Origin of the sequence: Actinospineispora acaciae DSM 45401 (genome assembly GCF_000620785.1) — a bacterium.
In the GTDB taxonomy this organism is placed as follows: Bacteria; Actinomycetota; Actinomycetes; order Mycobacteriales; family Pseudonocardiaceae; genus Pseudonocardia; species Pseudonocardia acaciae.
This window is the reverse complement of sequence record NZ_JIAI01000001.1, coordinates 1,808,520-1,862,085: the sequence shown is the minus strand read 5'-3', so window position 1 is coordinate 1,862,085 and position 53,566 is coordinate 1,808,520. Positions and strand designations below refer to the sequence as shown.

The 53,566-nt window shown below is 72.2% G+C and carries 61 protein-coding genes (2 of these 61 only partly in view); 29 read left to right on the top strand and 32 right to left on the bottom strand.

Going from position 1 to position 53,566, the window contains the following annotated elements; translation table 11 throughout:
* Positions 1 to 89 carry the 3' portion of a creatininase family protein gene (locus N912_RS60095; protein ID WP_051579866.1) on the top strand. The gene continues 805 nt to the left of window position 1, outside the view, so the window shows 89 of its 894 coding nt (coding positions 806–894); the start codon falls outside the window, past its left edge; the stop codon is at positions 87 to 89.
* On the opposite strand, the gene N912_RS0109020 is transcribed toward N912_RS60095, so the two are convergent.
* Both N912_RS0109020 and N912_RS50510 read right to left on the bottom strand, forming a co-directional pair.
* Complete coding sequence (locus N912_RS0109020; RefSeq protein WP_037063045.1) at positions 67 to 1,452, bottom strand: FAD-binding oxidoreductase; 1,386 nt, start codon at positions 1,450 to 1,452, stop codon at positions 67 to 69. The genes N912_RS60095 and N912_RS0109020 overlap by 23 nt on opposite strands.
* A gap of 27 nt (positions 1,453 to 1,479) precedes the next feature.
* The gene (locus tag N912_RS50510; protein ID WP_051579865.1) at positions 1,480 to 2,094 is read right to left on the bottom strand and encodes a TetR/AcrR family transcriptional regulator; all 615 of its coding nucleotides are present in this window, start codon (positions 2,092 to 2,094) and stop codon (positions 1,480 to 1,482) included.
* A 117-nt stretch (positions 2,095 to 2,211) separates the two neighbouring features.
* On the opposite strand from N912_RS50510, the gene N912_RS0109010 reads away from it, so the two are divergent.
* Complete coding sequence (locus N912_RS0109010; protein ID WP_028922182.1) at positions 2,212 to 3,312, top strand: NAD(P)/FAD-dependent oxidoreductase; 1,101 nt, start codon at positions 2,212 to 2,214, stop codon at positions 3,310 to 3,312.
* On the opposite strand, the gene N912_RS0109005 is transcribed toward N912_RS0109010, so the two are convergent.
* A complete protein-coding gene (locus tag N912_RS0109005) occupies positions 3,294 to 3,911 on the bottom strand; it encodes a class I SAM-dependent methyltransferase (protein WP_028922181.1) in 618 nt (205 codons plus the stop codon). The two genes, N912_RS0109010 and N912_RS0109005, sit on opposite strands and share 19 nt — an antisense overlap.
* A gap of 442 nt (positions 3,912 to 4,353) precedes the next feature.
* Here N912_RS0109005 and N912_RS50505 point away from each other — a divergent pair, with 442 nt between their 5' ends.
* Positions 4,354 to 6,261, top strand: coding sequence for an AfsR/SARP family transcriptional regulator (locus tag N912_RS50505; protein WP_156993293.1), 1,908 nt, complete (start codon positions 4,354 to 4,356; stop codon positions 6,259 to 6,261).
* 288 nt (positions 6,262 to 6,549) lie between these two features.
* On the opposite strand, the gene N912_RS50500 is transcribed toward N912_RS50505, so the two are convergent.
* Positions 6,550 to 6,780, bottom strand: a complete 231-nt coding sequence (locus N912_RS50500) for a S26 family signal peptidase (protein WP_156993291.1) — start codon at positions 6,778 to 6,780, stop codon at positions 6,550 to 6,552.
* A 142-nt stretch (positions 6,781 to 6,922) separates the two neighbouring features.
* Between N912_RS50500 and N912_RS65645 the strand changes: the two genes are divergently transcribed.
* The 4 genes from N912_RS65645 to N912_RS50490 are packed head-to-tail and all read left to right on the top strand — an operon-like array spanning position 6,923 to position 10,847.
* Positions 6,923 to 7,465, top strand: coding sequence for a MauE/DoxX family redox-associated membrane protein (locus N912_RS65645; protein ID WP_051579862.1), 543 nt, complete (start codon positions 6,923 to 6,925; stop codon positions 7,463 to 7,465).
* Positions 7,465 to 7,974, top strand: a complete 510-nt coding sequence (locus N912_RS65640) for a thioredoxin domain-containing protein (RefSeq protein ID WP_028922180.1) — start codon at positions 7,465 to 7,467, stop codon at positions 7,972 to 7,974. The genes N912_RS65645 and N912_RS65640 overlap by 1 nt, the downstream gene beginning before the upstream one ends.
* The gene (locus N912_RS0108980) at positions 7,971 to 9,794 is read left to right on the top strand and encodes an ABC transporter ATP-binding protein (protein WP_028922179.1); all 1,824 of its coding nucleotides are present in this window, start codon (positions 7,971 to 7,973) and stop codon (positions 9,792 to 9,794) included. Before N912_RS65640 ends, N912_RS0108980 begins: the two co-directional genes overlap by 4 nt.
* 15 nt (positions 9,795 to 9,809) lie before the next feature.
* On the top strand, positions 9,810 to 10,847 hold the full coding sequence (locus tag N912_RS50490) for a ParB/RepB/Spo0J family partition protein (RefSeq protein ID WP_245645208.1): 1,038 nt from the start codon (positions 9,810 to 9,812) through the stop codon (positions 10,845 to 10,847).
* On the opposite strand, the gene N912_RS0108970 is transcribed toward N912_RS50490, so the two are convergent.
* The gene (locus N912_RS0108970; protein WP_028922178.1) at positions 10,768 to 11,991 is read right to left on the bottom strand and encodes an ABC transporter permease; all 1,224 of its coding nucleotides are present in this window, start codon (positions 11,989 to 11,991) and stop codon (positions 10,768 to 10,770) included. The two genes, N912_RS50490 and N912_RS0108970, sit on opposite strands and share 80 nt — an antisense overlap.
* A gap of 164 nt (positions 11,992 to 12,155) precedes the next feature.
* Here N912_RS0108970 and N912_RS50485 point away from each other — a divergent pair, with 164 nt between their 5' ends.
* Positions 12,156 to 12,878 carry a M48 family metallopeptidase gene (locus N912_RS50485; RefSeq protein WP_051579861.1) on the top strand — a complete coding sequence of 241 codons (723 nt, stop codon included), beginning with the start codon at positions 12,156 to 12,158 and terminating at the stop codon, positions 12,876 to 12,878.
* Here N912_RS50485 and N912_RS63360 read toward each other — a convergent pair.
* Positions 12,839 to 13,726, bottom strand: coding sequence for a nuclear transport factor 2 family protein (locus N912_RS63360; RefSeq protein WP_064745176.1), 888 nt, complete (start codon positions 13,724 to 13,726; stop codon positions 12,839 to 12,841). The two genes, N912_RS50485 and N912_RS63360, sit on opposite strands and share 40 nt — an antisense overlap.
* A 62-nt stretch (positions 13,727 to 13,788) precedes the next feature.
* Complete coding sequence (locus tag N912_RS50475) at positions 13,789 to 15,345, bottom strand: MFS transporter (RefSeq protein ID WP_169747839.1); 1,557 nt, start codon at positions 15,343 to 15,345, stop codon at positions 13,789 to 13,791.
* Between the two features lie 42 nt (positions 15,346 to 15,387).
* Here N912_RS50475 and N912_RS0108950 point away from each other — a divergent pair, with 42 nt between their 5' ends.
* Entirely contained in the window at positions 15,388 to 15,930 is a 543-nt protein-coding gene (locus tag N912_RS0108950; protein ID WP_028922177.1) for a DUF3830 family protein, read from the top strand.
* On the opposite strand, the gene pdxR is transcribed toward N912_RS0108950, so the two are convergent.
* On the bottom strand, positions 15,927 to 17,423 hold the full coding sequence (gene pdxR, locus N912_RS0108945) for a MocR-like pyridoxine biosynthesis transcription factor PdxR (protein ID WP_051579859.1): 1,497 nt from the start codon (positions 17,421 to 17,423) through the stop codon (positions 15,927 to 15,929). The genes N912_RS0108950 and pdxR overlap by 4 nt on opposite strands.
* Positions 17,424 to 17,537: 114 nt before the next feature.
* Here pdxR and N912_RS0108940 point away from each other — a divergent pair, with 114 nt between their 5' ends.
* Genes N912_RS0108940 through N912_RS50470 form a run of 3 tightly spaced genes read left to right on the top strand, consistent with a single transcriptional unit; the run spans position 17,538 to position 20,415 of the window.
* Positions 17,538 to 18,365, top strand: coding sequence for an alpha/beta fold hydrolase (locus N912_RS0108940; protein WP_028922175.1), 828 nt, complete (start codon positions 17,538 to 17,540; stop codon positions 18,363 to 18,365).
* 5 nt (positions 18,366 to 18,370) lie between these two features.
* The gene (locus N912_RS0108935) at positions 18,371 to 19,522 is read left to right on the top strand and encodes a M20/M25/M40 family metallo-hydrolase (RefSeq protein WP_028922174.1); all 1,152 of its coding nucleotides are present in this window, start codon (positions 18,371 to 18,373) and stop codon (positions 19,520 to 19,522) included.
* Complete coding sequence (locus tag N912_RS50470) at positions 19,519 to 20,415, top strand: LysR family transcriptional regulator (RefSeq protein WP_051579858.1); 897 nt, start codon at positions 19,519 to 19,521, stop codon at positions 20,413 to 20,415. The genes N912_RS0108935 and N912_RS50470 overlap by 4 nt, the downstream gene beginning before the upstream one ends.
* On the opposite strand, the gene N912_RS0108925 is transcribed toward N912_RS50470, so the two are convergent.
* The 3 genes from N912_RS0108925 to N912_RS0108910 form a co-directional block, all read right to left on the bottom strand.
* Entirely contained in the window at positions 20,373 to 20,738 is a 366-nt protein-coding gene (locus N912_RS0108925) for an antibiotic biosynthesis monooxygenase family protein (RefSeq protein ID WP_028922173.1), read from the bottom strand. The genes N912_RS50470 and N912_RS0108925 overlap by 43 nt on opposite strands.
* Positions 20,739 to 20,914: 176 nt before the next feature.
* Complete coding sequence (locus N912_RS0108915; RefSeq protein ID WP_028922172.1) at positions 20,915 to 21,580, bottom strand: NAD(P)-dependent oxidoreductase; 666 nt, start codon at positions 21,578 to 21,580, stop codon at positions 20,915 to 20,917.
* The gene (locus N912_RS0108910) at positions 21,577 to 22,440 is read right to left on the bottom strand and encodes an NAD(P)H-binding protein (RefSeq protein ID WP_211261197.1); all 864 of its coding nucleotides are present in this window, start codon (positions 22,438 to 22,440) and stop codon (positions 21,577 to 21,579) included. Before N912_RS0108910 ends, N912_RS0108915 begins: the two co-directional genes overlap by 4 nt.
* A 130-nt stretch (positions 22,441 to 22,570) precedes the next feature.
* Here N912_RS0108910 and sigI point away from each other — a divergent pair, with 130 nt between their 5' ends.
* Positions 22,571 to 23,437: an RNA polymerase sigma factor SigI gene (sigI, locus tag N912_RS0108905; protein ID WP_028922170.1), complete on the top strand. Its 867-nt coding sequence runs from the start codon at positions 22,571 to 22,573 to the stop codon at positions 23,435 to 23,437.
* Here sigI and N912_RS64475 read toward each other — a convergent pair.
* From N912_RS64475 to N912_RS0108890, 3 genes are read right to left on the bottom strand one after another with little or no spacing between them, the layout of a single operon-like run.
* Complete coding sequence (locus tag N912_RS64475) at positions 23,429 to 24,043, bottom strand: 3,4-dihydroxy-2-butanone-4-phosphate synthase (protein ID WP_169747838.1); 615 nt, start codon at positions 24,041 to 24,043, stop codon at positions 23,429 to 23,431. The genes sigI and N912_RS64475 overlap by 9 nt on opposite strands.
* 2 nt (positions 24,044 to 24,045) lie before the next feature.
* Positions 24,046 to 25,365, bottom strand: a complete 1,320-nt coding sequence (locus tag N912_RS50460; RefSeq protein WP_051579855.1) for an LLM class flavin-dependent oxidoreductase — start codon at positions 25,363 to 25,365, stop codon at positions 24,046 to 24,048.
* A 29-nt stretch (positions 25,366 to 25,394) separates the two neighbouring features.
* Positions 25,395 to 26,843: an APC family permease gene (locus tag N912_RS0108890; protein WP_051579854.1), complete on the bottom strand. Its 1,449-nt coding sequence runs from the start codon at positions 26,841 to 26,843 to the stop codon at positions 25,395 to 25,397.
* 154 nt (positions 26,844 to 26,997) lie between these two features.
* On the opposite strand from N912_RS0108890, the gene N912_RS0108885 reads away from it, so the two are divergent.
* From N912_RS0108885 to N912_RS50450, 4 genes are all read left to right on the top strand, one after another.
* A complete protein-coding gene (locus tag N912_RS0108885) occupies positions 26,998 to 27,585 on the top strand; it encodes a TetR/AcrR family transcriptional regulator (protein WP_084210689.1) in 588 nt (195 codons plus the stop codon).
* A 112-nt stretch (positions 27,586 to 27,697) separates the two neighbouring features.
* Complete coding sequence (locus N912_RS50455; protein WP_037063042.1) at positions 27,698 to 28,537, top strand: alpha/beta fold hydrolase; 840 nt, start codon at positions 27,698 to 27,700, stop codon at positions 28,535 to 28,537.
* Positions 28,534 to 29,046, top strand: a complete 513-nt coding sequence (locus N912_RS0108875) for a flavin reductase family protein (RefSeq protein ID WP_028922167.1) — start codon at positions 28,534 to 28,536, stop codon at positions 29,044 to 29,046. Before N912_RS50455 ends, N912_RS0108875 begins: the two co-directional genes overlap by 4 nt.
* Positions 29,043 to 31,070: an oxidoreductase gene (locus N912_RS50450; protein ID WP_051579853.1), complete on the top strand. Its 2,028-nt coding sequence runs from the start codon at positions 29,043 to 29,045 to the stop codon at positions 31,068 to 31,070. Before N912_RS0108875 ends, N912_RS50450 begins: the two co-directional genes overlap by 4 nt.
* Here the strand turns inward: N912_RS50450 and N912_RS0108865 are convergent.
* The 4 genes from N912_RS0108865 to N912_RS0108850 form a co-directional block, all read right to left on the bottom strand.
* Positions 31,051 to 31,629 (bottom strand): helix-turn-helix domain-containing protein, encoded by a 579-nt coding sequence (locus N912_RS0108865; protein ID WP_028922166.1) that lies wholly within the window; start codon positions 31,627 to 31,629, stop codon positions 31,051 to 31,053. The genes N912_RS50450 and N912_RS0108865 overlap by 20 nt on opposite strands.
* 246 nt (positions 31,630 to 31,875) lie before the next feature.
* On the bottom strand, positions 31,876 to 32,646 hold the full coding sequence (locus N912_RS0108860; RefSeq protein ID WP_211261152.1) for an SDR family NAD(P)-dependent oxidoreductase: 771 nt from the start codon (positions 32,644 to 32,646) through the stop codon (positions 31,876 to 31,878).
* Between the two features lie 5 nt (positions 32,647 to 32,651).
* Positions 32,652 to 34,058, bottom strand: coding sequence for an NAD(P)/FAD-dependent oxidoreductase (locus tag N912_RS0108855; RefSeq protein ID WP_028922164.1), 1,407 nt, complete (start codon positions 34,056 to 34,058; stop codon positions 32,652 to 32,654).
* 15 nt (positions 34,059 to 34,073) lie between these two features.
* Positions 34,074 to 34,697, bottom strand: a complete 624-nt coding sequence (locus tag N912_RS0108850; protein WP_028922163.1) for an NAD(P)-dependent oxidoreductase — start codon at positions 34,695 to 34,697, stop codon at positions 34,074 to 34,076.
* A 74-nt stretch (positions 34,698 to 34,771) separates the two neighbouring features.
* On the opposite strand from N912_RS0108850, the gene N912_RS0108845 reads away from it, so the two are divergent.
* Positions 34,772 to 36,226 carry an aldehyde dehydrogenase family protein gene (locus tag N912_RS0108845; RefSeq protein ID WP_028922162.1) on the top strand — a complete coding sequence of 485 codons (1,455 nt, stop codon included), beginning with the start codon at positions 34,772 to 34,774 and terminating at the stop codon, positions 36,224 to 36,226.
* Between the two features lie 29 nt (positions 36,227 to 36,255).
* Here the strand turns inward: N912_RS0108845 and N912_RS0108840 are convergent, their stop codons facing one another.
* Together N912_RS0108840 and N912_RS60090 are read right to left on the bottom strand one after the other, a co-directional pair.
* Positions 36,256 to 36,699, bottom strand: a complete 444-nt coding sequence (locus N912_RS0108840; protein ID WP_028922161.1) for a DMT family transporter — start codon at positions 36,697 to 36,699, stop codon at positions 36,256 to 36,258.
* 55 nt (positions 36,700 to 36,754) lie between these two features.
* Positions 36,755 to 37,438, bottom strand: coding sequence for an AraC family transcriptional regulator (locus tag N912_RS60090; RefSeq protein ID WP_051579852.1), 684 nt, complete (start codon positions 37,436 to 37,438; stop codon positions 36,755 to 36,757).
* 108 nt (positions 37,439 to 37,546) lie between these two features.
* Between N912_RS60090 and N912_RS66445 the strand changes: the two genes are divergently transcribed.
* Entirely contained in the window at positions 37,547 to 37,669 is a 123-nt protein-coding gene (locus N912_RS66445) for a hypothetical protein (protein ID WP_281176246.1), read from the top strand.
* Here N912_RS66445 and N912_RS0108825 read toward each other — a convergent pair.
* A complete protein-coding gene (locus N912_RS0108825) occupies positions 37,666 to 38,214 on the bottom strand; it encodes an RNA polymerase sigma factor (protein WP_064745222.1) in 549 nt (182 codons plus the stop codon). The two genes, N912_RS66445 and N912_RS0108825, sit on opposite strands and share 4 nt — an antisense overlap.
* A 10-nt stretch (positions 38,215 to 38,224) precedes the next feature.
* Positions 38,225 to 38,698 carry a redoxin domain-containing protein gene (locus N912_RS0108820; protein WP_028922159.1) on the bottom strand — a complete coding sequence of 158 codons (474 nt, stop codon included), beginning with the start codon at positions 38,696 to 38,698 and terminating at the stop codon, positions 38,225 to 38,227.
* Between the two features lie 177 nt (positions 38,699 to 38,875).
* Here N912_RS0108820 and N912_RS0108815 point away from each other — a divergent pair, with 177 nt between their 5' ends.
* Complete coding sequence (locus N912_RS0108815) at positions 38,876 to 39,856, top strand: ferric reductase-like transmembrane domain-containing protein (RefSeq protein ID WP_028922158.1); 981 nt, start codon at positions 38,876 to 38,878, stop codon at positions 39,854 to 39,856.
* Positions 39,857 to 39,905: 49 nt separating this feature from the next.
* Here the strand turns inward: N912_RS0108815 and N912_RS0108810 are convergent, their stop codons facing one another.
* Positions 39,906 to 40,799: an NADP-dependent oxidoreductase gene (locus N912_RS0108810; RefSeq protein WP_028922157.1), complete on the bottom strand. Its 894-nt coding sequence runs from the start codon at positions 40,797 to 40,799 to the stop codon at positions 39,906 to 39,908.
* Positions 40,800 to 40,869: 70 nt separating this feature from the next.
* On the opposite strand from N912_RS0108810, the gene N912_RS50440 reads away from it, so the two are divergent.
* Entirely contained in the window at positions 40,870 to 41,487 is a 618-nt protein-coding gene (locus N912_RS50440) for a TetR/AcrR family transcriptional regulator (protein ID WP_051579851.1), read from the top strand.
* A gap of 73 nt (positions 41,488 to 41,560) precedes the next feature.
* On the opposite strand, the gene N912_RS0108800 is transcribed toward N912_RS50440, so the two are convergent.
* Together N912_RS0108800 and N912_RS0108795 are read right to left on the bottom strand one after the other, a co-directional pair.
* Entirely contained in the window at positions 41,561 to 42,130 is a 570-nt protein-coding gene (locus tag N912_RS0108800) for a thiamine pyrophosphate-dependent enzyme (RefSeq protein ID WP_037063037.1), read from the bottom strand.
* Positions 42,127 to 42,648 carry a phosphonopyruvate decarboxylase gene (locus N912_RS0108795; RefSeq protein WP_028922155.1) on the bottom strand — a complete coding sequence of 174 codons (522 nt, stop codon included), beginning with the start codon at positions 42,646 to 42,648 and terminating at the stop codon, positions 42,127 to 42,129. The genes N912_RS0108800 and N912_RS0108795 overlap by 4 nt, the downstream gene beginning before the upstream one ends.
* Positions 42,649 to 42,764: 116 nt before the next feature.
* Between N912_RS0108795 and N912_RS0108790 the strand changes: the two genes are divergently transcribed.
* Positions 42,765 to 43,724 carry a LysR family transcriptional regulator gene (locus tag N912_RS0108790; protein WP_028922154.1) on the top strand — a complete coding sequence of 320 codons (960 nt, stop codon included), beginning with the start codon at positions 42,765 to 42,767 and terminating at the stop codon, positions 43,722 to 43,724.
* Here N912_RS0108790 and N912_RS50435 read toward each other — a convergent pair.
* Entirely contained in the window at positions 43,650 to 45,053 is a 1,404-nt protein-coding gene (locus N912_RS50435) for an MFS transporter (protein WP_051579850.1), read from the bottom strand. The two genes, N912_RS0108790 and N912_RS50435, sit on opposite strands and share 75 nt — an antisense overlap.
* 172 nt (positions 45,054 to 45,225) lie before the next feature.
* Between N912_RS50435 and N912_RS0108780 the strand changes: the two genes are divergently transcribed.
* From N912_RS0108780 to N912_RS0108770, 3 genes are read left to right on the top strand one after another with little or no spacing between them, the layout of a single operon-like run.
* Entirely contained in the window at positions 45,226 to 45,870 is a 645-nt protein-coding gene (locus N912_RS0108780; protein WP_028922153.1) for an RraA family protein, read from the top strand.
* The gene (locus N912_RS0108775) at positions 45,867 to 47,024 is read left to right on the top strand and encodes a pyridoxal phosphate-dependent aminotransferase (protein ID WP_028922152.1); all 1,158 of its coding nucleotides are present in this window, start codon (positions 45,867 to 45,869) and stop codon (positions 47,022 to 47,024) included. The genes N912_RS0108780 and N912_RS0108775 overlap by 4 nt, the downstream gene beginning before the upstream one ends.
* 15 nt (positions 47,025 to 47,039) lie before the next feature.
* Complete coding sequence (locus N912_RS0108770; protein ID WP_028922151.1) at positions 47,040 to 47,621, top strand: TetR/AcrR family transcriptional regulator; 582 nt, start codon at positions 47,040 to 47,042, stop codon at positions 47,619 to 47,621.
* On the opposite strand, the gene N912_RS50430 is transcribed toward N912_RS0108770, so the two are convergent.
* The 3 genes from N912_RS50430 to N912_RS65090 are packed head-to-tail and all read right to left on the bottom strand — an operon-like array spanning position 47,618 to position 48,911.
* On the bottom strand, positions 47,618 to 47,875 hold the full coding sequence (locus N912_RS50430; protein WP_028922150.1) for a Rossmann-fold NAD(P)-binding domain-containing protein: 258 nt from the start codon (positions 47,873 to 47,875) through the stop codon (positions 47,618 to 47,620). The genes N912_RS0108770 and N912_RS50430 overlap by 4 nt on opposite strands.
* A gap of 56 nt (positions 47,876 to 47,931) precedes the next feature.
* Positions 47,932 to 48,711 (bottom strand): MFS transporter, encoded by a 780-nt coding sequence (locus N912_RS50425; protein WP_211261151.1) that lies wholly within the window; start codon positions 48,709 to 48,711, stop codon positions 47,932 to 47,934.
* Positions 48,712 to 48,755: 44 nt separating this feature from the next.
* Positions 48,756 to 48,911 carry a hypothetical protein gene (locus tag N912_RS65090; protein ID WP_211261150.1) on the bottom strand — a complete coding sequence of 52 codons (156 nt, stop codon included), beginning with the start codon at positions 48,909 to 48,911 and terminating at the stop codon, positions 48,756 to 48,758.
* 449 nt (positions 48,912 to 49,360) lie between these two features.
* Here N912_RS65090 and N912_RS50420 point away from each other — a divergent pair, with 449 nt between their 5' ends.
* Positions 49,361 to 50,332: a hypothetical protein gene (locus tag N912_RS50420; protein ID WP_051579849.1), complete on the top strand. Its 972-nt coding sequence runs from the start codon at positions 49,361 to 49,363 to the stop codon at positions 50,330 to 50,332.
* Between the two features lie 63 nt (positions 50,333 to 50,395).
* Here the strand turns inward: N912_RS50420 and N912_RS60085 are convergent, their stop codons facing one another.
* Together N912_RS60085 and N912_RS0108740 are read right to left on the bottom strand one after the other, a co-directional pair.
* Positions 50,396 to 51,040, bottom strand: coding sequence for a universal stress protein (locus N912_RS60085; RefSeq protein ID WP_028922149.1), 645 nt, complete (start codon positions 51,038 to 51,040; stop codon positions 50,396 to 50,398).
* A gap of 81 nt (positions 51,041 to 51,121) precedes the next feature.
* On the bottom strand, positions 51,122 to 51,748 hold the full coding sequence (locus N912_RS0108740) for a TetR/AcrR family transcriptional regulator (RefSeq protein ID WP_084210687.1): 627 nt from the start codon (positions 51,746 to 51,748) through the stop codon (positions 51,122 to 51,124).
* Positions 51,749 to 51,878: 130 nt separating this feature from the next.
* Between N912_RS0108740 and N912_RS50410 the strand changes: the two genes are divergently transcribed.
* Genes N912_RS50410 through N912_RS50400 form a run of 3 tightly spaced genes read left to right on the top strand, consistent with a single transcriptional unit; the run spans position 51,879 to position 53,565 of the window.
* On the top strand, positions 51,879 to 52,271 hold the full coding sequence (locus N912_RS50410; protein ID WP_156993285.1) for an STAS domain-containing protein: 393 nt from the start codon (positions 51,879 to 51,881) through the stop codon (positions 52,269 to 52,271).
* The gene (locus N912_RS50405; protein WP_051579847.1) at positions 52,268 to 52,708 is read left to right on the top strand and encodes an ATP-binding protein; all 441 of its coding nucleotides are present in this window, start codon (positions 52,268 to 52,270) and stop codon (positions 52,706 to 52,708) included. Before N912_RS50410 ends, N912_RS50405 begins: the two co-directional genes overlap by 4 nt.
* Positions 52,705 to 53,565: an RNA polymerase sigma factor SigF gene (locus tag N912_RS50400; protein WP_084210755.1), complete on the top strand. Its 861-nt coding sequence runs from the start codon at positions 52,705 to 52,707 to the stop codon at positions 53,563 to 53,565. Before N912_RS50405 ends, N912_RS50400 begins: the two co-directional genes overlap by 4 nt.
* Here the strand turns inward: N912_RS50400 and N912_RS61910 are convergent.
* Positions 53,495 to 53,566, bottom strand: the end of a protein-coding gene (locus N912_RS61910) for a helix-turn-helix domain-containing protein (RefSeq protein ID WP_245645227.1). 186 nt of this gene lie beyond the right edge of the window; only the last 72 of its 258 coding nucleotides appear in the window; the start codon falls outside the window, past its right edge; its stop codon occupies positions 53,495 to 53,497. The two genes, N912_RS50400 and N912_RS61910, sit on opposite strands and share 71 nt — an antisense overlap.

Below are 53,566 nucleotides of genomic sequence, written 5' to 3'. Positions count from 1 at the left end.
ACGAGGGCCGCGCGCTGATGGAGCGCGAGCTCGCGTGGCGCGCGCGGGGCTCGTCCACCGTCGGCCTCAGAACCCCCGGCCCGGGTTGAGGATCCCGCGCGGGTCGAGCGCGGACTTCAGCGCCTGGTGCACCGAGGCGATGGTGTCGTCGAACTGCTCGGCCAGCCAGGGCCGCTTGAGCGCGCCGACGCCGTGCTCGCCGGTGATCGTGCCGCCGAGCGCGAGCGCCGCCGAGCAGATCTGGTGCGCCGCGAGGTGCGCGCGTTCGAGGGTGGGCGCTTCGAGGTCGGGCAGGCGCAGGGTGGGATGCAGGTTGCCGTCGCCGGCGTGCGCCACGATCGCCACGTCGATGCCGGTGCGCGCGCTGATCTCGTCGATGTCGCGCAGCATGTCGGTCAGCCTGCCGCGCGGCACGGCCACGTCCTCGACGATGGTGGGCCCGGCCTCCATGGTGGCGGTTCCGGCGAGGCGGCGGGCGGCCATCAGCGCGTCGGCCTCGTACGGGTCGGTGGAGCAGAAGCTCGCGCTCGCCCCGGCCGCGTCGCAGCACGCGGCCATCCGGGCGACCTGGTCCTCGGCATCGGCCGTGTCGGACTGGCCGATCAGCATCGCCGCCGCGGTGCGGTCCAGGCCCTGCGGCTTGTAGTCCTCGATCGCGTTGATGGTGGCCCGGTCCATGAGCTCCAGGACGCTGGGCACGTACCCGGCGCGGGTGATCGCGGCGACCGCCTCGCCGGCGTCCAGTATGGACTCGAACACCGCGACGAAGGTCATCGTCTGGCCCGGCGGTTTCGGCTGCAGCCGCAGCGTCGCCGCGGTGATCACACCCAGGGTGCCCTCGGAACCGACGAACAGGCCGGTGAGGTCGTAGCCGGTCACCGACTTGACGGTGCGCCGGCCGGTTTCCAGCACCCGCCCGTCGGCGAGCACCACCTGCAGGCTGAGCACCGAGTTGCGGGTCACCCCGTACTTCACGCAGCGCATTCCGCCGGCGTTGGTGGCCAGGTTGCCGCCGATGGTGGAGATCTCGAAGCTGCCGGGGTCGGGCGGGTAGACCAGCCCGTGCGGCGCGGCGGCGCGGCCGACGTCGGCGTTGAGCACCCCGGGCTCGACCACTGCCAGCCGCTCGTCCGCGTCGATCTCGCGGATCCGGTCCATCCGCGTCAGCGAGACCACCAGGCAGCCGTCCAGGGCGGTCGACCCGCCGGACAGGCCGGTGCCCGCGCCGCGCGGGACGACGCTCACGCCGTGCTCGTTCGCCCAGCGCAGGCAGTGCGACACCTCGTCGACGGTGCGCGGCCGGGCGACCGCCGCCGGCTGGCCGGCCGGGACCAGGCTGGCCCAGTCGCGCCGGTAGCCGTCCATGGCGTCCGGGTCGGTGATCAGGTCCCCGCCGAGGCCGGCGGCCAGCGCCGCGAGGGTGGTGTGATCAACGGTGCTGCCGGCGGCCATGCTCGGTGTGCCCTCCTCGGTCGGGTGTCACCGCGATGCTGTCATGCGGTCGCGGGACGCGACACCTGGAAGACCCTGGGGAGACAGGTAGTGGTGGATCGCGGGCGCCGCGACATCGACGAGCGTGCTCGCGTCCATCTCGGCCATCGGGGCGAACGGGATCAGGTACCGCGACATCGCGATGCCCAGCAGCAGCGCGACCGCCATCTCGGCTCGCTGGGCGGCCTGGGCGTCGAGCGCGTCGCACGCGTCGTGCGGGAGGGCGCGCGCGATCTCGGCGTGGACGGCCTCGTGCAGGCGTTCGGCGGCGATGGCGTTCGTGCTGGCGCACCGGGTCAGGATCTGGAACGTCAGGTCCGAGGGCGGGTCCTCCCAGTGCGCCAGGAAGCGGCGGAGCAGTGACTCGGCGCGTTCGCCGTCGGGCGAGGCGGCGCCGGTGGGTGCCGGGGCCGGGCGCCGCAGGGCGGACCGGAACAACCCCTCCTTGCTGTGGAAGTAGCGCATGACCAGCGCCGGGTCGACCCCGGCGTCGGCCGCGACGCGCCGGATGGTCGTGCCCGCGTACCCGTTGCTGGCCAGCGACCGACGGGCGGCGGCGAGGATCGCCGAGCGGGCCGACCCCTGCCGGCGTCCACGAGTCATGCACACAACAGTAGGCCAACAAACGATGGCCAACAATTGTTGTGTGATGAGCCCGCCCGCGCGGGCGGCCGCGCGCACCCCGAAGATGAGGGAAGGCCGACGGAGGAGGAGCGGGAGATGCGGGTGGTTGTCGTCGGTAGCGGCATCGTCGGTGCGGCGGCCGGTTACGAGCTCGTCCGGGCGGGGGTGGACGTGGTCGTGGTGGACTCGGCGGTTGCGGGCCGCGCGACGTCGGCCGGCGCGGGCATCGTCTGCCCGTGGTCGTCGGGGGTGGAGGATCCGGACTGGTACCGGATCGCGGTCGCCGGCGCGGAGCATTACCGCGAGCTGCTGTCGGCGTTGGCCTCGGACGGCGAGACCGAGCTCGGGCACCGGCGGGTCGGCGCGTTGCGGCTGGTCACCGAGGCCGAGTCGGAGGAGGTTCTGCGCCGGGTGACCGAGCGCGCCGAGGCGTCCCCGATGGCCGGCGAGGTGGAGCTGATCGGTGCCCGCCGCGCGCGCGAGCTGTTCCCGCCCCTCGGCCACGACGGCGCGGCGGTCCACATCCCGGGTGCGGCGCGCCTGGACGGGCGGCTGGTCCGGGACGCGATGCTGCGCGCCTCGGTGCGGCGCGGCGCCCGGGTCGTCGAGGGCACGGCGTCGATCGTCGCCGATGGCGGGGTGCGCGGCGTGCGGGTCGGTGACGAGCTAGTGGGCGCCGACGCGGTGGTCGCGGCCGCCGGTGCGTGGTCCTCGGAGCTGCTCGAACCGCTCGGGGTGCGGGTGCGGGTCGTTCCGCAGCGCGGGCAGATCGTGCACCTGCGGCTGCCGGGGGTGGACACGGCGAGCTGGCCGGTGGTGTTGCCGGGCTCGTCGCGGCACTACCTGCTGGCGTTCGACGACTCCCGGGTGGTGGCCGGTGCGACCAGGGAGGACGGCGTCGGTTTCGATCATCGGGTGACCGCGGCCGGGATGGCGGAGGTGCTCGGTGAGGCGCTGTCGGTGGCACCGGGGCTGGCCGGTGCCACGTATGTGGAGACCCGTGTCGGGTTCCGGCCGATGGGGCCCGACGGCCGCCCGCTGCTCGGCGCGGTCCCGGGGGTCGATGGGCTAGTGGTGGTGAACGGGCTGGGGCCGTCCGGCCTGATGATCGGCCCTTACGCGGGTGCGGTCGCGGCCCGGCTGGCCCGCGGGGCCGACCCGGGGATCGACCTGGCGCCCTACGACCCGCTGCGGTGAGGGCGCAGCAGGGCGACCAGGAAGTCCGAGTCGTCGGCGAGCGGGCGCAGGTCCCAGGTGGACAGTCGCAGCTCGAACTCGAGCCCGGCGGCGGCCACGTCCTCGGCGAACTCGTCGAACTCGTAGTCGCGCCCGGCCCCGAAGCCGATCACGGCCCGCCCGTGCGGCGCGAGGTGGGCGCGCAGCCGCCCGAGCACCTCGCGGCGGGTGCTCGGCGCGAGGAAGGCCATCACGTTGCCGGCGCAGACCACGGCGTCGAACGGCGCGGTGATGCCGCGCGCGGGCAGGTCGAGCTCGGCGAGGTCGCCCACCAACCAGCGCGGCCCGGGATGGTCCTGGATGGCGGCCTCGATCAACATCGGGTCCACGTCGACGCCGACGACGTCGTGTCCGGCCCTGGCCAGCGCGCCGCCGACCCGGCCGGGGCCGCAGCCCGCGTCGAGGATGTGGGCGTGCCGGGGCGCCATCGCGTCGACCAGGCGCGCCTCCCCGCCGAGGTCGTCGCCCGCGCGAGCCATGGACCGGAACCGCTCGATGTACCACGCCGAGTGACCGGGGTTCTCGGCGACCTTGCGCATCCAGAGGCTCTGCTCAACCATGCCTACACGGTATGCCGGCGGCCCGGGTCCTCGGCGGTTGCGTGCCGGCGGGCCGTTCATCCCAGCGGTACGGATGTCGGCGTTGTTGTTCTTAAGAAATCGCTTCTGAGAGCGGGGAATAGGCGCCAATACGTCACGCCTGAGACCTATGTGAAGATCGCCCGTCCACCGCGCACTCGCTGAACGATTATATATCGCGCAACCGTCGGTGAAATCGTTTACCCGTTTCGTGCGAACGAGGGGTATTCTGCGGTCGTTCAGCGATCCGGTTGATCGCGAGGGGGACATCATGATCAGCGTGCCGTCGCCGTAACGGTTGATGAGGCAATTCCGCGGTTGAGCCGGGTTGCCGGCTCGTTTCGAGTTCATCTGCTCCTCGTGGTCGGCGTGGGCGTTCGCGTGCGTCGTTTCCTGAGCACCGCGACGGGGCCGAGGGGGTGCCGTGCCAGATTTCGCCGTGCCGAGCGGACCTCGATTCGAGTTCCGGTTGCTCGGTCCGATGGGGGTGTTTCGGGACGGTGTGTCGATACCGCTCGGGCCGGCGAAGCAGCGGGCGCTGCTGACCGGGCTGCTGCTGGACAGCGGCAAGCCGGTGTCCACGGATCGCCTGGTGGCGCTGTTGTGGGACGAGTACCCGCCGGCCTCGGCGATGGCGAACATCCGTACCTACACCACCAGGCTGCGCGCGGTCCTGGCCGACCCCGGCGGGGTGCGGGGGTCGCGGCTGGTGCGCCGCCCGCCCGGTTACCTGGTCGCGGCGCTGCCGACGGAGGTCGACCTGGTGGAGTTCGTCGCGCTGGCGAACCGGGGGCGGCGGGCGCTGGCGGCCGGTCGGTCGGCCACGGCGGTCGAGCACCTCGGCAGGGCCATGGCGTTGTGGCGGGGCACCGTCGCCGCCGAGGGCGTGGTGCGCGGGGAGTCGCTCGCCGCCCGGCTCATCGCGCTCGACGAGCTGCGAGTGGCCACGCTGGTCGACCTCGTCGCGGCTCGGCTGGGCGTGGGAGAACACGTGACGCTGGTGCCGGAGCTGCGCGCCGCGGTGTCCGAGCATCCGCTGCACGAGCGGCTGTGGGGGCAGCTGATGGTGGCGTTGTACCGCAGCGGCGATGCCCAGGGCGCGCTGGCCGCGTTCACCCAGGCCCGCCGGGTGATCACCGACCGGCTCGGCATCGAACCGGGCCAGGAGCTGGTCCGGCTCCAGCGGGCGGTGCTCGACCGCGACCCCACCCTGCACGGGCAGTGCCCGGAGCCGCCGGGCGCACGGATCCCCGAGCAGCGCGCGGCCCCGGTTCCGCACGAGCTGCCCGCGACCGTGGTCGGGTTTGTGGGCCGGGGGCACGAACTGGCCCGGATCGAACGCGCCGTGACCCGGGGGCGGGCCCCGGTCGTCGTGGTGATCCACGGGCCGGGCGGGGTCGGCAAGTCGGCGCTGGCCGTCCAGGCGGCCCACCGGATGGCCGAGCGGTTCCCCGGCGGCCAGCTCTATGTGAACCTCTCCGAGGGGGCGTTGCCGGCCGCCGAGGCGCTGGCCCGGTTCCTGCGCTCGCTGGGAGTGCCGAGCCGGGAGGTGCCGGTCGCCCTCGGCGAGGCCGCGGTGCGGTACCGGTCGCTGACGTCAGGGCGGCGGCTGCTGGTGGTGCTGGACAACGTGTCCGAGGGCTACCCGGTGGAGCCGCTGCTCCCTGCGTCGCCCACCTGCGCGGCGTTGCTGACCTCGCGGGGGCCGGTGCCGCTGCTGTCCGGCGCGACCAGGGTGCCGACGCCCGTGCTCACCCCCGCGGACGCGACTGCGCTGCTCGCCGGCGGCTGCGGCCCGGCCAGGCTGGCGGCGGAGCCGGGCGCGGTCGCCCGGTTGGCGGTGCTCTGCGGCCACCTCCCGCTGGCGTTGCGGATCGCGGGCGCCCGGCTCGCCGCGCGCCCGGACTGGACGGTGGGCGACCTGGTGGACGAGCTGGGCGACGACGCGCGGCGGCTGGACGGTCTCACGCTCGGGACGCTGTCGGTGCGGGAGAGCCTGCGGGTGGACTACGAGGCGCTGCTCGGTTCCCCGCACGGCCCGCTGGACGGGCGGCTGTTCCGGCTGGTCGCCCTGCTTCGGCTCCCGGCCGTCAGCCCGGAGCTCGCGGCGGTGCTGGTCGGGGTGAACCGGTCACAGGCGGCGGCGGGGCTCGAACGCCTGGTCGGCGCGCAGCTGCTGGTCCGGACCTCCCGGGACGGCTACCGGATGCCCGACCTGGTGCGGCTGTACGGGTTGGAGCGGGCCGAGGCGGAGGAGTCGAGGGCCACTCGAACCGTCGCGGTGCGCCGCGCGCTGTGGTACCTGGTCGGCAGCGCCGAGTACCTGATCTGAGCGCCGCGCGGGTCTCGGCTCCGGCTAGGCGAAGCACGCCCTGGTGCGGTAGGCCTGTCCGTTCGAGCAATGCTGAATGCCGCGGCCGAGACCGCCACAGCCACACAGCTGACTGGTGCACCAGCAGTACACAATGCCGCGTGCGTGGCGGTGGTCTTCGCCAGGAAAACACCGAGCAGCCGGTCGCTGATCTTTCCGAGTTTCTTAAATCTGGCCTCCCCGAGAAATGCCGCCGGCAGGAGACGACGGCCACCCGAGGCTAGCCGGAACCCGCACATTCGACGCATATCAGTCGAGATGCAGCCGGCGTAAGACAAAACCCACCACGTGGTCCTCGGGTAGATAGCCGAACTGGCGCGAGTCCGAGCTCACGTCGGCGTTGTCGCCGAGCACGAAGAGCTTTCCGGCGGGGACCACCGTGTGATCCGGCGGCAATGCCGCCGCGGCGACCCGCTTGACCAGTAGCGCGGACCCGCCCTTGGAGCCGGGTGGTGGGCGCGCGATCACCACGTCGGCCACCCTGATCCGATCGCATGGCACGTGGATAGCCGACGGTCGTACACGGCGCGCACATTGGTTCGCGGGTGGGCGGTGTGCGGTTGATGTGCGGACGGCCGGAAACATCCCGCCTCCACGACCACGTGGGGGAGGGGCTGGCGCGATGGGCTACGTCGTGATCGGGTGTCGGTGCCTGGTGGGGCTGGGTTTCGCGCTCGCGGCGGCGAGCAAGCTCCGCAACCGCGCGGCGTTCGACCAGTTCGTGGGGGCCGTGCGCGCGGTGTTCCCCCGCCTGTCCGGTAGGCACGGCGTCGTGGCCGCCGCCCTGGTCGCCGCGACCGAGGCCGCCGTCCCGGTCCTGCTGGTGGCGCCCGGCACGGCACCGGCCGGAGTGGCCCTGGCCTGCCTCGCGCTGCTCGGGTTCACCGCAGCGGTCGTCACGGCCCTGCGCCGGGGGTCGACCGTGCCCTGCCGATGTTTCGGCGGGTCGTCGGCGCCGCTCGGCCGGCACCACCTGGTCCGCAACGGAGTGCTGCTGGCCGCGGCGGCGCTCGCCGCGATCGCGCCGCGCGATGCGGGGGAGCTCGCCGGCATCGCGGTCGCGGTGGGGGCCGGGGCCAGCGCCGCGCTGCTCGTCGCCCGGTTCGACGAGCTGGTCGACCTGCTGCTCCCGCACCGCATCGAGATCGAGAAGGGATCGCTGTGATGGCCTACCTGGTTGCCGCCGTCGTGTTGGTGGGTGTGCTGTGCGTGCTGAACCTGCTGATCAGCTTCGGGGTGGTGCGGCGGCTGCGGGAGTACGCGGCCAGGTCGTCCGGCTCGGCGGACGTCGGCCTGCCGGAAGGGGCCACCGTCGGTCCCTTCAGCGCGCGCACGCTCGACGGCACCGCGTTCGCGCGCGACGACCTCACCGGCGCGACGGTGGTCGGGTTCTTCTCGACGCAGTGCCGGCCGTGCCACGACAGGCTGCCGGAGTTCGTCTCGTACGCGCGCGGCGCCGCCGCCCGCACCCGGGTGGTCGCCGTGGTGACCGGACCCGACGACGCGGCACCGACGATGGTGCCCTCCCTGGCCGAGGTGGCCGGCGTCGTCCGGGAGGAGTTCGACGGCGGGCTGTCCCGGGCCTTCGCCGTCCGGGGCTACCCGGCGGTCTTCGCGCTCAGCGGCACGACGGTGACCGCCCGCGACACGAACATGCTCCCGGCGCGGGCGTGACCGGGCGGCGGCCGACGGCGATCCGGGCGGCCGGGCTGGCCAGGTCCGCCGCGCCCGGCCTGGTGAGCCTGCTCGTCCTCGCCGTGGTCGCGGGCTCGGTGGTGCCGGTGGCGACGGTGTGGCTGACCAAGGTCGTGTTCGACGGCATCGGCGCGCGCGTCCCGGCCGACCGGCTGCTGTGGCCGGCCGCCGGGCTGCTGCTGGCCGGGGTGGCCGCCTCGGCGCTCCCGGCGGCCACCCGCTTCCTGCACGGCGAGCTGGACCGGGCGGTGCGCCTGGTCGCGAAGGACCGGCTCTACCGGGCGGTGAACCGGCTCACCGGGATCGCCCGGTTCGAGGAGCCGCCGTTCGTGGACCGGCTCAGGCTGGCCGACCGGGGCGCCACCACACCGGCGAGCCTGGTCGAGTCCGGGCTCGCGCTGGGCAAGGCCGCGGTCACGCTCGGCGGGCTGCTGATATCGCTGTTCGTGGTCAGCGCGGGCATGGCCGTCGTGCTGATGGCCTCGGCGGCCCCGGCGCTGGCCGCGGAGCTGGCGCTGGCCCGCGGGCGGGCGAGGTTGCACTGGAAGGTGGGCCCGGTCGAGCGCCGGGAGATCTTCTACACCGTGCTGTTGTCCACCGTCGAGGCGGCGAAGGAGATCCGGCTGTTCGACCTGGGCGGGTTCCTCCGCCGCCGCATGCTCACCGAGGCGCGCACCGCGAACCAGGCCCACCGGAAGATGGACCGCCGGGAGGCGCTGACCCACGGCGGCCTGGGGCTGCTCTCCGCGCTGGTCGCCGGCGGCGGTCTGGTCTGGGGGATCGTCGCGGCCACCCGGGGCGAGCTGAGCGTCGGCGACATCGCGATGTTCGTCGCGGCCGTCGCCGGCGTCCAGGGCGCGCTCGCCGAGCTGGTCGGTCGGATGGCGATGGCGCACCAGGAGCTGCTGCTGTTCGAGCACTACTTCGCCGTGGTCGACGCCCGCGCCGACCTGCCGTCGCCGCCGAGCCCGCGCGCGCTGCCGCCGCTGCGCCGAGGCATCGAGCTGCGCAACGTCTGGTTCCGCTACACCGACGAGCACGACTGGGTGCTGCGCGGGGTCGACCTGCGCATCCCGCACGGCCAGGCGGTCGGCCTGGTCGGCCACAACGGCGCGGGCAAGAGCACCATCGTGAAGCTGCTGTGCCGGTTCTACGACCCGAACCGGGGCGCGATCCTGTGGGACGGCGTCGACCTGCGCGACGTGCCCGTCGAGCAGCTGCGCCAGCGCGTCAGCGGCGTCTTCCAGGACTACATGCACTACGAGCTGACCGCCGCCGAGAACATCGCCGTCGGCGACCTCGCCGCGCTCGGCGACCGCGACCGCATCCGGTGGGCCGCCCGGCGCATCGGCATGCACGACGTCCTCACCGCGCTGCCCCACGGCTACGACACCCTGCTCTCGCGCATCTTCTTCGACGGCGACGAGGCCAACGGGACCAACCGGGGCGTGCAGCTCTCCGGCGGGCAGTGGCAACGACTCGCGCTGGCCAGGGCGCTGCTGCGCGACCGGCGCGACCTGATGATCCTCGACGAACCCAGCTCCGGCCTCGACGCCGAGGCCGAGCACGAGATCCACAGCCGGCTGCGCGAACACCGACGCGACCGCACCAGCCTGCTGATCTCCCACCGCCTCGCCGCGATCCGCGAGGCCGACCTGATCGCGGTGCTGGCCGACGGCGCCGTCACCGAGATCGGCGACCACTCCGGACTGATGGCCGCGAACGGCGTGTACGCCAACCTGTTCGCCATGCAGGCCGCCGGCTACCGGGAAGTCAACGTGACGAGACCCGTGTCGTGAATGAGAGGTGGCGGTGTGTTGGCTCCGGTGAACCGAAGTCGGCCGACCTCGGTGCGGGTGGCCTCGCTGCGCCCGGCCGACTCGCCCAGGCTGGACGGCGTCAGCATGGAACACGTCCACAGCCTCGCGGAGGCGGACGTCGCGCTTCCCCCGATCGTCGTCCATCGGCCGAGCATGCGGGTGGTGGACGGCATGCACCGCGTCTGCGCCGCGCGGCTGCGTGGCCAGCGAACGATCAGCGTCGAGTTCGTCGACGGCAGCGAGGAGACCGCGTTCGTGCTGGCCGTGCAGGCGAACGTCACGCACGGCCTGCCGCTGCCGATACGGGACCGGAAGATCGCGGCGCGGCGCATCGTGGTGTCGCACCCGCAGTGGTCGGACCGGGCGATCGCCGAGCGCGCCGGCCTGTCCGCGGACACCGTGGCGTCCGTGCGCGCCGAGGTGGCCGGCCAGCTCCCCCCGCTCACCGCCAGGATCGGCCGGGACGGGCGCGTCCGCCCGGTGAACATCGCCGAGGGCCGGCGGCGCGCCTACGAGATGATCAGGCACCGGCGGGACGCCTCGCTGCGTGAGATCGCGGCGGCCTCGGGCATCTCGGTCGGGACGGCGCGCGACGTGCGCTCCCGGTTCCTTCGCGGCGTCGACCCGGTGCCGGTGCGGGTGGCGCGGTCACCGCTGGCCGCGGCCGACCCGTCGACCGTCCTGAGCGGGCTGATGAACGATCCCGCGCTGCGGTACTCCGAGACCGGCAGGGCGCTGCTGCGCCGGCTGGGGCAGGTCATGGTGCGCCAGGAGGACATCGTGCCGCTCGCCCGCGAGGTGCCGCCGCACTGCGTCACGAACCTGGTGCGCCTGGCCAGGGGCTACGCGCAGGTGTGGCTGGAGCTCGCCACCCGGCTGGAGGCAGACCTGTCCGCTCGCGGTGAGCGCGGCCGTGCAACTGTCGCCGCGCCGCGGTTGCACGGTCCAGCGATCACTCGAAGCGCAGGGCCTCGATCGGACGCAGTAGGGCCGCCCGGTTCGCCGGGTAGAGCCCGGACATCAGGCCGATGACCAGGCTCACCCCGAACGCGGCCACCGCCGGCAGCACCGTCGGAATGGGCGCGGGGAACCCGGGGACGAGCATCGGCAGCACCAGCCGCCCGCCGTAGGCGAGGCCCAGCCCGAGGACCACTCCGGCCAGGCCGCCGAGCCCGGTCAACGTGACGGCCTCGATCAGGAACTGCCGCAGGATCGCCGGCCGAGGCGCCCCGACCGCCTTGCGGATGCCGATCTCGCGGGTCCGCTCGGTCACCGTCACCAGCATGATGTTGGCGACCCCGATGCCGCCCACGATCAGCGAGATCGCCGCCACCGCCGCCACGAAGGCGGTCAGCAAGCTCAGGAACTCGCCGCCCTGCTCGAGCATCGACCTCAGGTCCATGACGTCGAAGTCGCGCTTGGCCGGGTCCCTGGTGCGGTGCCTGTCGTCGAGCACGGCGGTCAGCTCGTCGATGGCGACAGGTACGGCGGCGACCTCGGTGGCCTGGACGATGATCTGCCCGATCGCGTCGTCGCCCTTCTTCAGGAACGTCCGCGCCGCGCCGATCGGCATCAGGACGGCGTTGTCGCGCTGACCGTCGCCGGCGGCCACGCCGATCACGGTGAACGGGACGCGGCCGACCCGGACGCTCGCCCCGAGCACCCGATCGAGGTCGGCGTCCGGCCCCCACAGCGCCGCGACCGTGCCCGGCCCGAGCACCACCACCTTGGCGTTGCCCCGCTCCTGGGCCGCGTCGAACCAGGCGCCCGCGACCACCGACCGGCCCACCGCGGCGGGGTAGTCGGCGGTGGTGCCGATCAGGCCGGCCGAGGCGTGCCGCTGGTTGGCGGTCAGCACGGCGCTGCCCGTGCTCATCGGCGTCACCGAGGCGATGTGCGGCACCCGCCGCCGGTCCCGCAGCGCCGCGACGTCGGCGTCGGTCAGCTCGCGCGCCTGCCCCGCGCCGGGAACCTCGCGGGCCACCTTGGTCACCGTGATCTGGTTGGCCAGCCGGCTGAACCGCTGGTCGAAGTCCGCCTTCACCCCGTTGCCCAACGCCACCAGGGTGATCACGGCGGCCACCCCGATGACGATGCCCACCGCCGTGAGCATCGACCGCAGCCGGTTGCCGCGCAGGCTGCGCAGCGCGGACACCACCGCTTCCCGGAGGCTCATTGCGAGACAGACCCCTCCCGCCAGCAAATGCCCGAAAAGAAATTCTGGCCGGTGCGGGTGGAGAAGCTCAACGCGCGGAATTGCGTGCGTCCGAGGGTGTGGTTACGAAGGCGACCTCATGGGACGATGACGCGGAATTGCGCGCGTGCGTGAATAATGCCCCGGTGGGCGAGCGGGAGCTGGAAGTCGACGGCCGGGTCGTGGTGGTGCGCGTGCGGGAGTCGCGCCGCGCGCGCCGGATGCGGCTCACCGTCGGGCCGGGGCGGGCGCCCGAGGTGGTGGTGCCGGCTCGTACCGGCCGTCGGGCGGTCGACGAGTTCCTTGGCGCGAACCGGCGATGGCTCGCGGACAAGCTCGCGGTCTCAGACCGTCCCCGGGTGCTCCCGGAGCGGTGTGGAGCGGTGTGGTTGGCCGGTCAGCCGGTGCCCGTCCGCCACGAACCGGCCGGCCGGGCGCGCGCCGCGCTGAGCGACGGGCACCTGGTGGTCGGCGGCGCGCATCCGGACGCGGGCGCGGCGGTCGAGCGCTGGTATCGGCGGGAGGCCCGCGAGAGGTTGGGGCGCACGGCGGAGCTCGAAGCGCCGCGCCTGGGGGTTCGTTTCACGGCGCTGAGCGTGCGTGACCAACGGACTCGGTGGGGCTCCTGCTCACGCAACGGCCGCCTGTCGTTCTCCTGGCGACTGGTACTGGCGCCGCGGTTCGTGCTGGACTACGTGGTGGTGCACGAACTGTGCCACGTGCGCGAGTTCAACCATTCGCGGGCTTTCTGGCGGCTGGTCGAGTCGGCGCGGCCGGAGTGGCGGGACGCCGCGGGATGGCTGCGCGAGCACGGTCACGAGCTTCACGACTACCGTCCGGAGAGCGCACTGGGCACGCCGGCGCCGTAGGTCGGCCTCGCCCGCAACGCGGCCACGCCCAGCAGCGCCGCGACGGTGGCGAACCCGCCGATCCGAACCATGCCCGAGGCCGAGACGCCGGACCCGCGCCCGGCCACGACCAGCACCGCGTCGGCGATGTCGGTCAGCAGCCCGAGGCGCAACCCCACGTCCCGAACGGCCGGCCGGCCGCTCAGCGTCGCCAGCCCGATGACGGCCTCCCGCGCCGCGAACATGCGGGCGACGATGCCGCCCTGAACGCCGCCGTGAACGCCGCCGTCGTCGGTGAGCCCCAGCGAGGCCGGCACCACCTGGGGCCGGAGCAGCGAGGACAGCCCCACGGCGAGCCGCACGCCGCCGAGCCCTCGCACCAGCGGGCCGCCGCTCACCCGAGGGGCCGTCCGCTCCAGGAGACGCCGACGGCCCAGCATCGGCCCCACCCCCGAGCGCCACCACGACAGCCAGGAGGCCGGGCGCCTGGCCAGCTCCGCCGCGACCGGCGCCGGGTCGAAGAACGACTCCCGGCGCAGCACCGTCCCCGCCTGGTCGAGCTCGAGCTGGTCGACCGCGCGGAAGGCCACCCGGCCCGTGCCCACCGTCGCGCTGAGCTCGACGTGGAGGAAGACCCGGTCCTCGCGGCCGGCCCAGCCGAGCACCTCACCGCGCAGGTCCGGCAGGAACGCCAACAGCCGGCGCATCTCCTCCTGCCACACGTGGCGACCGTGCCCGGACGGGAGCAGGGGCTGCACCAACTCGATGTCCTCGGCCAGCAAGCCGTCCCACGCGTTCGGATGCGGCCGCTCCCACCCGTCGGCGAACGCCTGGACGACGCGTTGATGCACGGTGGGCCAGGCCGCCATGGATACCTCCAGTCGCTCAGATACTGACGGTATGGAGGATACGGTGGGTATCGTGGGACCTGTCAAGGACGGCCCTCGGTAGGCGAGGGCACCGCCGCGGTGTTCAACGGTTCGTGCGCGGTCTCGCGCATGTACAGGGCGGCCACCGCGGTGATGACGGCGGCGCCGATCACGTAGATCGCCGGTCCGAGCGAGGTCCCGAGAGTGGTGGAAAGGAGCGTCATCAGCAATGGTGCGGTGCCGCCGAACACGCCGATCGAGATGTTGTAGCCGGTGGCGTAGTACGTCCAGCGCACCTGGGTGGGGAACAGCTCGGCCAGCGCGATGTGGGTGATCCCCTGCGGGATGGCGACGAGAAGCGCCAGCAGCGCGGCGCCGAGCAGCGCGGCCGCGAGGTGTTTCTGTGTGATCAGCCAGAAACAGGGATAGGTCAGCACGAGGAACCCGGCGCAGCCGACCAGGAACGTGCGCCTGCGCCCGAACCGGTCGGAGATCGAGCCCATGACGGGAATTCCGACCAACAGCACGGCCGTGATGGCCGCCGTGGTCGCGATCACCATTGATCGCGGCAAGCTGAGCATCTCGGTGAGATACAGGGGCACGTAGGCGAGCAGCGTATAGAACCCGACGCTGTTCAGGGTCCCGATTCCGACCGACAATGCGATCTTGCGGTGTACCTGCCGGTCGATCAGGAGGGACCGCACCGCGCCCTTGCGCAGAACGCCGGTCCGGGCGACGTCGGCGAAGACGGGTGACTCCTCCAGCCGCATCCGGACGTAGAGCCCGACCAGCCCGAGGGGCAGCGCGACCAGGAACGGCACCCGCCAACCCCAGCTCTGCATGGATTCCGAGGACAACAGCACATTGAGCACCGTGCCGAACAGGACACCGCTGAATCCGCCGGCGGCGGCCGCGCTGTTGACGTAGCTGGTGTAGCGACCACGCCGGCTGGTGGGGGAATGCTCGGCGACGAAACAGATGGCGCCGGCGATCTCCCCGCCGGCCGAAAGTCCCTGGATCAGACGCAGCACCACGAACAGTACCGGCGCCATGATCCCGATGGACGCCGTGCCCGGAACGAGTCCCATTGCGGCGGTGGCCGTCGACATGACGATGATGACCAGTGCGAGGGTGCGTTTGCGGCCGATCGTGTCCCCGAGGCGGCCGCACAGGATTCCTCCCACCGGCCTGGCGAAGAACGCCAGCGAGAACACCGCGAATGTGGCCAGCCAGCGCGCCGTCGACGATTCGGACGTGAAGATGACCTGACCGATCGTTCCGGCCAGTGCCCCATAGATTCCGTAGTCGTACCACTCGACGAACGTGCCCGTGGACGCACCGAAGATCACCCGATGCAGGCCGGCGCGGTCGACCGGGCGCGGCCGCTGGGCGTCGGGGAGTGTGGACCGTGGGTCGGACTGGCTCATGGGCGCTTCCGTCCTCGTGCGTCGTTGCCGGCGGAGCTGCTGCGTACCATCTGATGAAACGTTCGTACCACTGTGTGATGCTGGCTTGTTTCCTACCCCGCGCCGGGCGAGTAGGTCAAGGCCCGACCCAAAATGGCTTTGGCCCGCGACGGGCGAGTGGTTCTGTGCTCGTGTCGAGTTGGCGAGCACCATGACGGGGTCGGTTGGAAATGGCACCCGGACCGGGAGGTCGCAATGTCGGTGGACGCACAGCACGCGGCGGCGATGCGAGAGATGTGGGACGAGTGGTGGTACGACCGATTCGAGATTCCGAACGGGATTCCCGACGATGCCCGGCATTTCGAGATCAGGATCGAAGACGAGACGTTCGACGGGGTGTTGCTGGACCATGTGGCGCCGAGAACATGCGACGCCTTCTGGGAGATCCTGCCGTACTCGGGCGACCTGGTTCATTGCGCGTGGTTCGGCCACGCCGCGTTCTACCTCGACCGGATCGAGCTGCCGGGAGTCACCGAGGGCCTGCTGCTGGAGAACCGGAGCAGCGCGCTGGCGCCGGGCGACATCATCTGGGATCCGTACATCCGGGAGATAACGCTCGCCTACGGCCGGCATGCCAGGGTGAACTTTCCGACGACCATTCATGTGGACGGTCGGCCGCACCCGAACCAGGCGTGTGTCTTCGCCCGCATCGTGGGCAACCTCGACGGTTTCGCGGTCATGTGCAAACGCGTGCGCTACGAGGGGCTCAAGGTCATGCGGATGCGCCGCGCCGATTAGCGCCGCAACGCTTCCGCCAGCCGCCGCACGCCTCGGGTTATCCCGTCCTCGTCGATGTATCCGTACCCCAGGACGAGGCCGGGCCGCCCGGACCGGCCCGACCGGTACATCGACAGCGGCCGGGTCACCACTCCGGCGGCGGCCGCCGAGCGGGACGCCATGTGGTCATCCACGCCCGATGGGAGCCATCCGACCACGTGAATTCCGGCGGTCGGGGGCTGGAGTTCGAGTATTCCGTCGAGATGGCGGGTCGCCTCCCGGCTCAGGACCGCGGCGCGTCCGGCGTAGAGCGTGCGCATTCTTCGGAGGTGCCGCTCGAAGTGGCCTTCGCCGATGAAGTCGGCCAGCGTCGCCTGCTGCAATGCGCCCGGGCATGCGTCGGAGAAGCGCCGGGCGGCGAGGAAGGCGTCCACCAGGTCCTCCGGCACCACGACGTAACCGATGCGCAGGGCCGGGAACAACACCTTCGTGAAGGTGCCGACGTAGATGACGCGCCCGTCGTCATCCAGGCTCTGCAGCGAGGCGAGCGGGCGCCCCGCGTGCCGGTACTCGCTGTCGTAGTCGTCCTCCACGATCCACGCGTTCGCACGCCCGGCCCACGCCAACAGCTCCAGCCGACGGGCCAGGCTCATCGTCACCGCGAGCGGGTGCTGGTGCGAGGGAGTGACGAACGCCAGCCGCGCCGTGGGACACAGCTCCACGCCGGCGGAGACGTCCAGGCCCTGGTCGTCCACGGGGACCCCGACCACCTCGGCACCCGCGCCGAGCAGCGCCCCCCTCGCGCCGAGGTAGCCGGGGTCCTCCAGCCAGGCCGCGTCGCCCGGGTCGAGCAGCACGCGGGCGACGAGGTCCACCGCGCTCTGCCCGCCGGACACGACGACCACCTGGTCGGCGTCGCAGCGGACGCCCCGGGAGACGCCGAGGTGCGCCGCGATCGCCCGCCGCAGCGGGAGGTAGCCGCCCACCTCCTGGTAGTCCACCAGGTCCCGAGGTGACCGCCGTGCCCGCCGCACGATGAGCCGGTTCCACAGCTCGTGGGGGAACGCGTCGAGCGCGGGCACGCCGACCCGGAAGGCGGCCTGTGCTCCCGATCGCGGCGGGGTCGAGGGCACGTTGGGCGCCTGGGCCATGAGGGCGCCGCGCCGCGAGGGCGAACGACGCGTGCCCGTTCGGACCCGGCTCGTCGTGCCCGTCGAGGGGCCGGGGGCGCGCAGCAGGCTCTCCGGCGGCAACAGGGCCACCGTGGTGCCCGCCCCCACCCGGCCCTCGAGGTAGCCCTCCGCGCGCAGTTGTTCGTAGGCGACGAGCACGGTGGTGCGGGAGATGCCCAGCTCGTGCGCCAGCGACCGGGTCGAGGGCAGCCGAGCGCCCGCCGCCAGCTGGCCGCGGAGGATCGCGACCCGCAACCGCTCGTAGAGCTGCCGGTGCAGGGGCACGGACAGCCGCCGGTCCAGCCCGATCGCCGGCCGAGGCACCACTGCGGCCCGCTTCACCGGGAGGCCCGGGCCTGATGACGATCGCTCATGGAGCCATCACAGAATTGGTATTGGACTTCGAATATCGAAAACATCATCGTAATGGCGGTTCCTACCTGGGAGGAGGGTTTCATGACGTCGGCGGGCACGGTGCGCACGGAGGTCGAGGTCGATGGTGTCCCGGCGAGCTACCTGACGTGTGGTGACGGGCCGATGGTGTTGCTGCTGCACGGGACGTACTGGAGCCGGGTGTGGCGGCCCGTCATGGGCCGGATGGCGGCGTTGGGGGTGCGGCCGGTCGCGGTGGACCTGCCGGGTGCCGGGCACTCGGGCGGCGAGCTGACGGTCGAGACGGCCACGGTGCCGGAGCTCGCCCGGTGGGTGGGCCGGTTCGTCGAGGCTCTCGGTGAACCGGCGCCCTTGTCGATCGCCGGGCACGACATCGGCGGGGCGCTCGCGCAACACCTGTTGGCCACCGGAGCCGTCGAGGTGCGGCGGCTGGCCCTGGTCAACTCGGTCACCTATGACTCGTGGCCGGTCCCGGGTGTCGCTCGCTACCGGGACCCGGAGCTGGTGGCCGCGACGTCGGTGGACGAGCTGCTCGCCGCCCGGCGGCAGGCGGTGACCACGGCGCTCGGGCGACAGGCGACGGAGGCGGAGATCCAGGACTACGTCGAACCGTGGAGAACGGCCCGCGTGGCCCGGTCCTGGATGGCGCTCGCGGCCGCCGCCGACAGCCGGTACACGCTGGAGCTGGTCGACCGGCTGCGGGCGTCCTCGGTGCCGAAGTTCCTCATCTGGGGCGAGGACGATCCGTTCCAGAAAGTAGAGTACGCGGACCGGTTCAGCGTGGAGATGCCGGCGACGACCCTGTTGCGGATCCCGAGGGCCGGCCACATCCCGATGGAGAACGAGCCGGCGCTGGTCGGCGAGGCGTTGGGCAACTTCTTTCTGGAGTAGCGCGGGTGGATGCGGAGCTTCGCCGGCTGTTGACGAGCCTGGTGGCCATCGACTCGGTCAACCCGGGGCTGGATCCGGGCGGCGCGGGCGAGCGCGAGATCGGCGAGCTCGTCGCGGGCTGGTTGCGGGAACGGGGTTTTGACGTCACCGGTCAGGCGGTCCGCGGTTGCGGCGGGTCGAACGTGATCGGGCGGCTGCCCGGTGCCGGTGGCGGTCGCTCGCTGATGCTGAACGGCCATCTCGACACCGTCGGAGTCGCGGGAATGCGCGAGCCGCACCGTCCGCGTGTCGAGCACGGACGGCTCTACGGCCGGGGCGCGCTGGACATGAAAGGGGGGCTGGCGGCGCTGTTGCACGCCGCGGCCCGGGCCCGGGCGCACCAGCCGCGCGGGGACGTCGTGGTGGCGGCGGTCGTCGATGAGGAGTTCCTGTCGGCGGGCACGGAGGCCTTGCTGTCCGAGTGGAGGACCGACGGGGCGATCATCGCCGAGCCGACGAACCTGGACGTCGTCACCTGTCACAAGGGGTTCGCCTGGCTGGAGGTCACCGTCACCGGGGTCGCCGCGCACGGCTCCCGCCCGGAGGAGGGCGTCGATGCCATCGCCAAGGCCGGGCACGTCCTGGTCGGTGTCGAGCGGCTCGCCGAGCGGTTCGCGCGCGGAGCCGGCCACCCCGTGCTGGGGCCGGGCTCGGTGCACGCCTCGCTCATTCGCGGTGGCCAGGAGCTGTCGAGCTATCCCGCCTCCTGCACCATCGAGATCGAGCGTCGCACGGTGCCGGGGGAGAACGCCGCGACGGCGCTGGCCGAAATGCGGGAGATCCTGGACGCGGCCCGGGCGCGCGATTCGTCCTTTCACGCCACGGTGCGCGTGACGTTCGAACGCCGGCCGCTGGTCGGCGACGCCGGCTCGGGCATAGCGACGGCCTTGCGGGAGGCCCGACGCGCCGAGAACGGGGCCACCTCGGGTTTCTCCGGCTGGACGGATGCGGCGCTGCTCGAGGCGGCCGGAATACCCACTGTTGTTTTCGGCCCCCGGGGGGAAGGCCTGCACGCCGTCGAGGAATGGGTCGAGCTGGAGTCCGTTCAGGAGTGCAGCGACATTCTCCTGGAGACCATTCTTCGGTTCTGTGGCGGCGCGGAGCTGGGCCGGCGATGACGCTGCTGCAGCTGCGGATGTTCCTCGCGGTCGCGGACCGGGGCGGGTTCACGCTCGCCGCCGAGCAGCTCGGGGTCACGCAGCCGGCGGTCAGCAGGGCCATCGCGGCGCTGGAGCGCGAGCTCGGGGTGAAACTGCTGGTCCGGCACCGCGACGGGGTCACCCTCACCGAGGCCGGGAACACCGCGCTGTCGCGGGCGAGCGAGATCATGCGCCAGCTCGACCAGCTGCGGATGGAGGCGGCCTCGACGGCCGGGAAGGTGACCGGCACGGTGCGGATCGCGAGCCTGCGCAGCGTCACGGGCACCCTGATGGCCGCCCAGTTGCGGACGTTCGGCGACAGCTACCCGCTGGTGCGGCTGCGGCTGTTCGAGGGCGCCGACCAGGAAGTGGTCGACTGGCTGCGCAAGGGCGCCGCGGACATCGGCGTCGTGACGCTGCCGTGCCCGAACCTGCACACCGAGTTGCTCGGCGGTGACGAGCTGGTCGCCGTGCTGCCCTCGGGTCATGAGCTCGCCAGGAAAGAGGCGGTCGGTTTCCCATCCCTCTCCGGCGAGCCGTTCATTCTCGCCACCGGTGGTTGTGGGCCGCTCATACTCGACGCCGCCCGCGCCGCCGGGGCGCGTCTCGACGTGGCGTACGAGGCGAGCGAGCTGATGGCCATCCTCGAGATGGTGTCCGCCGGTCTCGGCGTCAGCGTCGTTCCCACCCTCGGCCTGCCGCGCAAGGTCGACTCGGTCGCCTTCCGACGGTTCGAACCGCCGATACCGCGCACCCTGGCCGTGGCGCTCTCACCGAGGGCGACGGACTCCCCGGCGGCCCGGGCGTTCATGGAGCAGGTGGCCGCGGCTCACAGCGGATCATCGGGGCGGACGTCGAGAACCACCTCGTAGACCACCGGCCGGGGCGTGGCGTGCAGCCCGGGATGCTCGCCCATCCGTCGGATCGAGGCGCGCCACTCGGGGTTGGCCCGCGCGGCGGCGAGCGCCATCCCGCTGCTCCAGTGGGCGGTGTTGACGAAGCGCAGCTCGGCGTCGTCGACCAGTGCGCGGTACATCACGGCGCGGATGAACCCGGGCTGACGCGCCATGATGCGGGCGTTGTCGGTCCACAGGCTCAGCAGCAGGTCCGACTCCTCGACCGGCACGCTGAACGCGTTGATCAGCGTGACCGGGTCGTCGGTCGGCACCTCGGTCAACGTGACTGGCTCATGCATGACAGCGGCCCCTAGGTCGTGTTTAAGAAGTCCAGGTCGATGGGCTTCGTGATCCAGGTGGTCGCTGGCAAGGCGGAGGTGAGCCCGGGTACCGGGGTTGTACCCGGGCTTGCCTCCAACGCCGCCAGGGGCCGCCTGGGCGCGAAGACCGCGATCAAGGGCTTCTTAAACACGGCCTAGTAGGCGATCCCGATGGTCTGGCCGATCGTGTCGGGTTGGTCGAGCACGCGGAGCATGCCGTGGGCGACGTCGGCGCGCGCGATGATCCGTCCGCCCCGGAGGTTGCGGCCGCGCGCGGTCCGGTAGGCGCCCGTTCCCGGCCTGTCGGTGAGCCGAGGTGGCCGCACCACCGTCCAGTCCAGGCCGCTGCCCGCGACCAGCGCCTCCATCTCCGCGAGGTCGGCGTAGTGGGCGCGGAGGATGGCCTTGACCAGCGGGGCGGCCACGTGGCGCATCAGGAACCCGTCGCCCGGATCGTGCTTGGGCGGGTTCGGGCGGCCGGGCGAGGGCACGGTGCCGATCGGGGCGGCGCTGATCACGACCAGCCGCCGGACACCCGCCGCCGTCATGGCGGTCACGATGGTGCGGGTGCCGAGGGACGCGACGCCGGCCTCGGCGGTGGACCGTGGGCCGAGGCAGGACAGCACCGCGTCGGCTCCGTCGAGCGCGGGCGCGAGCGTGTCCGGGCCGGCGGTGGCCAGGTCGGCGGTGACGGCGGGCGTCGGCACCGGCAGCTTCGCCGGATCCCTTACCACCGGGGTCACGTCGTGGCCCGCCGCGACGGACTGGCGCAGGAGATGCGCACCGATACCCCCGGTGGCGGCGACGATGGTGAGCTTCATGCCGCGCTCCTCTGGAAGGCCTCGGCGTGGTCGGCGGCCCACCGGGCGTAGGCCAGCGCCGGGCGGCCGAGGATCGTCGCCACCTCGCCGGTCACCGGCGCCGGCCGCTCGATCGAGCCTGCCTGCATGGCCAGCAGGGCGTCGGCGAACCCCTCGGGAAAGCCGATTCCGACGATGGCGTTCCTGGCCCCGTCCGGCGGTATCTCCTGGTAGCGCAGGGACCGTCCGATCGCGTCGCCGATGGTGGTGACCATCTCCCGCTGGGTGAGCCGGTCCGGGCCGGTCAGCTCGACCCGCCGGCCCAGCAGCCCGTCGCCGAGCAGCGCTCGCGCGCCGACGGCGGCGATGTCCCGCTCGTCGATCGGCGCGGCGGTGGCCGCCGCGTACGGGCCGAACACCACGTCACCGGCGCGGATCTGCGCCGCCCACTGCCCGATGCCGTTGCTGGCGTAGAGCGACGACCGCAGGCTCACCCACTCCAGCCCGGACCCGACGACGGCGTCCTCCACCTCCTTGTTCAACTCCCCCCGGTAGCGGGACGGCTGCCGGGCCGGGTCGTCGTCGCAGTTGATCGCCGACACGGTCACCACCCGGGTCACCTCGTGCCGCTTCAGCAGGTCCACCAGCTCGCCGGCGGCCGTCCCGACGGCTCGCGGGTTGAGGAACACGCTCGTGACGCCGCTCAGGTGCGCCGTGATGGTGTCCGGCCGGGACGGATCGCCCGCGACCACCTCGACGCCGGCGGGCAGCCCGGCCGCCCCCGGGTCGCGGCTCACCGCCCGCACCCCGGCGCCCTCGTTCACCAGCAGGTCGATGAGCGGCCGCCCGACGTTGCCGGTCGCTCCCGTCACCAGAATCATGGTCATCCTCGTCTCCGGCCGTGCGTACGAAGACAGGACGAGATCGGCCCGGGAAAAGTGACCGTGTCACTTTCCACGCCGCCATCTCGTCCTGATCGTGGGTGACCGGCACGAACGGAAGGGCTCGACCATGACCGGAGAACGCCTCGCCGAGGCGTGGCGCGCCTATCGCGCCTACCTGGTCGACCTGGCCTACCGGATGCTCGGCGACGTCGGCCACGCCGAGGACGTCGTGCAGGAGGCCTTCATCCGGCTGGCCAACACCGAACCCGACGCCGTGGACGACCCCCGAGCCTGGCTGACCGTCGTGACCAGCCGGCTGTGCCTGGACCAGCTCCGCTCCGCCCGCTCCCGCCGCGAACACCCCGACGACACCGCGCTGCGCGAGGCCACCACGCCGCTGGCGCACCCACCGGCGGTGGACCCCGCCGACCGGATCACCCTGGACGACGAGGTCCGGCTGGCCCTGCTGGTCGTGCTGCAACGGCTCAGCCCGCCCGAGCGGGTCGCGTTCGTCCTGCACGACGTCTTCCAGACCCCGTTCGACACCATCGCCGAGACCCTCGGCCGACCCGCCGCGACCTGTCGCCAGCTCGCCCGCCGAGCGCGCCAGAAGATCGCCGCCGCGCCGCTTCGCCCGCACGAGGTGGACCTCCAGGACCACCGGGCGGTCACCGACCGGTTCATCACCGCCTGCGCCAACGGCGACATCGACGCGCTGCTGGCCGTCCTGCACCCGCGCGTCTGGGGGACCGCCGACCTCGGCGCGGACTCCCCGTTCCAACCCCCGCCCACCCACGGCGCCGACCAGGTCGCGGAGAACCTGCTGCGCTACTTCGGGCGGGCGACCCTGGTAGCCCACCCGGTCCTCGGGCCGCCCACCCTGTTCGCGTTCACCGAGCGAACCCCGTTCGCGGTCCTGCTCCTCACCATGGAGCACGACCTGGTCTCCAGGATCCAGGTGATCGTCGACCCGGACCTGGTGCCGTCAGCGTGAGCCGGCGGCCACGGCATCGGCAGAGGACACCACCGCCAACCCGTAGCGCTCGGCGAACGACCTCGCCTCCGGGCCGCGCGCCATGCGAAGCGGATCGCAGGGGCTGACGACGCCCGCCATCGCGGCGCACTCGGTGATGTCCGCGATCCGGCACAACGCCACGGCGGCGGCCGGGGCGCCACGCCGCCGCCGAGGCCGGACCCGGACCGGCACCACGTGACCGGGGCGGGTGAGCGCGTCCGGTGGCGTCGCGGGGTCGCCGAGCAGGCGCAGCGTCCTCGCCCGGTCACCCGCGGAGATCCCGGTGCTGACGCCGTGCGCCGCGTCGACGGACACGGCGTACTCGGATCGGGCGGCCGAGCCGTCGGGGTGCCACATCGCGGGCAGCCGGAGCCGGTTGCACGCGGCCCCGGTCATGGCCGCTCGAATGAACCCGGTGCCGTGCCTGACCATGAAGGCGACGGCGTCCCGGGTGATCGTGCGGGCGGCCGCGACGAGCTCGGCCTCTCCGGTGTCCGAGTCGACGAGCACGACGATCGAACCGCGAGCCAGCTCCTCCGCGCAGTCGTGTGCGGGCCGGCGTGTCGTGGTCGATATTCGGGTCACGGCTAGTCCCTCAGCGCGGTGCGCAGTTCCTCGACGTGGGCGGTGCGCACATCGACCACGCCGAGGCCGTGAATGCGTGCCTTCGGGGGGCTCAGCGGCTCGCGCCGATGGGCGCCGAACTCGGCGTGTGTCGGCGCGGGGCGCGGATCGGCCTGCGCCCAGATGGGCTTCGCGCCCGGAGCACGGAAATGGGGAATGACCTCTTCGGCCATGAGGGTCAGGCTCTTGCGGACCAGCCAGTTGGGCATCGCGCCGAAGTCCGCGACGTGGATGATCTTGCCCGCGCCCAGTTCTTCGACGGTGATGCCCAGCTTGTCGACCACCGTCCGAGGCGAGCCGACGATCGCCCAGCCCTCGTCCATCATCTCCTCGAACGTCATCTCGCCGATGTCCCGGTCGCGGTAGCCGCCCTTGGTCATGAACCCCCGGAGCGACTCGACGCTGAAATGTCCCGGCGGAAACGCGTCGGGCTGCCGGGACCTGTTGAGGTTCTGCATGAGGAACATCAGGTGCGGTTCGGCCTCGAAACGGGCCTGCGCATCGGTCTCGGCGACGTGGATGAAGATGACCGCCGCGACCTGGTCGGGCCCGGGCTCGTAACCGAACTTGCCCGCCGCCTGGCGGAACGTCTGGACGTTGCGCCGCAACACGTGCCTCGGCGAGAACAGCGCCTGGTAGGTGTAGTGGTGTTCGGCGCACTTCTCCAGGGTGAGCTTCGAGCCGGCCGCCGGGATCCACACATCCGGGTACGGCCGCTGGATCGGCTTGGGCCACAGGTTGACGTACGGAATGTGGAAGTGCTCGCCCTGCCATTCGAAAGGCCCCGGCTCGATGAACGCCTTGCGCATGAGGTCGTGCGCCTCCCAGTACCGTTCCCGGGCGAAGGCGGGGTTCATCGTGGCCGCGCTGTGGTAGTTCATGCCGTGGCCCATCGGCAGCCCGATGATCAGCCGGCCGCCCGACATCTGGTCGAGCATCGCGATCTCTTCGGCCGCCCGGATCGGGTTCTGGAACACGTTGAGGATGGGGCCGAGGGTTCCGATCCTGATGCGCTCGGTCTTCGCGGCCAGGTAGGCGGCGGTGAGGTTGGCGCTCGGCGTCATGCCGATCGGCCCGCCCATCTGGGTGGTCGTGTGGATGCCGTCGAACCCGAGCTTCTCGCCGAACGCCAGGGTGTCCAGGTACGAGTCGAGCGCCCACTTTCCCCGGACCGGGTCGAAATGCTCGTTGGGAAGGTCGATGTACGCGGTGTTCTCCACCTCGTCGTTGAACGGGATGTCCGGGTAGGCGCCGTAGTTGAACAGGTGGAACTCGACCGACATGGATGCTCCTGATCGTCGTATGTGTTGGGTCAGTCCAGGCGCGTGGAGAAGTCGACCCCGCGCGGGCGGATGAGGCAGATGGCCAGGCCCGCGAGCGCGGACCCGGGAATGAGAAGCAGCAGCCACACGGCGTTGTCCTGCTGGCCGACGAAGTCGCCGTAATGGGCGATGGCCAGGTAGGTGATCACAACGAAACAGAGCGCGGACAGCAGCGGGGCCAGCACGGTGGCGAGGGCGCTGTGCGCTCCCGGTTTCTGGCGTCGGAAGAACACGACGACGGAGATGCTGGTGAGCGACAGGATCACCAGCAGCGCGACGGTGCCGACCCCGATCAGCCACTGGTAGATCACCTTGTACGGGTCGGCGCCGAAAACGGTGAACAGGGCCAGGACGACCACGAGCACCACGCTGATCGACGCCGACGCCCGGTGCGGGTTCTGGCTGACGGGGTGCGTCCGGCCGAGCGTGCTCGGCATCAGCCCGGCGCGGCCGAGGGAGAAGAAGTAGCGCGACAGGATGTTGTTCAGCCCGAGCAGCACGGCGAAGAAGCTCGTGATGACCTGAACGTGCAGCCACAGCGACCAGAAATGCCCGATGTGGTTCTCGGCCTGCGCGAAGATGAAACCCTCCGGGTCGGTCATGGACACCTGGGCGATGGAGCCCATGCCGACTCCGTTCGACAGCGCCCACGTCACGAAGACGTAGAAGATCCCGAGCAGGATGACGGCACCGTAGGCGGCTCGGGGAATGGTCCGGCGCCGGTTGCGCGCCTCCTCGCCGAAGACCACCGTCGCCTCCACTCCGACATAAACACCCGCCGCCCAGAGCATCGCGACGCCGAGGTTCGCGTTCGCCCAGTGCGACGGCGCGAAACCGGCCAAGGAGTTGCCGGAGACCCCGCCGCCCTGGGCCGCGATGGCCACCGCGACGGCCCCGAGGGCAATGGTCTCCAGCACGAGCAGCACCGACAGGAACTTGAGGCTGATGTCGACGCCCTTGTAGGACAGGACGCCGACGAGAACGAGGGTGGCGAACAGGCACCAGTACCACTCGACGTGCCAGTTGAAGACCGCCTCCAACGCGCCCTGCGCCAGGACCGAGTAGATGCCGTAAAAGGAGCAGAGCAGCGTGGTGTACATGAGTATGGACATCGACGCGACCGCCGAGCCGACCTGCTGGCCCAACGATTTCGCGATGTAGGCCACGAAACCGCCCGCATTCACCACGTACTGGCTCATCCGGGTATAGCCGATGACGAACAGGACGTACACGGCGGTCATGAGTACGAACGCCATGGGAGCCCCGGGGCCGACGGCGTCGAAGACGAGCGCCGACGCTCCGACCATGCCGGACATGGGGCCCACGGCGGCCACCACGAAGAAGACGATCGCCGGCGCGCCCAGCCGGTTCGCGCGCAGTCCGCGCGCGGTTGACGTCGGAGGACTCGCCTCGTCGGTCGAGGGCGTGATCATGTCCATGGCGCCTCCACGTTGGGTCACCAGTTGCCGGACCAGCTCGACAGCGTCCGATTATCGGAGCACGGTGTGCGATGTTCGGAACAGTGTGAGTGTGGAGGAGGGCCGCGTCAAGCGCGCCCCGGCCGCCCGACTCGGCCGACACTAGGATTCGGCCATGGTCGCGCGGGTTGATCACGACTACCGTCGACAGCAGCTTGCGCAGGCGGTATGGCGGGTGATCGGCTCCCACGGGGTGGAGGCGTTGACCGTCCGCAGGGTCGCGCAGGAGTTCGGCTGGACCAGCGGCGCCGTCCAGTACTACTTCCCGTCCCGCAACGCGTTGCTGCAGTACGCCTTCGAGCTCGTCCAGCGCCGCACGCTGGACCGGCTGGCCACGGTCGCCGACACCCCGTCCGACGAGCGGGCCGCCCGGATGGCGTTCCATCAGATCCTGCCCGTCGACGACGAGATCCGCGCCGAGGCCGAGGTCTGGTTCAGCTTCCTGGGGCTGGCCCTCGGCGACGCCGAGCTGCGCCAGGTCGGCCAGCGGGGACAGCGGACGGTGCTGGACGCGATAGCGAGCGCCGTCGCCCGGGGCCAGCGGGCCGGCGTGATCAGTGCCGACCTGGATGCGCGGACCATCGCGATCGAGGGCATCGCGCTGGCCGACGGACTGTGCGTGAACGCGATGTACCGGCCGGTCGACCTCGAACGACCGACGATCGTGGCGATCTTCGACCGCTGGCTGGACGGCCTTCGCTGACCTCCGGCGGGTAGTCGGGGCTTTACCACCTGGGCGACCCGAGCTACGCTTCCCCGCGACACATCACGCTTGTAATGTAACTCTCCGTCGTCGAGCGAGGAGCACAGCGAAGATGACCGTGAGCACCGAAGCCCCGCGCACCTGGCCGCACTGGACGGCCCCGGAGTGGGTCACGGTCGACGGCGCGGACGTCGGCTACCGGCGCAGGGGCACCGGCACGCCGCTGCTGTACCTGCACGGGGCCGGCCTGACCCGGCAGTGGCTGCCGCTGTACGAGGCGCTGTCCGCCGGCTTCGACGTGATCGTCCCGGAGCATCCGGGTTTCGGCGACACCGCGCTGCCGTCGCACATCAGGACGTTCGACGACCTGGTGCTCCATTACGACGCGCTGCTGCGCACCCTCGGGGTGAGCGGCCCGGTGCACCTGGTCGGCCATTCGCTCGGCGGGTGGCTGGCCGCCGACCTCGCGGTGACCTATCCGGAGCGGTTCGCCAGCCTCGCGCTGATGGCGCCGATGGGCCTGCGCACGCCGGCGAACCCCCAGGCCGACCCGTTCCGCTGGACCGAGCGGCAGGCCGACGCGCACATCTTCAGCGGCGTTGCCGGCCGGTACGGCGAGTTCCTGGAACAGGAGGGCGGGGTCGACGACTACATCCACCAGTACGGCGAGAGCATCGCGTTCGCCCGGCTGGCCTGGAACCCGCGCTACGACGTGCGGCTGGAGCACCGGCTGGCCCGCGTGCAGGCGCCCACCCGGGTCATCCACTTCGCCGACGACAACTTCATCCCGCGCGAGCTGTCCGCCCGCTACGCCGAACTGATCCCGGGTGCGGAGCTGGTGCTGGTCGAGGGCGCGGGCGGCGAGCCCGCCTCGCACGTGTCGATCATTCAGCAGCCCGACGCGATCGCCGCGCTGGTCGCCGAGAACGCGGCGCGCGCCTCGGTCCGGTGAGGACCGGGTTCGAGGCGCGAGGGTTCGAGGCGCGCTGGCGTGCGGTGCTGGGGGAGTACCCCACCGGGGTCGCGATCATCTCGGCGCTCGGGACGGACGGCCGCCCGCACGGGCTCGTGGTCGGCACCTTCTCGTCGGTCTCGATGAACCCGCCGCTGGTGTCGTTCATGGCGATGCGCGGTTCGCGGGCCTACCGCGCCAGCGCCGGCTGTGACCGGTTCCGGGTGAGCGTGCTGGGCAGCCGGCACGAGCAGCTGTGCCGGTCGTTCGCCTCGGCCGATCCGGAGCGCCGGTTCGAGGTGGGGCGGTGGCGGCTCGATGCCGACGGCATACCCGGCCTGGAGGACGCGGTCCTGTGGGTGCGGTGCCGGCGCCTGCGGACCATCGCGGCGGGTGACCACGACATAGTCCTCGGCGAGGTCGAGGACCTCGGCAGCGGCCCTGGCGGGACGCCGATGCTGTTCCACCGGGGTCGGTACGGGTCGGTCGTGGCATCGGTCGTGGCATGAGGTACCGGGCGCTGTTCGAGCCGGTGAAGATCGGGCCGAAGGTGGCGGCCAACCGCTTCTGGTCGGCGCCGTACACCGCCGGCTGGGGAATGGACCAGGTCGCGCTGGACGCCGCGCACCGCGGCATGCGCGCCGAGGGCGGCTGGGCCGTCGTCAACACCGGCGAGGTGGCGTTCGACAGGCACTCTCGCAACGCGTGGCTCGACGGGCTCGAGCTGATCGACGACGCCGACGCCAGGAGGCTCACCGCCGTCGTCGAGGCGATCCACGCCCACGACGCGCTGGCCGCGATCGAGCTGGTGCACCTCGGCGCGGGCGCCGACCCGAAGCAGGACAGGCTCCCGGCGCTGGCCCCGACCCAGATGCAGGGCAACGGCCTGTTCTTCTCCCAGGCCATCCCGAAGGCGATGGAGATCGACGACATCCGCCGGGTGCGGCGCGACTGGATCGAGGCGTCTCGGCGGGCTCGCGACGTCGGGTTCGACGTGGTGAACATCCACTCTGCGCACGGCTACCTGCCCGTCCAGTTCCTCACCCCGTACTACAACCGGCGCACCGACGGCTACGGCGGCTCGCTGGCCAACCGCGCTCGTTTCCTGCGGGAGATCCTGGAGGGCGTCCGCGATGCGGTCGGTCATGAGGTCGCGGTGGCGGTTCGCTACGCCGTCGAGGGCCACGGCATCGGGTCGCTCCCTGTCGACGAGGCGCTGGAGGTGGTGGCGCTGCTCGACCACCTCGTCGACGTGTGGGACGTGGCCCAGGGCGGCATGGCGACCACCGAGCACGACCTCACCCCGGCCCGGCTGTTCCCGGAGGGCTACTCGCTGACCTGGACCCGGCGCATGCGCGAGGCCACCGGCAAGCCGGTCGTCGGGTCGGCGCGGTTCACCGACCCGGACCTCATGGCGTCCGCCGTCGCCGCCGGTGACCTGGACTTCATCGGCGCCGCGCGGCCGGGCATCGCGGACCCCTTCCTGCCGCGCAAGATCGCGGCCGGGTCGTTCGCCCAGGTGCGCGAGTGCATCGGGCTGAACCACTGCGCCCGCAGCCAGGCCCGGGGCCAGCTCGGCTGCAGCCAGAACCCGACGGCGGGGGAGGAACAGCGGCGCGGCTGGCACCCCGAGCGGCTGCCGGGCGCCCCCGCCGAGCAGCCGTCGGTGCTCGTCGTGGGGGCCGGCCCGGCCGGGCTGGAGCTGGCGACCACGCTGGCCCGTCGCGGTTTCGAGGCGGTGCACCTGGTGGACGCCGCGAGCGAGCCCGGCGGGCACCTGCGGTGGTTGCGCGGGCTTCCCGGGTTCTTCTCCTACGGGCGGGTGGTCGAGCACCGGGAGGCGCTGCTGCGTGAGTTCGCGGGCGCGACGTTCGTGCCGCGCACCCGGCTGGACGCCGACGGCGTGCTCGACTACGGCGCCGAGGTGGTCGTCATCGCAACCGGCGCGCCGTGGGCCACCACCGGGTTCTCGTTCGTGGACAACGAGCCGATCCCCGGCGCCGACGCCTCGCTGCCGAACGTGGCCACGCCGGAGCAACTGCTGCTGGAGGGCAAGGCGCTGCCGGGGTCCACGACCGTCGTCTACGACTGCGAGGGCGACCTGACGGGCATCGCGACCGCCCAGTGGCTGCGTGAACAGGGCAGGAGCGTCGAGATCGTCACGCCGTTCGGCGAGGTCGCGTCGCTGGCGGCGCAGGACAACCTCGGACCGGTGCTGCGGGCCGAGGTGCTGGCCGCCGGCGGCACGCTGACGCCGGCGACGCTGCTGGTCGAGGTGCGGCCCGGGACGGTCGTGGTGGAGAACGAGGCGGGCCTGCGACGCTCGCTCCCGGCCGACGGGGTCGTGCTGGTGACCCGGCGGGCCTCCGACGACACGCTGTACAGCACCCTCGCCGAGCGGGAGCTGGCGGCGCACGGCATCCGCGAGCTGCACCGGATCGGTGACTGCGTCGCCCCGGCCAGCCTCGCCGACGCGATCTTCGACGCCCACCGGCTGGCGCGCGAGCTGGGCGCTACTCGTAGAACGTCGTAGGCCGGGGGTAGGTGTGCACGATCCAGACGTGCGCCTCGCCGTCCACCGCCGCCCACCGATGGGGACTGTCGGCCAGGTACGTCACGTAGTCACCTGTCGAGACCCGCACCTCGTGCCCCACCGGGCCCAGCTCGATCGCCCCGGAGTGCACCAGCACGTGCTCGCGGGTGCCCTCGCCGTGCGAGGCGGACACCAGGGTCCGGCCCGGCAGGAACACCTGGCGGTGGATCTCCAGCGTGCCCGCGCCGACCACCTGGCTGCGCAGCACCTCGCCGACCGATGCGTCGTCGGTCAGCTCGCGACCCTCGCCGGGGTGGACGACGTCGAGCACCGGCTTCGGGGCCATGGTGAGCAGGTCGGTCACCTTGACGTCGAAGGTGCGGGCGATCGAGGTCAGGGTGTCCAGGGTCGGGTTCGTGCGCGCCTGCTCGATCTTGAACAGGGTCGCCTTGGCGATGCCCGACCGCTCCCCGAGCTGGGACAGCGACAACCCGTGGGTGGCCCGGAGCTGGCGGATGTTGTCCGCCAGGGCCTCGAGCTGGCCGGACATGTCCGCCATGCCCCTCCGTCCGGTTGGTTGATCACGGGCGTCGCGATCCTAGTGTCGTGTAAACGAGGTTCCTTGCCCGTATTCGGTGATCCAGGTGCTGTGCCCCTGCGGGACACCCGCACCCGGGCAACCGCAAGGCTGTGTCTGATTCGGAGTCCCCGATACCGGGGTTGTATCGGGGGCGACGACAACGCGGCGGGGCGCCGCCTGGGCGCCGAAGACGGGTGAGACGACCTCGTTTACGCGGCACTAGGGTCACAGGCGCTTGCCGCCGTCGGTGACGATCGTCGTCCCGGTCGCCGTGCGCAGGTGGGTGACCGCGGCGAGGATCGACGCCGCCACGTCGCGGGGATGGACGACGACCTTGAGCGGCGACGTCTCGGCCTGCGCCACGATCGCCTCCCGGCTTCGGCCCGCGACGAAGTCCGTCTCGACCGCGGCCGGCGCGACGCCGAGCACGCGTATCTCGGGTCCGAGGGTGCGCCCCAGCGACATGGTGAGGTTGTCCAGCGCGGCCTTCGCGGCGCAGTAGGCGATGTTGCTTCCGGACGCGGTCAGGCCCGACACGGAGGACACGTTGACGATGACGGAGTCGCCGGCCTCCCGCAGCAGGGGAGTGAACGCCCTGGTCACCGCGAAGGGACCGACCACGTTCAGGTCCAGCAGCGCCTGGAACAGCTCCGGGGTCATCGTCTCGAAGTCGCCGTGCGCGACCCGCCGCGTCGACCCGGCCGAGTTGACCAGGATGTCGCACCGTCCGTACCGACGCCGCACCTCGTCGGCCCCGTCCTGGAGCGCGGCCGGGTCGTCGAGAGGCAGCCACAGCGCGGCGTGCGCTCCCGCCGGCAGTTCGTCGACCACCGCCCTGGCGCGGTCGGCGCCGGTGTTGAAGCCGACCACGACGCTCGCCCCGTGCTCGGCCAGGATGGCGGCGGTCGCCGCGCCGATGCCGCTGCTGGCACCGGTCACGACGGCGACCTTGCCGTCGAGATCGAACAGCCCGAGCCCTCCACTGCGTGTCGTCACCGCGCTCACCCCAGGTGCCCGGAGAAGCCCGCGGCCCGGTTGCCGAGGGTGATCAGGCGCGACGGCTTGTCGGTGCGGTGCTCCTTCGCGTCGCCGACCGCCCGCGCCGCCCAGATCACGCCCGACCCGAGGTAGCGCAGCGGTTCCGGTTCCCACCGGCGAAGCCGAGGGTTGGTGTGCGGCAGACGGGTCAGCTCGGACTCCCGGCCCAGGATCAGGTCGCGCATCGTGCGGCCGACCAGGTTCGACGGCGCCAGGCCCTCGCCCACGTAGCCGCCGGCCACGCCGAGCCCGGTGGCGCGGTCGAGGTTGGCGTTGGGCGCCCAGTCCTTGGTCGCGCCGAACACGCCCTGCCACTCGTCGACGATTTCCACGCCGTCCAGGAACGGGAACAGCTTGATCAGCTCGCGGTAGTAGTGGTCGCGCACCTTGCGCCCCGGCGGCGCGTCGGGGCTCGGCGCGGAGCCGTACAGGTAGGGCACGCGCGGGTCGTCGCCGCCGATGGTGATCCGGTTGTCGCTGGTGAACTGCAGGTGCAGGAACGGGTGCTCGGCGAGCAGCGCCTCGTGCCCGGACCAGCGGAGTTGCCGCATCTGGTCCTCGGTGAGCACCTCGGTAGCCAGCATCGAGGTGTGGATGGGCACCACCGTGCGCTCCTGGCCCTTGATCGACTCGCTGTACGCCTCGGTGGCGCGGACGACGAACTTGGCCTCGACGCTCGCCCGCGCGGTGACGGCCCTGCGCGGCTCGATCCTGAGCACCGCGGAGCTCTCGTAGATCACCCCGCCGCGACGCTCGACCGCCTCGGCGAGCCCGCGAGCGAGCCGACCGCCGTCCACGCTGGCGCAGTGCGAGCTGAAGCGGGCGCCGAGCGCGCCGGCGATGTTGATCCGGTCCAGGATCTCGTCGCGCTCCAGGTATCGGGTGTCCTCGGGGCCGAAGCCGAACCGGCGGTCCTCCTCAACGCTCGCGCGGAAGCGGTCCGCTTCCAGGGGGGTGCGGGCGACCATGGCCACGCCGTTGTGCGCGTACCCGCAGTCGATCCCCTCCTCGGTGATGACCTTGCCGACCTCCACGACCGCGGCCTGCACCGCGCGTTCCATGGCGATCGCGGCGTCGCGGCCGCCCCCGCGCTTGGCCCAGAACTCGCGCGACCCGTTGAGCTGCGCGATCACCGCGCCGCCGTTGCGCCCCGACGCGCCGTAGCCGGCGACGTTGGCGTCGAGCAGGACGACCTTCAGGCCGGGCTCGGCCTTGAGCAGCTCGAGAGCGGTGTAGAGGCCGGTGTACCCGGCGCCGACGATCGCGACGTCGGCCCGCTCGTCGGCCGTCAGCGGCGGGCGCTCGGGGATCGGGCCGCCGTGGGCCGTCTCCATCTTGTGCCACCAGTGCGACAGCAGCGACTTGTCCATCGTTCTCCTCGGTTGTCAGCGGGAGCGCACGGTGAAGCGGCGGCGCGGGTGCGCGGGGTTCTCCAACTCGTCGACCAGCGCGACCGCGTAGTCCTCGGCCGAGACGTAGCTGGTGCCGTCCTCGCCGCGCAGCAACCGGTCGCCGCCCAGCTCGACCCGGCCGGTGCGCCGGCCCGGTTCGATGACGTCGGACGGGCTCAGGTAGGTCCACTCGACCGGACCGTCGTAGCCGCGGTAGGCGTCGAGGGCGTCGATCTGGGCCTGGGACGCGGGCTTCCACTCATCGGGGAACTCCGGGCCGTCGATGACGCGCCGGCCGTCGCGGTCGACCAGGGAGCCGGCGCCGCCGACGACGAGCAGCCGAGGGCACCCGGCGGCGGCGAGGCCGGTGAGCAGCGGCACGGCGGCCTCGGCGACGACCCGGACGTCACCGTGCGTGCCGCGGCCGAGCGCGTTGACGACCGCGTCGTGCCCGGCGGCCGCGGCGGCGACGGACGCCGGCGCGCGCGGGTCGACCTCGGTCCCGGGCGACCCGCTGCCCGGGCGGACGCCTCGGGCGACCTGGTGGCCTCGGTGTTCCAGCTCGGAGACGATGCGGCTGCCGAGCATGCCGGTGGAGCCGAGTACGAGGATCTTCATCGCGTACATATTAAGTGATACGGTCGTACTCTTCAAGTGAACGAGGACAGTCCACGTCGAGGAGCGCATCCACGATGACACGGCCCGACCTTCCGCCCACCCAGTTGTTCATCGACGGCTCGTGGACCGCCGGCGCGGGCGAGCCGCTGGTGGTCGAGAACCCGACCGACGGGACCCGCCTGGCCACCCTGCACACCGCCGACGCCTCCGACGTGGCGCGCGCCGTCACCTCGGCCCGGCGGGCCTTCGAGTCCGGGCCGTGGGCGCGGATGTCCGGGGCGGACCGCGGTCGGCTGATCGCCCGCCTCGCCGACCTGGTCGAGAGCAACGCCGAGCGCCTCGCCACCCTGGAGGCCCTCGACGTGGGAAAGCCGTACCGGGACGCCCTGGCCGTGGACATCGCGCTCGCCGCGGAGACGTTCCGGCACATGGCGGGCTGGGCGGACAAGATCCACGGCAGCGTGGTCCCGGTGCCCGATCACATGGGCCGCTCGCGGCTGTCGTACACCGAACGGATCCCGCTGGGCGTGGTCGGCGCCATCACGCCGTGGAACGCCCCGACGATGATCACGAGCTGGAAGCTGGCCCCGGCGTTCGCCGCCGGCTGCACGGTCGTGCTCAAGCCGGCCGAGCACGCCCCACTGGCCACCCAGCTGCTCGCCGAGCTGGCCGCCGAGGCGGGCTTCCCGGCCGGCGTGCTCAACGTGGTCAACGGACCCGGCCCGGTCACCGGCGCGGCCCTGATCACCCATCCGGACGTGGACAAGCTCTCGTTCACCGGGTCGCCCCACACCGGACGAGTGATCGGCAGGGCCGCCGCCGAGACGTTCACGAAGGTGACGCTCGAACTGGGCGGCAAGTCGCCCCAGATCGTCTTCGCCGACGCGGACATCGACGAGCTCGCCCCCGTCGCCGCGCTGTCGCTGTTCGCGAACAGCGGCCAGACCTGCGCCGCCGGCACCCGGGTGCTGGTCCACCGCTCGCGGGTCGACGAGGTCGCGCATGCGCTGGCCGGCCAGGCCGAGGCTCAGCGCCTGGGGGACCCGTTCGACCCCCGGACCACGATGGGCAGCCTGATCAACGCAGCCCAACGCGACCGCGTGCTGTCCTACATCGACGCCGGGCGCCGCGGGGGCGCCTCGCTCGTGACCGGCGGCTCGGCCCCGTCGCGGCCCGGGTACTTCGTCGAGCCCACGGTGTTCGTCGGCGACAACGACATGCGGATCGCCCGGGAGGAGATCTTCGGGCCGGTGGGCACGATCATCCCGTTCGACGACGTCGACGAGGCGATCCGGCTGGCCAACGACACGCGGTACGGGCTGGCGGCCGTGATCTGGTCGCGGGACATCAACGCCGCGCTCGCCGCGTCCCGAGGCCTCCGGGTCGGCGCGGTGTGGGTGAACTCGTTCGGGGCGCCGGACCCGCGCGTGCCGTGGGGAGGCATGAAGGCCAGCGGGATCGGCCGCGAGCTGGGCCTGTCCGGGGTCCTGGCGAACACCGAGGAGCGGCTGGTCAATGTCGTCTACTGAGTCGTCTACCGAGTCGTCTACCGGGCGGCTCAGAGCCGGACGAGGGCAACGCCGAGGACGAGGCAGGCCGCGCCGGCGAGCCGAACCGGAGTCGCGCTGTGTTGGGTCAGCCCGAACAACCCGAACTGGTCCAGGACCAGCGAACAGATCATCTGACCCACCACGACCAGGGCCAGGACGGTCGCCGCGCCGAGCCTGGGCACCATGAAGATCGAGATTCCGATGAAGATCGCGCCGAACAGCCCCCCGAGCCAGGTCAACACGGGGATGCGCGCGATCGAGGCCGAGGAGAACCACGGTTCGCCGGACGCGAGGAACGCGACCAGCATGACCACCGTGCCGGCGGCGTAGCTGACGAACCCCGCCAGCCACGGCGACCCCAGCCCGGTGCGCAGGTTCGCGTTGAGCACCTGCTGAAGCGCCACGCTCAGGCCCGCGCCCAGCGAGAGCGCGTAGAACACCGCTATCACCATGATCGGAGGGTAGAAAGGGGCCGGCGCGGGAGTCTGGAACGTTTGTGACGCGGGCTCAGCCCTGTCGGTACCGCCCGGGCGTGGTGCCGAACGCGCGGCGGAACCATCGGCCGAAGTGGCTCTGGTCGGCGAACCCGCAGTCGGCCGCCGCGCTGGCGATCGGCGCGCCGGCGCGGAGCAGGCCGCGGGCCTCGTTCAGCCGGCGAGCCAGCAGGTAGGCGTGCGGCGACATGCCGTGCCGCCGAAGGAACCGCCGCGAGTACCCCTCCCGGCTCATCCCGGCGGCCGCCGCCAGTTGCCGTACGTTCACCGGCCGCCCCGGCGGGACACCGGCCGGCCGCGACGAGGACACGTCGCCGGCGGGCTTCCTGTGATCGCCGATCACGCCGATCACATCGCCCCACGACACGTGCCTGCCGCGCCGCCACAACGTCCGGAGCTCACGGACCACCCCCGGAGCGGTGTAGCGCCCCTCGGGCAGGTACGCGTTGAACGACACCACCTCCGACGAGTCCGGCAACGACCTGTGCGGCACGCCGGCGGGAATGAGCAGCCCGTGCCCGGCGCGGACCTCGACCGGCGCGCCGCGCAGGAGGAACCGACGGCACCCGGACAGCACGAACGTGAGCTGGTCCTCGTCGTGGAAGTGCGCCGGCAACGCCGCGCTCGTGCCCCGAACGGCGCACAGCTCCACCACGTCGGCCGACCCGGGGCGCCAGTACGACCAGACGGCGTCCACGATCTCATTATCCGGCCGGGTGACAGTTGCCCGGAAAGGGCTACACCGGGTGCCCGTCCCGGCGTGTCGCACCGTTTGGCGGACCCGCCACCTGCCATCTTCGGCTCGGTGGGAGCAACCGAGGGGGCAGCGGCGATCGTGCTCGCCGGCACGCATGCCGGTTCCGACCACCAGCGTGGCGCGATCCTGGTGCTGCTGTTGATCATTCTGGTGATCTGGTGCTTCAACTAGCGGAGCAGCTCGGCCCGCAGGGCGGACCTGGCGCGGTGCAGGCGTGACTTCATCGCGGCCACGCTGAGCCCGAGGGCCTCGGCGACCTGGCCGCCGCCGTAGCCGTACACGTCCCTCAGGATGATCACGCGGCGCTGGTCGTCGGGCAGCGCCGCGATCGCCGCCGCGACGCGTTCGGCTTCCAGCCGTTCGATCACCTCATCCTCGGTGCTGGTGCCTTGCGCCGTGTCGGGCGCGGACTCGATCGGCTCGTGCCGTCGCCGCCGGGCGTTGGCGACGCGGCGCAGGCACTCGTTGCGTACGATCCGGAACAACCACGAGGCCAGCGCCGCCGACGCACGCAGCGTGCCGATCTTGCGGTAGAGGATGATCAGCGCCTCCTGGGTGGCGTCCTCCGCGTCCTGCTCGGTGAGGCAGACCGTGCGGGCGAAGCGGTGCACGTGCGGGTGCGAGGCGTCGAGCAGCGCGCGGATCGACTCGACGTCACCGTGCTGGGCCGCCGCCACCAGATGGTGACCGGGCCAGCCCAGGTCCCGCGATCCCACCGGCGGCACGCTACCGGTCCGTCCGGGCGCGGTGCAGGTCCTCGATCGCCCGCATCACCGCCCGGTGCGAGTAGCCCCCGGTCGGCATCGTGGCGATGCGCAGGTAGCGGACCACGCCCGCGTGATCGACCAGCACGGTGCCCGACCGCTGCATCGAGCCGAACACCGTGCGCGCCAGCCCGACGCCGGCGTGCGGGGTGCTCCCGGCGCCGATCACCACCGGGAACGGCAGCTTCTTCGCCGCCGCCCACCGGGATGCGGTGTCCGGCTCGTCGGGCACCGCGACCAGGACGGCCACCCCGTGCGCGGCGTAGTCGGCCGCGTGCGCCGCCAGGTGCTTGACGTGCAGGTTGCACATCGGGCAGCCGGTGTGACGCATGAAGTAGACGAGGACGCCGCCGCCTCGGTGGTCACTCAGGCGGACCTCGGCGCCGGTGGTGTCGGTCAGCCGGGGCTCCGGTACGGGCCGTCCTACCTCGATCATGTGCTCTCCCTCGGGTTCGTCAGGTGCGGGTCACCGTGGATAGGAGGGGGCGTCGGCGGAAAAGGATTCGCCGAGTGTCGTTCGTCGCCGGCGGGAACCGGCGCGGTGGCCTTGCCCGACCTGTGGACCGGAAGGTGCCCGGGCGGCACGCCGAGGAGAAGAAGGAGGAGCCCAGCGGTGAACCAGCGGGGCGGGCGGCACGGCTTCGACCGGGTCGGCCTGCTGAAGGACCTGCGAGGCGGGCTGCTCGACGGCGGGCTGGCGGTCGCGGTCACCTCGGTCGTGTTCGGGTGGCTGTACATCCGGGTCAGGGCGGGGACGTCGCCGACCATTGCGGTGATGCCGTTCCTCGCCGATGCGGACACCTATCGGCTGTACTGGCTGTGCCAGGCGTTCGGCTGGTCGGCACTGCTGTGGTCGTGGCTGACCGTCGTGCTCGGCCTGCTGGTGTCCGGCGGCGGCCCGCGCCGGCTGCCCGTCGCGGGCGCTCGACTGGAGCGCTGGCACCGTGCGACCAGCCTGAACGCCCTCGTGCTGATGTTCGCCCACGCCTTCCTGTTCTTCGCCGAGGAGGCCAGGGACAACCAGGAGAACCTGGGCTGGCCCGGCCGGCTGGGCGCCGCGTTCGTCAAGGCGTTCGTGCCCGGCGGCTACGCCAGCGGCACCGGGGCGGTGGCCATCCTGATCGGGTTGGTGGCCTTCTATCTCGCGATCCCGCTCGGGCTCGCGTTCTACCTGCGCCGGCGCATCGGCACCAAGGCCTGGCGGGTCCTGCACCGGTTCGTCATCGTGATCTACGCCCTGAGCGTCTGGCACACCCTGCTGTACGGCACGAACGTCTGGTACGACGGGCCGTTCCGGACCCTGGTCTGGCTGCTGCAGGTGCCGATCGCGGTGTTGCTGCTGGCCCGAATGGTGGCGCCGGCGCGAGCCAGCGAGCGGCTGCCCACCACCGGCCGCCTGGCGTGGGTCGCGGCCCGTGCCGCGGTGGCCGCCACGATCGTCGCCCTCGTCGCGGTGGTCGTCACCGGCCGCGACGGCGGGCGCATCCCGGGAGCCGTGAGCGCGCCGCTCAACACCACCGCGGAGATGGTCTGGGGCGGCCTGGCCCTGCTGCTGCTCCTGATGGCGGCCGCCGTGCGCGGCGCCCGCTCATGAATCGGCGAGTTCGTGCACGGCGCCGCTGACCGGCGAGTTGTGGAGCGGCTCAGACGATCACAACCCGGCGCCCCCGGGCATGACCCGCCTGGCTGTCGACGTGCGCCGCCGCGGCCTCGGCGAGCGTGTACGACCTCTCGACCGGGATGTGGAGCCTTCCCCGCGAGATGAGATCGGCGGCCTGGGCGAGCGCGCCCGGCATGCTCCCGGCCACGCCGGAGAACCGCACCCGGAGCTCGGGCGCGCCGAGATCGGCGATGGAGACCACCCTGCCCGGGTCGCCGGTCAGCTCGACCAGCTCGCCGATCACGCCCGAGCCGGCCAGGTCGAGCGCCGCGTCGACACGGCCGAGCCGGCGCACCCGCTCGACCCAGCCCTCGCCGTAGGTCGTGGCGAGGGCGCCCAGGCTCCGCAGGTAGTCCTGGTTCGCGGCGCCCGCCGTACCGATCACCGTGATGCCGCGGTCGCGGGCGATCTGCAGCACCGCCGACCCGACTCCACCGGATGCGCCGCTGGCCAGCAGCGTCTGCCCGGACGCCACGCCGACCTCGCCGATGATGCGCAGCGCGGTCTCCACCACCGACGGGTACCCGGCCGCCTCCTCGAACGTCAGGCCCTCGGGCATCCGTGCCCATGCCGACAGCACGGCGAACTCGGCATACGTGCTCGAACCGGCGCCGAACACGCGGTCACCGACCTCGACCCCGTCGACGCCCTCGCCGACCTCGTCCACCACCCCGGAGGCGTCCTGCCCGACCCCGGCGGGCAGCTCGATCGGATGCACCCGCTGGAACTGGCCTTCCCGGATCCTCCAGTCGACGGGGTTCACCCCCGCCGCCCGCACGGCGACGCGCACCTGACCGGCGCCCGCGTGGGGCTCCTCGGCGTCCACGAGTTCCAGCACGCCCGGACCGCCGAACTCGGCGAAGCTCACCCTCTTCATGACGTCGACCGTAACACTAACGGTTAGTGTTTAAGAACCGTTCTATGTTCGTACCTGATAGCGTTGGCTCATGACAGTGGCGCCCGGACGCCGTGAGCGGAAGAAGGCCGCGACCCGCCAGAAGATCGCCGACACCGCCCTGCGGCTCTTCCTGGAACGCGGCTACGACGCGGTGGGCATCCGTGACGTGGCCGCCGAGGCCGACGTGGCCGTCACCACGCTGTTCGCCCACTTCGCCTCGAAAGAGGCCCTGGTGTTCGAGCGGGACGAGGACTTCGAGCGGCGCCTCACGCGGGCGGTCACCAACCGGGCGCCGGACGAGCCGCTCATCCCCGCCCTGCGCCGCGAGATCCGGACCATGGTGCGGCACTGCACGGCCGAGCAGGCCGACCCGATCTGGCGCATGATCGACGAAACGCCCTCGCTGCGCGACTACGAGGAGTCGATGCGGCTGCGCCACGCGGAGTCGCTGGCAACGGCCATCGCCGCCGACCTCGACCCGCCACCCGGCGCGACGGCCTGCCGGACGATCGCGAGGTTCGTGGTCGACGCCTTCTCGCTGGCCCGCGAGGCGCCCGATCCGGACGCCGCGGTGGACGAGATCTTCCGGATGGTCGAGGCGGCCTGGCAGGTAGCCCTGGGTGACGGTTCCGAGCCGGCGCCCAAAACCGCTGGTCAGAACCCGTGAGTGGTTAGAGGTGCCATAGCACCCCTCACCACTCACGGGTGTTGACCTGGGCTTTTGTGCTACGGATGGAGTGTTAGAAGGTGGGGAGGCCGAGGGCCGCGCGGAGTCGGTTCTTCACGAACACTCCGTCCCGGGGTGGGAGTGCGCGGGGGTGGTCGTACGCGGGGATCGGCACCTGGACGAAGCTCGGGCCGGACCGGGCGCGAACGGTCCGCGCCACGTCGCGGGGATCGTCGAGCCGGGCGGAGTCCGTGATTCCGCACCCGGTGGCGACCGCGACGAGGTCGGTCCCCATGCCGGTGTGGCTTCGCTGCATGCCGGTCTCGCCGTAGTGCCCGTTGTCCAGCACGACCACCGTGAGGTTGGCCGGGCGCCGGGCTCCGACGGTGGCCAGCGCGCCCAGGCTCATCAGCAGCTCGCCGTCGCCGGTGACCACCACGACCGACCGCTCGGGCCGGGCGACCGCGAGACCCAGGCCGGTCGGCACGGCGGCGCCCATGGCGCCCCACAGGTAGAAGTTGAGGTCCCGGTCCCCGGCCGCGAACAGGTCGTACGACGGCGAGCCGAGGCCGGACACGAAGATCGCCTCCGGCGCGGAGGCGACCAGGTCCGCGACGAACTCCCTGCGGTCGATGTCGGTCATTCGTCCTCCCAGCGCTTGCGTCCGATCAGGCGCTGCCCCAGCAGCACGGCCACCCGCTGGCCGGCCAGGAACGCGGAGTCGAGGGCGGCGCCGACGGTCTCCCGAACCTCCTCGGGCGCGTCGGCGCGGTAGACCTGGATGCCCATCAGCTCCAGGACGTCCCGGGTGCGCCGGCCCATCGGGGCCTGCCACGGGTTGAACTCGGCGTACTCGCCGCGCATGGTGACCAGGGTCAGGAACGGGAAGCGGCAGCTGTCCAGCAGGGAGAACATGTTGACGCAGTTCCCGACGCCGCTGGACTGCATCAGCAGCACCGCGCGCTGCCCGCCGAGCCAGGCGCCGCTGACCACGCCGACGCCCTCCTCCTCGGTGGTGAGCAGGATGTCGTGGATGTCGGGGCTCTGGATCGCCTGCCGAATCGCGTAGGCGTGTCCCGCGTCCGGCAGGTAGGCGACCTGCCTCACCCCGCCGTCGCGGAGCACCTCGAACACCTCTTTCTGCCAGGGCTGATCGAGCACGTGTCCTCCCGTCGCCGCGTCTGTCTTCCATCATGAGCGCTGATATCGCGGAATGACGAATAGAGAATTTCTATGACACGATGAGCCCTCGGCATGGGCGGAAGGCGTGGTGTGGTGTGGACGTCCGGCAGCTTGCGGCGCTGGTGGCCGTGGCCCAGACGGGCAGCGTGACCCGGGCCGCGGACGTGCTGCATCTGGTGCAGCCGGCGGTGTCGCGGCAGATCAGGCTGCTGGAGGACGAGCTGGGCGTGCCGCTGTTCGAGCGCACCCGGCAGGGGATGCGGCTGACCGACGACGGGCAGGTGCTGCTGGAGCACGCCCGCCGGGCGCTGAGCGAGCTGGAGCGGGCACGGGCCGAGATCCGGCCGGCCTCGGGCGAGCTGCGCGGGGTGGTCACCCTCGGCCTGTCGCCCAGCTTCGCGGAGCCGATCTCCGAGGCGCTGGTGCGCCGGCTGGCGGCCGAGCACCCGGCCGTGCGGCCGCGGCTGTCGATCGGTTACACCCGCCACCTCGCCGACTGGCTCGACGCCGCCGACATCGACCTGGCGGTGATCTACGAGGTCCGGCCGTCGTCCGCGATCGAGACGCGGGTGCTGCTCGACGAGGCGCTGTGGGTGGTCGGCCCGCCGGGCTCGGACCTGTCGCCGGACCGGCCGGTGCGGTTTCGAGATGTCCACGAGCGGGTGCGGATCCAGCCGAGCCCGACGCACGCGATGCGCACCATGCTGGAACGGGTGGCCGCCGAACAGAACATCGCGCTGACCGTCGCCGTGGAGACCAACTCGATGGACGTGCAGCAGCGGCTCGCGTCGGCGGGCGTGGGGTACACGGTGCTGCCCAGCATCGCGGTGGCCAAGGACGTCGAGCGTGGGCACCTGTCCGGGGCACCGCTGCTCGATGACGGCCTGCGGCGGCGGCTGCGGATGGCGCTGCCGAGGACCCGGCGGCTCGGCTACGCGGTGCGCGGCGTCGCCGAGCTGCTCATCGAGGAGATGCGGCGCTCAGTCGAGAGCGGCGCCTGGCCGTCGGCCCGGTGGCTGGCCGAGCCCGGCGCCGCCCGGATCGGACCCCGGTGACCCCGGTGACCCCGCGCCGTGAACGGCCGGCCCCCGCCGCCGGTACGCCACCACGATCAGTATCGCGGCCAGCGCCTGCGCCGAGGCCATGACCAGGAACGGCAGCGCGCTGCCGCCACTGGCCTGGGTCAGCCAGCCGAACGTGTACGGGGCCGCGAAACCGCCCACGTTGTTCACCGAGTTGATCATGGCGATGCCGCCGGCGGCGCTCGCGCCGGTCAGGTAGCCGGTGGGAAGCGTCCAGAACTGCGGCTGCGCGGCGAGGGCGCCGCCGAGCGCCAGGCAGATCAGCGCCATCGCGAACACGATCTGGTGCAGCAGGAGCATCGCGCCGACGAACCCGACCAGGGACACCAGGACGGGCGCCAGCAGCACGCTCCGGCGGTTCCCGACCCGCCGCGCGACGTACCCGACCAGCACGATCGCGCCGGCGGCCACCACGAACGGGGTGGCCGAGACGAGCCCCACCCGCAGCGGGGAGAGGTTCACCGTGGCGTTGCGCACGATGGTCGGCAGCCAGTACACCATCGCGTTGGTGCCGTAGCCGAGCAGCAGGAAGATCGCCGAGAGGAGCAGCACGCGCCGGTCCGTCAGCGCCCGCCAGAACGAGTGCGGTGCGCCCGCCTTGCGCTGCTCGTGCTCCTCGGCCAGCCGTGCGTCCAGCCAGGCGCGTTGGTCCTCGCGCAGCCAGCCGGCGCGCGCCGGCGTGTCGGCCAGCAAGATGAAGACCAGGGGCGCCACGGCGAGCGCGGCGGCCCCCTCGATCAGGAACACCCAGCGCCAACCCGGCAGGCCCAGCGCGTCGTGCGTCGACTCGAGCAGCCATCCGGTCAACGGGCTGCCGAACGCCATGGCGATCGGGATGGACAGGAACAGGGCGCTGAACGCGGCGGCGCGGTGGCGGCCGGGGAACCACTGGCCGAGGAACAGGAACAGCGCCGGCGCCATGCCGGCCTCGCCAAGGCCCAGCAGGACGCGGGCGATGTAGAGGTGTCCGGGCGTCTGCACCAGCGACGTCGCGATGACGACCAGACCCCAGCTGAGCATGATCCGCGTGATCCACTTGCGGGCGCCGAAGCGCAGCGCCATCCGGTTGCTCGGCACCTCGAACAGGATCAGCCCGATGAAGATCAGTCCGCTGGCGAGGCCGAAGCCGACGCTGGTCAGGCCGATGTCGTGCGACATCTCGGCCTTGACCATGCCGATGTTGACGCGGTCGACGTATGCGACGAAGTACGTGACGACGATGACCGGCAGGAAGCGCCAGGCCACCCTGCGCATCGTGCTCTTCTCGAGCTCGTCCGACTGCTCGGGACCCCATGACGCCACTGTCCGCACCCTATCCTCCGGCCGAGCCTCCAGTGAGGTGACTCTCTCACTTAAGCGGACTGTCTCAGTACGGTCGGCGGGCTGTCAACCGGTGCCCGGTCGGTTGTCAAGCCGCGTGGTCATCCGATAATGTCGTCTCATCTGAGAAGGAAGTCTCAAAGAGGGTAGGTTCATGTTCCTCGATGTCCAGGTGGACAACATCGCCGTCGCCGGCCATTGGGAGCGCCCGGACCCTCGGGTACTCGAGCGGTTCGCGGACGTGCCGGCGGCCAACGTCGGCGACGCGCTGGAGCGGATGTCCGTGCTGGACGGCGGGGTCGGGCTGCGTACCCGGCGGGATCGCCTGGTGGGGTTCGCGCTGCCCGTCGACGTGCGCTCGGGTGACAACCTCGCCATCCACCGCGCGCTGGACGAGGCCCGCCCCGGCGACGTGCTGGTGGTGAACGGCCGGGGCGACACGACGCGAGCCCTCATCGGCGACCTGATCGGCGAGATCATGATCTCGGCCGGGATGGTCGGGGCCGTGGTCGACGGCGCCGTGCGTGACGTCGATGCGCTGTCCCGGCAGGGGCTGACCGTCTACGCCCGGGCCGTGACGCCCGCCGGGCCGTTCAAGGACGGGCCGGGCTCGGTCGGCGGGCCCGTTGCCGTGGGCGGCGTGGTGGTCGCGCCAGGGGACCTGATCGTCGGCGACGCCGACGGGGTGGTGGTCGTGCCCACGGCGAAGATCGAGCAGGTGTCCGAGCGGGTCGGACGGGTCGTCGGCAACGAGGAGGCCCTGCGAGCGCGCATCCTCGAGGCCCGGGCGCGCCGGTGAGCGCGACGGTCGAGCACTGGGCGCCGGCGGGCCGGATCCTGGACCTGCGGCGCACGTCAACCCGGCCGGCGCTCGCCCCGGCGCCGGCGGGGGCGGTGTCGCTGGCGATGGGGGAGCCGGACTTCCCCACGCCGCCGGAGGTCGTGGCGGCGGCGGAACGGGCGCTGCGCGACGGGCACACCCACTACGCGGACCAGAGCGGGCTGCCCGCGCTGCGGGCGGCGATCGCCGACCGCCTTCCCGGCCCGGCGGCCCGGCGGTCCCCGGACGAGGTGCTCGTCACCCACGGCGCCACCGCCGCCCTCACCGCCACCATCTTCGGGATGATCGGGCCGGGCGACCGCGTGGTCATACCCGAACCCACGTACTCGCTCTACGCCGACCTCGTGACGCTCGCCGGCGGGACCGTCGACTTCGTCCCGCTGGACGGATCCCTGCACTGGGACCTCGACAGGCTGGCCTCGGCGCTGCCCGGCGCGGCCATGGTGGTCTTCTCCAACCCGGCCAACCCCACCGGGATCGTCCACCGCGACGACGAGCTGCGCGCGCTCGGTCGCCTGCTGGAGGGGAGCCGCACGGTGGTGGTGGCCGACGAGGCCTACCACCGGCTGGTCTATCCGGGCTACACGTTCCGGTCTGCCCTGGAGATCGAGTCCCTCCGCGAGCGCACCGTGTACGTCCAGACCTTCTCCAAGACCTACGCGATGACCGGGTGGCGCGTCGGCTACCTCGCCGGGCCCGCCGGCCTGGTCGAGGTCGCGGCGCGCGTGCACCGCACGATGAACGGCTCGCTCAACACGGCCGTGCAGCTCGCTGCGCTGCGGGCGCTGGAGCTGCCCGACACGGCCATCGAGCCGATGCTCGCGGCGTACCGCCGTCGCCGGGCACTGGTCGTGGACGAGCTCGCCGGCGCTCCCGGACTCGACCTGACACCACCGGAGGGCGCCTTCTACGGGTTCGTGCGGTACGCCGCCGAGGCGCCGGCGAGCGAGGTGACCCGCGACCTCGCCGAACGAGGGGTGCTGGTCCGCGCGGGCTCCGAGTACGGCCCGTCCGGGCAGGGGCACGTCCGGATCTCGTTCGCCGCGTCCGAGCCCGACCTGCGCACCGGCATCGAACGGCTTCGCGAGTACTTCGCCGCCGACCCGATGTGAGATCCTGGGGCTCAAATGCGCAGTGACACCAGGCGCAACCAGCGCAGGCTCATGGAGGCCGTCGGTCAGCTCGCGCGCGAGGCGCCCGACGAGCTGACCATGCAGGCCATCGCCGCGCGCGCCGAGATCGGTGCCGCGACGGCCTACCGCTACTTCTCGACCATCGACGACGTCCTCGCGACCTACACGTTGCGGGTCGCCGAGGAGCTGGACGGGTTCAGCGCGGACTCCGAGCTGGAGGGCCGCACGCTGTTCGACGCGGTGGTCGCGAAGTGGATGGAGCTCGTCGGCGAGCACGGCGTGGTCATGGTGCGGCTGCGGTCCCGCCGCGGCTACCTCGAGCGGCTCCACGCGGGCGACAAGACCATCCGGACCATGCAGAGCGCCTGGACGCGCCCGGTGCGTGAGCTGCTGGACGAGCTGGGGCTCCCGTCGCGGGAGATCGAGCACGCGCTGTTCCTGTGGAACATCATCTTCGACCCCCGCGAGATCAACGACCTGCTCACCGAGGCCGGCATGGCGCCGAGCGCCGTCGCGGCACGCCTCACGTCCGCCTACATCGGTGCGTTGCGCGGCTGGTCGCCGACCGGCGCCTAGGCCGGCGGCCGCCCGTCGCGGAAGAACCCGCCGGTGGGGCGGGCGTCGTCCTCGTCGCCGCGTTCGGGGTGGGTGGCGGTCTCGCCCGGATCGACGGAGTTGACGAGGATCGGGGTGTCCCGCAGTGCCCTGGCGAGCACCGTGGTGAGGACGTTGAGGGTGTGCTTGGCGAAGGAGTGGGCGGGGGCGCGCGGGCTGGCGCCCAGGTCAAGGCCGGTGGCGACCTGCAGCGCGGAGACGCTGGAGACGTTCACGATGCGGGCCGCGGCGGCCGGTTCCGGTGATCAGGGCGGTGTTCGTCGTCATGGAGTCACTCCTTCCGCGCGGCGTGCTCGGGTAGGAGCCCGACCAGCGGCAGGGTCAGGACGTAGCTGGCGGCGCAGAGGGCGAACACCAGCTCGGCGGCGGCGACGTAGGATGTTTCGGCACGGGCGAAGAACACGGTGCCGAGCGCGGCGACACCGATCGCGCCCGCGAACTGCTGGGCGGCGTTGAGCATGCCCGCTCCGGTGCCGACCTCCTCGGGGGTGGCGTTGCCGAGGACGAAGTCGAACAGCGGGATGAACAGCAGCCGGGCGCCGCCCCGGTGCGCGGTGGTCCAGCACAGGGCGAGCAGGCCGACCACGGCGACGGCCAGCCCCAGGCGCAGGCCGGCGCGCCCGAGCCTCTCGGCGAGCACCGCGCCGGAGGCCAGGGTGGCGACCGCGGTGCCCAGCGCCCAGGGGACCAGCGCGAGGCCGGCGCGCAGCGGTGTCCAGGCCAGCCCCGACTGCAACAGCAGGTTGACGACCAGGACGAACGCGCTGAGCGACGCGTAGAACCCGCCGACGACCAGCAGGCCGACGACGAAGCCTCGGCGGCCGAACAGCGACGGCGTGACGACCGGGTGGCGGCCTCGGCGTTCGGACACCACGAACAGCCCGAACGCCACCAGCGACGCGGCCGTCATCGCGTGCGTCCACCACGGCCAGCCCAGCTCGCGGCCCTGGATGAGCGGCACGATCAGCAGCGCCGAGCCGGCGGTGAGCAGGCCCACGCCGAGCGGGTCGAGACGCGCCTCCCGGTCCTCGCCACCGCGCCGGGGCAGCACCCACCAGCCGAGCGCGGCGGCGAGGAGGCCGAACGGGACGTTGATCAGAAAGATCGAACGCCACCCGCCGCCGAACAGGTCCAGGTACAGCAGCCAGCCAGAATCGGCCCGGCCACCGTCGCCAGCCCCATGATCGGGCCAAACGGCATCAGCGCCCGGCGCAGGTGCTCGGGCGGGAAGACGATCTTCACGAGCGCCATGCCCTGCGGGATCATCACCGACCCGAACAGGCCGTGGAACGCTCACTGGTGCACCAACGGCAACAACACCGCGACGACGAATGGGTGCTCGGCCGCGAGGAGCTCATCGACCGGTTCAGCGCACTGCCCGCCGACCGCTTCCCGCACACCCGGCGCTACGCGGCCGAACTGACCTCCGGCACCGGACACGAGCGGTTCGACTTCACGCTCGCACTGATCCTCGACAACCTGACCGGATCTTCCCCCACCTCAACGTATAGCGGGTGTCGCTCGGCCCGGCGGTGCGCTCGATCGGAGCGCGCCCGAAGCCGCGAAGCCGCTCCTCGACGCGGCCATCCCAGCGATCTCGTAGACCACACCGTTGGTATCGCGCCCGTCAGCCGGATGGCCACCCCGGCGTGGCCGTCCGTCCGACGCCCCAGGCCGGCGCGTTGCCATACCCTCCCCGCATGATCGAGAACAGGGCGAACCTCGGGTCGGCGGTCGCGCTCTTCTTCCTCGCGCCGCTGGTGGGCGAGTACCTGCTCGGGAACACGCCGATCACCGATGTGGGATCGCTGTTCATGTTCGCGCCCATGTACGGCGGCGGGGCGCTGTTGATCCGCGAGGTGGCCCGGCGCCTCGGCCGCGGCTGGGCGACGATCGTTGCGTTCGCGGCGGCCTACGCCCTGCTGGAGGAGGGGCCGATCGACATGATGCTGTGGAACCCGACCTACGGTGGGTTCGACATCGCGGCCGCCTACTCCGCCACCTACGTTCCGGCGTTGGGGACCAGCGCCCAGATGCTCCAGGACGTGCTGACGATGCACACCATCTGGAGCATCTGCGTGCCCATCGCGCTGGTGGAAGCGTTCCGCCGCGACCGCGCCCGACCATGGCTGGGCAAGGTCGGGCTGACGGTCACCGCCGTGGTGTTCGTGACGGGCTCGGCGGCGCTGTGCGCCATGCAGGTCGCCCAGACCGGGTTCGTCGCCTCGGCGGCCGAGCTGGCCTGGTCGTTCGCGGCCATCGCCGGGCTGGTCGCGCTGGGCCTGCTGCTTGGCGCCCGGTCGATGCCGCGCCGGGACGCCGCCGCGCCCACCCCGGCGGCGGTGGGGCTCGCGGCGTTCGGCGTGACCAGCCTGGCCTGGAGCCGGGAGTTCCTGCCCGACGGCGCACCGCAGTGGGCGATCGCCGTCGCCTGGTGCGCGCTGGCCGCGGCCGCCGTCGCGCTGTGCGTGCGCTGGTGCCGTGCCGCCGGCTGGGGCGCGACCCATCGCGTCGCACTCGCCGGGGGAGCGCTGCTGACCTACGTCTGGGTCGGCTGCGTGCACGCGCGGGAGATGGCGGTCCCGCGCACGACGGCCGTCCTCGGCAACGTCGTGTTCGGCGTGGCCGCCATCGGGCTGCTGGTCGCGGCCGTCCGCGCATCGCGGCGGTAGCCTCGCCGGAGATCCCCGAGGCCCTGTCGGACCTGCGCCTCGACTCCCGCTGAGTCCGGCCGGTCACCGCCCGACGAGCAACACCGGACAACCGGAGTGGTGCAGCGCGCTGACCGCGACCAGCCCCAGTGGCCTCCCCGTCCCCACCCGTGGCCCTCCCACCACGAGGAGTGCGGCCGAGCGCATCGCCGTCACGATCTCGTGCGCGCGGCTGCGCACCAGGCGGGTCACCGCGTTGACCTCCGGCTCCTTCCCGGCCACCAGGGCGAGCCCGGTGTCGAGCACCCGCCGCCCGTGGGCCACCGCCTCGTCGAGGCCGACGCTGCGCTCGGCGAAGGAGACGGGCACCGCGTGCACCAACAGCAGCGGTGCGGCAAGCGCGGAGGCGCACGCGGCCGCGTGCAGCAGGACTGCCTCGTCGCGCGGGAGGTCGCGCAGCGCCGCGACGGCGTTGCGGCCACCGGGCAGGCACGCGGGCCATCGGTTGACGAGCACCGAGGTGCCGGCCCCGTTCAGGGCGGCCACGTCGGCCGCGAGCCGTCCGCGGTCGGCGACGATCGGGCCGCCGTCCAGGGCGGTTCCCGGTGACGGCGATCGGCGGGTCAGCTCGTAGCCGGCCCTCCGGCACCAGGGTCCCGCCCAGGTTTCGGTCGGCCGGTCCGGTTCGTCGATCAACACGATGCGACCCGAGGACGCGCCGAGGCCCATCGGATCCGCCTCCCTAGGAAGTGGGCACCGCCAGCGTCCTCCCCGGCGGCGGGGTCGGACAAGCCCGTCCACCCGGCCCGGTCACGCCCGGTGGCTCTCGATGAGCTGGCGGGCCATGTTCTGGGCGCGGCGGGCGGCGCCGGTGTCGCCCTCGGCGGCGGAGATGATGGAGCCCTTCATGAGGATGTGCCAGGAGCGGGCGAACCCGTCGGGGTCGCGCAGGCCGGCCTGGTGGGCGCGTTCCCGCACGATGCCCCGGATGTTGTCCAGGTAGCGGATGCTGGCCCTGCCGGCGGGGTGCTCGGCGCCGAGCTCGATGAGCACGTTGATGAACGAGCAGCCGTCGAAGTCCTCCCGGCGGGCGAACCAGTCGTCGAACACGTCGAAGATCGCGAGCAGTCGCTGTTCGGGGGTGTCGCCGCGCAGGTGGGACTGCCGCTCGACGAGTTGGATGGTCCAGAGCTGCTCGCGGCGCCGCAGGAACGCCAGCACCAGGTCGTCCTTGGACCTGAAGTGCCGGTACAGGGTGGCCTTGGCGACCCCGGAACGGGCCAGGATCTCGTCGACCCCGACCGCGCGGATGCCCCGGCGGGAGAACAGCGCGTAGGCGGTGGACAGGATCCGCTCCCTGGCGGCGTTCGTCTCCCGAACCAGCAGCTCCTCGGCGGACGCCGAGGCCGGGCCGAACACGGGGTCTCGCGGTTCCATGGCTGGCCATCATACGACCGGACAGACCGGTCCTCCTACCGGTAGACAGGGCGGTCCTTCTCTCTTATGGTGAGCTGCGAGGCAAGACCGGTCTGTCCATGGCCTGGCGGGGACCACGAGAGGAGCGGGCGTGCTCCACGAGTCGGATGGGACGGATCCCCGGGGGCCGGCCGGACGGTTCGAGATGGGCGCGAAGGGTCGGGCGGATTTGAAGGTCTCGGTTCAGGATGTCCCCGGGGACGCGCTGGTGGTGCGGCCGACCGGCGAGGTGGACCTCGCCACGTCGGCCACCTTGCGCGGCGAGCTGACCCGGGTGTGCGCCCGGGCCGATGGCCAGCGGGTGGTGCTGGACCTGGCCGAGGTGGAGTTCCTGGGGTCGGCGGGGCTCCAGGTGCTGCTCGAGGTCGACAAGCTCTGCCGGCGTTGCGGCCTGGAGTTCGAGGTGCTCAACCCACAGCTGGCGGCGTCGCGCGCGCTGCGGGTCAGCGGCGTGGACAAGATCGTGTCGGTTCGCGGAGGGTGAGGCCGAGCGCGAACCTCGGGCGCTCGCTGTCCGCGGGGGCGAGCGTCGTCGAGCTGGGCGTCGCGGCCCGAGCCAGCATGGTCGCCGCGGTGCGGGCGATGGCCGCGCACCTGGCCGGGCAGGCCGACTTCGACGTCGACACCATCGCCGACCTGCGTCTCGCCGTCGACGAGGCGTGCAACAGCCTGATCGAGCTCGCCGCCCCCGACGCGACGTTGAGCTGTACGTTCACCGTGCCCGAGGTGGGCGCGGACCGGATGCATGTCGAGGTGGCGACGGCGACCCGGCCGAGCGCCGCCGGGGTGGACACCGGCGGGTTCGGCTGGCAGCTGTTGCGCGCGCTCACCGACGAGGTCGAGCTGGTCACCGACGTCGATCGGCTGCCCGGGTGGGTGGCGATCCGGTTCACCACCCACACCCCGTGGAGCGGGGGATGACACTGAGCCGGGGCGGGCGCGCCGGTGGCCAACCGCCGGTGGCACCGCTCGAGACGAGCACCCCCGGCGGCGGCGGCTCGTTCGGCCAGCTCGCCGAGACGCTGGCCGAGTTCGCGGCGACCACCCCGGGCGACCCGCGCCGCGCCGCGTTGCGCGACCGGCTGGTCACCGGCTACCTCCCGGTCGCCCAGCGGATGGCGCGGCGCTTCGCCCGCCGGGGCGAACCGGTGGAGGACCTGACCCAGGTCGCCACCGTGGGGTTGATTCGGGCGCTCGATCGGTACGACCCCGAGCTGACCGACGAGTTCCTGTCCTATCTGGTGCCCACCATCACCGGGGAGATCCGCCGCTACTTCCGCGACCAGGGCTGGAGCATGCGGGTGCCGCGCCGGCTCAAGGACCTCCATGTCGCGATCACCACCGCGACCTCCCAGCTGTTCCAGGACCTCGGCCGGGCGCCGAGGCCCAGCGAGATCGCCGAGCGGCTGGACCTGCCGGTCGAGGAGGTTCTGGAGGGACTCGAGGCGGGCCAGGCCTACCGCGCCAGCTCGCTGGACGAGGTCCTCACCGCCGACAACCAGTCCGGCGAGACCACCCTGGGCGAGCTGCTCGGCGAACCGGACCCCGACCTCGAACACGTCGAGTACCACGAGGCCCTGCAACCGATGCTGGCCGAGCTGCCCGAGCGGGAACGCGCCATCCTGACCATGCGCTTCTACGCCAACATGACCCAGTCCCAGATCGCCGAACGCATCGGCGTCTCCCAGATGCACGTCTCCCGACTGCTCACCGCGACCCTGGCCCGACTCCGCGAGCGGTTCCTCGACGACCAGCCGCCGGACTCAGAACCTGTGTAGC

Excerpts from the sequence above, each read along its gene's own strand:
- N912_RS0109020 (WP_037063045.1), bottom strand. The coding sequence starts at position 1,452 with ATGGCCGCCGGCAGCACCGTTGATCACACCACCCTCGCGGCGCTGGCC.
- N912_RS50510 (WP_051579865.1), bottom strand. The coding sequence starts at position 2,094 with ATGACTCGTGGACGCCGGCAGGGGTCGGCCCGCTCGGCGATCCTCGCC.
- N912_RS0109010 (WP_028922182.1), top strand. The coding sequence starts at position 2,212 with ATGCGGGTGGTTGTCGTCGGTAGCGGCATCGTCGGTGCGGCGGCCGGT.
- N912_RS0109005 (WP_028922181.1), bottom strand. The coding sequence starts at position 3,911 with ATGGTTGAGCAGAGCCTCTGGATGCGCAAGGTCGCCGAGAACCCCGGT.
- N912_RS65645 (WP_051579862.1), top strand. The coding sequence starts at position 6,923 with ATGGGCTACGTCGTGATCGGGTGTCGGTGCCTGGTGGGGCTGGGTTTC.
- N912_RS65640 (WP_028922180.1), top strand. The coding sequence starts at position 7,465 with ATGGCCTACCTGGTTGCCGCCGTCGTGTTGGTGGGTGTGCTGTGCGTG.
- N912_RS0108970 (WP_028922178.1), bottom strand. The coding sequence starts at position 11,991 with ATGAGCCTCCGGGAAGCGGTGGTGTCCGCGCTGCGCAGCCTGCGCGGC.
- N912_RS63360 (WP_064745176.1), bottom strand. The coding sequence starts at position 13,726 with ATGGCGGCCTGGCCCACCGTGCATCAACGCGTCGTCCAGGCGTTCGCC.
- N912_RS50475 (WP_169747839.1), bottom strand. The coding sequence starts at position 15,345 with ATGGTGCTCGCCAACTCGACACGAGCACAGAACCACTCGCCCGTCGCG.
- N912_RS0108950 (WP_028922177.1), top strand. The coding sequence starts at position 15,388 with ATGTCGGTGGACGCACAGCACGCGGCGGCGATGCGAGAGATGTGGGAC.
- N912_RS0108940 (WP_028922175.1), top strand. The coding sequence starts at position 17,538 with ATGACGTCGGCGGGCACGGTGCGCACGGAGGTCGAGGTCGATGGTGTC.
- N912_RS50470 (WP_051579858.1), top strand. The coding sequence starts at position 19,519 with ATGACGCTGCTGCAGCTGCGGATGTTCCTCGCGGTCGCGGACCGGGGC.
- N912_RS0108925 (WP_028922173.1), bottom strand. The coding sequence starts at position 20,738 with ATGCATGAGCCAGTCACGTTGACCGAGGTGCCGACCGACGACCCGGTC.
- N912_RS0108915 (WP_028922172.1), bottom strand. The coding sequence starts at position 21,580 with ATGAAGCTCACCATCGTCGCCGCCACCGGGGGTATCGGTGCGCATCTC.
- N912_RS0108910 (WP_211261197.1), bottom strand. The coding sequence starts at position 22,440 with ATGATTCTGGTGACGGGAGCGACCGGCAACGTCGGGCGGCCGCTCATC.
- sigI (WP_028922170.1), top strand. The coding sequence starts at position 22,571 with ATGACCGGAGAACGCCTCGCCGAGGCGTGGCGCGCCTATCGCGCCTAC.
- N912_RS50460 (WP_051579855.1), bottom strand. The coding sequence starts at position 25,365 with ATGTCGGTCGAGTTCCACCTGTTCAACTACGGCGCCTACCCGGACATC.
- N912_RS0108890 (WP_051579854.1), bottom strand. The coding sequence starts at position 26,843 with ATGGACATGATCACGCCCTCGACCGACGAGGCGAGTCCTCCGACGTCA.
- N912_RS0108885 (WP_084210689.1), top strand. The coding sequence starts at position 26,998 with ATGGTCGCGCGGGTTGATCACGACTACCGTCGACAGCAGCTTGCGCAG.
- N912_RS50455 (WP_037063042.1), top strand. The coding sequence starts at position 27,698 with ATGACCGTGAGCACCGAAGCCCCGCGCACCTGGCCGCACTGGACGGCC.
- N912_RS50450 (WP_051579853.1), top strand. The coding sequence starts at position 29,043 with ATGAGGTACCGGGCGCTGTTCGAGCCGGTGAAGATCGGGCCGAAGGTG.
- N912_RS0108865 (WP_028922166.1), bottom strand. The coding sequence starts at position 31,629 with ATGGCGGACATGTCCGGCCAGCTCGAGGCCCTGGCGGACAACATCCGC.
- N912_RS0108855 (WP_028922164.1), bottom strand. The coding sequence starts at position 34,058 with ATGGACAAGTCGCTGCTGTCGCACTGGTGGCACAAGATGGAGACGGCC.
- N912_RS0108850 (WP_028922163.1), bottom strand. The coding sequence starts at position 34,697 with ATGAAGATCCTCGTACTCGGCTCCACCGGCATGCTCGGCAGCCGCATC.
- N912_RS0108845 (WP_028922162.1), top strand. The coding sequence starts at position 34,772 with ATGACACGGCCCGACCTTCCGCCCACCCAGTTGTTCATCGACGGCTCG.
- N912_RS0108840 (WP_028922161.1), bottom strand. The coding sequence starts at position 36,699 with ATGGTGATAGCGGTGTTCTACGCGCTCTCGCTGGGCGCGGGCCTGAGC.
- N912_RS0108820 (WP_028922159.1), bottom strand. The coding sequence starts at position 38,698 with ATGATCGAGGTAGGACGGCCCGTACCGGAGCCCCGGCTGACCGACACC.
- N912_RS0108810 (WP_028922157.1), bottom strand. The coding sequence starts at position 40,799 with ATGAAGAGGGTGAGCTTCGCCGAGTTCGGCGGTCCGGGCGTGCTGGAA.
- N912_RS50440 (WP_051579851.1), top strand. The coding sequence starts at position 40,870 with ATGACAGTGGCGCCCGGACGCCGTGAGCGGAAGAAGGCCGCGACCCGC.
- N912_RS0108800 (WP_037063037.1), bottom strand. The coding sequence starts at position 42,130 with ATGACCGACATCGACCGCAGGGAGTTCGTCGCGGACCTGGTCGCCTCC.
- N912_RS0108780 (WP_028922153.1), top strand. The coding sequence starts at position 45,226 with ATGTTCCTCGATGTCCAGGTGGACAACATCGCCGTCGCCGGCCATTGG.
- N912_RS0108770 (WP_028922151.1), top strand. The coding sequence starts at position 47,040 with ATGCGCAGTGACACCAGGCGCAACCAGCGCAGGCTCATGGAGGCCGTC.
- N912_RS65090 (WP_211261150.1), bottom strand. The coding sequence starts at position 48,911 with ATGGCGCTCGTGAAGATCGTCTTCCCGCCCGAGCACCTGCGCCGGGCG.
- N912_RS50420 (WP_051579849.1), top strand. The coding sequence starts at position 49,361 with ATGATCGAGAACAGGGCGAACCTCGGGTCGGCGGTCGCGCTCTTCTTC.
- N912_RS60085 (WP_028922149.1), bottom strand. The coding sequence starts at position 51,040 with ATGGGCCTCGGCGCGTCCTCGGGTCGCATCGTGTTGATCGACGAACCG.
- N912_RS0108740 (WP_084210687.1), bottom strand. The coding sequence starts at position 51,748 with ATGGAACCGCGAGACCCCGTGTTCGGCCCGGCCTCGGCGTCCGCCGAG.
- N912_RS50400 (WP_084210755.1), top strand. The coding sequence starts at position 52,705 with ATGACACTGAGCCGGGGCGGGCGCGCCGGTGGCCAACCGCCGGTGGCA.